The 57671-nt window shown below is 55.2% G+C and carries 45 protein-coding genes and 1 riboswitch (1 of these 46 cut by a window edge); of the genes, 28 read left to right on the forward strand and 17 right to left on the reverse strand.

Features of this window, described 5'->3' with window-relative positions:
* From ispH to folA, 6 genes are all read left to right on the forward strand, one after another.
* Positions 1-699: the 3' portion of a 4-hydroxy-3-methylbut-2-enyl diphosphate reductase gene (gene ispH, locus AC6I8W_RS03360; protein WP_497836976.1), read on the forward strand. It extends 255 nt beyond the left edge of the window; 699 of the gene's 954 nt are visible here — the last part of the coding sequence; its start codon lies off the left edge, out of view; the stop codon is at positions 697-699.
* 246 nt (positions 700-945) lie between these two features.
* A complete protein-coding gene (gene dapB, locus AC6I8W_RS03365) occupies positions 946-1761 on the forward strand; it encodes a 4-hydroxy-tetrahydrodipicolinate reductase (RefSeq protein ID WP_497836977.1) in 816 nt (271 codons plus the stop codon).
* A 470-nt stretch (positions 1762-2231) separates the two neighbouring features.
* Positions 2232-3380, forward strand: coding sequence for a glutamine-hydrolyzing carbamoyl-phosphate synthase small subunit (carA, locus tag AC6I8W_RS03370; protein WP_013507820.1), 1149 nt, complete (start codon positions 2232-2234; stop codon positions 3378-3380).
* A gap of 13 nt (positions 3381-3393) precedes the next feature.
* Positions 3394-6618 (forward strand): carbamoyl-phosphate synthase large subunit, encoded by a 3225-nt coding sequence (gene carB, locus AC6I8W_RS03375; protein WP_497836978.1) that lies wholly within the window; start codon positions 3394-3396, stop codon positions 6616-6618.
* 238 nt (positions 6619-6856) lie between these two features.
* The gene (locus AC6I8W_RS03380) at positions 6857-7999 is read left to right on the forward strand and encodes a porin (RefSeq protein WP_497836979.1); all 1143 of its coding nucleotides are present in this window, start codon (positions 6857-6859) and stop codon (positions 7997-7999) included.
* A 288-nt stretch (positions 8000-8287) separates the two neighbouring features.
* Entirely contained in the window at positions 8288-8770 is a 483-nt protein-coding gene (gene folA, locus AC6I8W_RS03385; RefSeq protein WP_497836980.1) for a type 3 dihydrofolate reductase, read from the forward strand.
* A 67-nt stretch (positions 8771-8837) separates the two neighbouring features.
* On the opposite strand, the gene apaH is transcribed toward folA, so the two are convergent.
* Genes apaH through lptD form a run of 6 tightly spaced genes read right to left on the reverse strand, consistent with a single transcriptional unit; the run spans position 8838 to position 15656 of the window.
* Positions 8838-9701, reverse strand: coding sequence for a bis(5'-nucleosyl)-tetraphosphatase (symmetrical) ApaH (apaH, locus tag AC6I8W_RS03390; RefSeq protein WP_497836981.1), 864 nt, complete (start codon positions 9699-9701; stop codon positions 8838-8840).
* Between the two features lie 51 nt (positions 9702-9752).
* The gene (gene apaG / locus AC6I8W_RS03395) at positions 9753-10130 is read right to left on the reverse strand and encodes a Co2+/Mg2+ efflux facilitator ApaG/CorD (protein WP_497836982.1); all 378 of its coding nucleotides are present in this window, start codon (positions 10128-10130) and stop codon (positions 9753-9755) included.
* Positions 10131-10134: 4 nt separating this feature from the next.
* Positions 10135-10959, reverse strand: a complete 825-nt coding sequence (rsmA, locus tag AC6I8W_RS03400; RefSeq protein WP_497836983.1) for a 16S rRNA (adenine(1518)-N(6)/adenine(1519)-N(6))-dimethyltransferase RsmA — start codon at positions 10957-10959, stop codon at positions 10135-10137.
* Positions 10952-11944, reverse strand: a complete 993-nt coding sequence (pdxA, locus tag AC6I8W_RS03405) for a 4-hydroxythreonine-4-phosphate dehydrogenase PdxA (RefSeq protein ID WP_497836984.1) — start codon at positions 11942-11944, stop codon at positions 10952-10954. Before pdxA ends, rsmA begins: the two co-directional genes overlap by 8 nt.
* The gene (gene surA / locus AC6I8W_RS03410) at positions 11934-13229 is read right to left on the reverse strand and encodes a peptidylprolyl isomerase SurA (RefSeq protein ID WP_497836985.1); all 1296 of its coding nucleotides are present in this window, start codon (positions 13227-13229) and stop codon (positions 11934-11936) included. Before surA ends, pdxA begins: the two co-directional genes overlap by 11 nt.
* Before the next feature lie 54 nt (positions 13230-13283).
* Complete coding sequence (lptD, locus tag AC6I8W_RS03415; RefSeq protein WP_497836986.1) at positions 13284-15656, reverse strand: LPS assembly protein LptD; 2373 nt, start codon at positions 15654-15656, stop codon at positions 13284-13286.
* Positions 15657-15838: 182 nt separating this feature from the next.
* Between lptD and djlA the strand changes: the two genes are divergently transcribed.
* On the forward strand, positions 15839-16654 hold the full coding sequence (gene djlA / locus AC6I8W_RS03420; RefSeq protein ID WP_480368219.1) for a co-chaperone DjlA: 816 nt from the start codon (positions 15839-15841) through the stop codon (positions 16652-16654).
* 47 nt (positions 16655-16701) lie between these two features.
* Here the strand turns inward: djlA and rluA are convergent, their stop codons facing one another.
* From rluA to polB, 3 genes are all read right to left on the reverse strand, one after another.
* Entirely contained in the window at positions 16702-17355 is a 654-nt protein-coding gene (gene rluA / locus AC6I8W_RS03425; RefSeq protein ID WP_497836987.1) for a bifunctional tRNA pseudouridine(32) synthase/23S rRNA pseudouridine(746) synthase RluA, read from the reverse strand.
* A gap of 36 nt (positions 17356-17391) precedes the next feature.
* Entirely contained in the window at positions 17392-20298 is a 2907-nt protein-coding gene (gene rapA, locus AC6I8W_RS03430) for an RNA polymerase-associated protein RapA (RefSeq protein WP_497836988.1), read from the reverse strand.
* 154 nt (positions 20299-20452) lie between these two features.
* Positions 20453-22813: a DNA polymerase II gene (gene polB, locus AC6I8W_RS03435; protein ID WP_497836989.1), complete on the reverse strand. Its 2361-nt coding sequence runs from the start codon at positions 22811-22813 to the stop codon at positions 20453-20455.
* Between the two features lie 167 nt (positions 22814-22980).
* Between polB and AC6I8W_RS03440 the strand changes: the two genes are divergently transcribed.
* On the forward strand, positions 22981-23745 hold the full coding sequence (locus tag AC6I8W_RS03440) for a DedA family protein (RefSeq protein WP_497836990.1): 765 nt from the start codon (positions 22981-22983) through the stop codon (positions 23743-23745).
* Here AC6I8W_RS03440 and thiQ read toward each other — a convergent pair.
* The 4 genes from thiQ to sgrR all read right to left on the reverse strand — a co-directional run bounded on the left by thiQ (position 23742) and on the right by sgrR (position 28840).
* Positions 23742-24443 carry a thiamine ABC transporter ATP-binding protein ThiQ gene (thiQ, locus tag AC6I8W_RS03445; protein WP_497836991.1) on the reverse strand — a complete coding sequence of 234 codons (702 nt, stop codon included), beginning with the start codon at positions 24441-24443 and terminating at the stop codon, positions 23742-23744. The two genes, AC6I8W_RS03440 and thiQ, sit on opposite strands and share 4 nt — an antisense overlap.
* The gene (gene thiP / locus AC6I8W_RS03450) at positions 24427-26037 is read right to left on the reverse strand and encodes a thiamine/thiamine pyrophosphate ABC transporter permease ThiP (protein WP_497836992.1); all 1611 of its coding nucleotides are present in this window, start codon (positions 26035-26037) and stop codon (positions 24427-24429) included. The genes thiQ and thiP overlap by 17 nt, the downstream gene beginning before the upstream one ends.
* Positions 26013-26999, reverse strand: coding sequence for a thiamine ABC transporter substrate binding subunit (gene thiB, locus AC6I8W_RS03455; protein WP_497836993.1), 987 nt, complete (start codon positions 26997-26999; stop codon positions 26013-26015). The genes thiP and thiB overlap by 25 nt, the downstream gene beginning before the upstream one ends.
* A 47-nt stretch (positions 27000-27046) precedes the next feature.
* A riboswitch (TPP riboswitch) is annotated at positions 27047-27143 on the reverse strand.
* Positions 27144-27178: 35 nt separating this feature from the next.
* The gene (sgrR, locus tag AC6I8W_RS03460) at positions 27179-28840 is read right to left on the reverse strand and encodes an HTH-type transcriptional regulator SgrR (RefSeq protein WP_497836994.1); all 1662 of its coding nucleotides are present in this window, start codon (positions 28838-28840) and stop codon (positions 27179-27181) included.
* Between the two features lie 254 nt (positions 28841-29094).
* On the opposite strand from sgrR, the gene AC6I8W_RS03465 reads away from it, so the two are divergent.
* On the forward strand, positions 29095-30273 hold the full coding sequence (locus AC6I8W_RS03465) for an MFS transporter (protein ID WP_497836995.1): 1179 nt from the start codon (positions 29095-29097) through the stop codon (positions 30271-30273).
* A gap of 68 nt (positions 30274-30341) precedes the next feature.
* Here the strand turns inward: AC6I8W_RS03465 and leuD are convergent, their stop codons facing one another.
* The 4 genes from leuD to leuA are packed head-to-tail and all read right to left on the reverse strand — an operon-like array spanning position 30342 to position 35018.
* Positions 30342-30947, reverse strand: a complete 606-nt coding sequence (leuD, locus tag AC6I8W_RS03470) for a 3-isopropylmalate dehydratase small subunit (RefSeq protein ID WP_497836996.1) — start codon at positions 30945-30947, stop codon at positions 30342-30344.
* A gap of 3 nt (positions 30948-30950) precedes the next feature.
* A complete protein-coding gene (gene leuC, locus AC6I8W_RS03475) occupies positions 30951-32357 on the reverse strand; it encodes a 3-isopropylmalate dehydratase large subunit (RefSeq protein ID WP_497836997.1) in 1407 nt (468 codons plus the stop codon).
* A gap of 4 nt (positions 32358-32361) precedes the next feature.
* The gene (leuB, locus tag AC6I8W_RS03480) at positions 32362-33453 is read right to left on the reverse strand and encodes a 3-isopropylmalate dehydrogenase (protein WP_497836998.1); all 1092 of its coding nucleotides are present in this window, start codon (positions 33451-33453) and stop codon (positions 32362-32364) included.
* A gap of 2 nt (positions 33454-33455) precedes the next feature.
* The gene (leuA, locus tag AC6I8W_RS03485; protein ID WP_497836999.1) at positions 33456-35018 is read right to left on the reverse strand and encodes a 2-isopropylmalate synthase; all 1563 of its coding nucleotides are present in this window, start codon (positions 35016-35018) and stop codon (positions 33456-33458) included.
* A gap of 915 nt (positions 35019-35933) precedes the next feature.
* Here leuA and ilvI point away from each other — a divergent pair.
* The 19 genes from ilvI (at position 35934) to lpxC (ending at position 57650) form a co-directional block, all read left to right on the forward strand.
* On the forward strand, positions 35934-37658 hold the full coding sequence (gene ilvI, locus AC6I8W_RS03490) for an acetolactate synthase 3 large subunit (RefSeq protein ID WP_497837000.1): 1725 nt from the start codon (positions 35934-35936) through the stop codon (positions 37656-37658).
* 2 nt (positions 37659-37660) lie between these two features.
* Positions 37661-38152 (forward strand): acetolactate synthase small subunit, encoded by a 492-nt coding sequence (ilvN, locus tag AC6I8W_RS03495; RefSeq protein WP_013507845.1) that lies wholly within the window; start codon positions 37661-37663, stop codon positions 38150-38152.
* 197 nt (positions 38153-38349) lie between these two features.
* Positions 38350-39360, forward strand: coding sequence for a catabolite repressor/activator (cra, locus tag AC6I8W_RS03500; protein ID WP_480368258.1), 1011 nt, complete (start codon positions 38350-38352; stop codon positions 39358-39360).
* A gap of 493 nt (positions 39361-39853) precedes the next feature.
* Complete coding sequence (gene mraZ, locus AC6I8W_RS03505) at positions 39854-40312, forward strand: division/cell wall cluster transcriptional repressor MraZ (RefSeq protein ID WP_497837001.1); 459 nt, start codon at positions 39854-39856, stop codon at positions 40310-40312.
* A 2-nt stretch (positions 40313-40314) separates the two neighbouring features.
* Complete coding sequence (rsmH, locus tag AC6I8W_RS03510) at positions 40315-41256, forward strand: 16S rRNA (cytosine(1402)-N(4))-methyltransferase RsmH (RefSeq protein ID WP_497837002.1); 942 nt, start codon at positions 40315-40317, stop codon at positions 41254-41256.
* A complete protein-coding gene (ftsL, locus tag AC6I8W_RS03515; protein ID WP_013507850.1) occupies positions 41253-41573 on the forward strand; it encodes a cell division protein FtsL in 321 nt (106 codons plus the stop codon). Before rsmH ends, ftsL begins: the two co-directional genes overlap by 4 nt.
* A 16-nt stretch (positions 41574-41589) precedes the next feature.
* Positions 41590-43356, forward strand: a complete 1767-nt coding sequence (locus AC6I8W_RS03520; RefSeq protein ID WP_497837003.1) for a peptidoglycan glycosyltransferase FtsI — start codon at positions 41590-41592, stop codon at positions 43354-43356.
* A complete protein-coding gene (gene murE, locus AC6I8W_RS03525; RefSeq protein WP_497837004.1) occupies positions 43343-44830 on the forward strand; it encodes a UDP-N-acetylmuramoyl-L-alanyl-D-glutamate--2,6-diaminopimelate ligase in 1488 nt (495 codons plus the stop codon). Before AC6I8W_RS03520 ends, murE begins: the two co-directional genes overlap by 14 nt.
* Complete coding sequence (gene murF / locus AC6I8W_RS03530; protein WP_497837005.1) at positions 44827-46188, forward strand: UDP-N-acetylmuramoyl-tripeptide--D-alanyl-D-alanine ligase; 1362 nt, start codon at positions 44827-44829, stop codon at positions 46186-46188. Before murE ends, murF begins: the two co-directional genes overlap by 4 nt.
* Positions 46182-47264: a phospho-N-acetylmuramoyl-pentapeptide-transferase gene (mraY, locus tag AC6I8W_RS03535; RefSeq protein WP_480368272.1), complete on the forward strand. Its 1083-nt coding sequence runs from the start codon at positions 46182-46184 to the stop codon at positions 47262-47264. The genes murF and mraY overlap by 7 nt, the downstream gene beginning before the upstream one ends.
* A 2-nt stretch (positions 47265-47266) precedes the next feature.
* On the forward strand, positions 47267-48583 hold the full coding sequence (murD, locus tag AC6I8W_RS03540) for a UDP-N-acetylmuramoyl-L-alanine--D-glutamate ligase (protein WP_497837006.1): 1317 nt from the start codon (positions 47267-47269) through the stop codon (positions 48581-48583).
* Entirely contained in the window at positions 48583-49797 is a 1215-nt protein-coding gene (gene ftsW, locus AC6I8W_RS03545) for a cell division protein FtsW (RefSeq protein WP_497837007.1), read from the forward strand. The genes murD and ftsW overlap by 1 nt, the downstream gene beginning before the upstream one ends.
* Complete coding sequence (gene murG, locus AC6I8W_RS03550; protein WP_497837008.1) at positions 49794-50852, forward strand: undecaprenyldiphospho-muramoylpentapeptide beta-N-acetylglucosaminyltransferase; 1059 nt, start codon at positions 49794-49796, stop codon at positions 50850-50852. The genes ftsW and murG overlap by 4 nt, the downstream gene beginning before the upstream one ends.
* 70 nt (positions 50853-50922) lie before the next feature.
* Positions 50923-52398 carry a UDP-N-acetylmuramate--L-alanine ligase gene (gene murC, locus AC6I8W_RS03555; protein ID WP_497837009.1) on the forward strand — a complete coding sequence of 492 codons (1476 nt, stop codon included), beginning with the start codon at positions 50923-50925 and terminating at the stop codon, positions 52396-52398.
* Complete coding sequence (locus tag AC6I8W_RS03560) at positions 52391-53311, forward strand: D-alanine--D-alanine ligase (RefSeq protein WP_497837010.1); 921 nt, start codon at positions 52391-52393, stop codon at positions 53309-53311. Before murC ends, AC6I8W_RS03560 begins: the two co-directional genes overlap by 8 nt.
* Position 53312: 1 nt before the next feature.
* Complete coding sequence (ftsQ, locus tag AC6I8W_RS03565; protein WP_480368286.1) at positions 53313-54152, forward strand: cell division protein FtsQ; 840 nt, start codon at positions 53313-53315, stop codon at positions 54150-54152.
* Positions 54149-55405, forward strand: a complete 1257-nt coding sequence (gene ftsA / locus AC6I8W_RS03570; RefSeq protein WP_013507861.1) for a cell division protein FtsA — start codon at positions 54149-54151, stop codon at positions 55403-55405. Before ftsQ ends, ftsA begins: the two co-directional genes overlap by 4 nt.
* Positions 55406-55476: 71 nt before the next feature.
* Positions 55477-56631, forward strand: a complete 1155-nt coding sequence (ftsZ, locus tag AC6I8W_RS03575) for a cell division protein FtsZ (protein ID WP_013507862.1) — start codon at positions 55477-55479, stop codon at positions 56629-56631.
* A gap of 101 nt (positions 56632-56732) precedes the next feature.
* A complete protein-coding gene (lpxC, locus tag AC6I8W_RS03580; protein ID WP_497837011.1) occupies positions 56733-57650 on the forward strand; it encodes a UDP-3-O-acyl-N-acetylglucosamine deacetylase in 918 nt (305 codons plus the stop codon).
* Positions 57651-57671 lie beyond the last annotated feature (21 nt).

Below are 57671 nucleotides of genomic sequence, written 5' to 3' on the forward strand. Positions count from 1 at the left end.
GCGCGTAATCTGACCATGCTGTTTGATGCCACCTGTCCGTTGGTGACGAAAGTCCATATGGAAGTGGCGCGCGCCAGCCGTAAAGGCGTCGAAGCCATTCTGATTGGGCATGCGGGGCACCCGGAAGTGGAAGGCACGATGGGGCAGTACAATAACCCCAACGGCGGCATGTATCTGGTGGAATCGCCGGAAGATGTGTTCAAACTCAATGTCAAAGATGAACGCAATCTGTGCTTTATGACCCAGACGACGCTGTCCGTCGATGATACGTCAGACGTGATTGACGCGCTGCGTCAGCGCTTCCCGGCGATCATCGGTCCACGCAAGGATGATATCTGTTACGCCACCACCAATCGTCAGGAAGCGGTGCGTGTGTTGGCGCGGGATGCCGAAGTGGTGCTGGTGGTGGGGTCGAAAAACTCCTCCAACTCTAACCGCCTGGCGGAACTGGCACAGCGTGCCGGTAAGCTGGCAAAGCTGATCGACTCTGCTGATGATATTCAGGAAGAGTGGGTGAAAGGCGTGACCACCATTGGCGTAACCGCAGGAGCCTCAGCGCCGGATGTGTTGGTGCAGCAGGTGATTCAGCGTCTGCGCGACCTGGGCGGCGAAGCGGCAATTGAGCTGATTGGCCGCGAAGAAAACATTGTGTTTGAAGTGCCGAAAGAGTTGCGCGTCGACGTTCGCAACGTTCAGTAAGAGAATCACCACACATTCTGTAACGGCGCGATTTATCGCGCCTTTTTTTCGGGTTTTCAAAAGATGCGCGATAAATCGCGCTGCTACGCAGATCCTATTTCCACCTGGTGAGATTGCTTTTACTGATAATCTGACGCGGCTGGCATAAAATTCTTATTATCCCTTTTTTATTGTGGCGTGACTGTTATCTGACCGTTAACCTGTTTGCGCTTTGCATGCATAGATTTGTATCAGGAATGAATAAATATGAGTGAAATCCGCATTGCTATTGTTGGTGCGCCGGGTCGCATGGGACGCAATTTGATTCAGGCCGCGCAACAGGCGGAAGGCGTCGTATTAGGCGCTGCGCTGGCTCGCACCGGTTCGTCACTGATCGGCAGCGACGCTGGTGAACTGGCGGGTATTGGCAAGACCGGGGTTATCATCACCGCTGATTTGCAACAGGTGGTCAATGATTTCGACGTGTTGATCGACTTCACCCGTCCGGAAGGTTCGCTGGAATATCTGGCTTTTTGCCGCCAGCACCAAAAAGCGATGGTGATTGGCACCACCGGTTTTGATGAAGCGGGCAAAGCGGCGATTCGTGCTGCGGCAGAAGAGATTGGCATCGTGTTCGCCGCCAACTTCAGCGTTGGTGTGAACCTGGTGCTGGAGCTGCTGAAACAAGCCGCAAAAGTGATGGGCGAGTATGCCGATATTGAAATCGTGGAAGCGCACCACCGTCACAAAGTTGATGCACCATCAGGTACGGCACTGGCGATGGGTGAAGCCATCGCTGAGGCGATGGACTGGAAACTGGATGAGCACGCGGTCTACACGCGTGAAGGTCATACCGGAGAGCGCAAAGCGCAAACCATCGGTTTTGCCACCGTGCGTGCGGGGGATATCGTCGGCGAACATACCGCGATGTTTGCTGATATTGGGGAACGCGTAGAGATTACCCATAAGGCTTCCAGCCGCATGACCTTTGCAAATGGTGCCGTGAAAGCCGCTTACTGGCTTAAAGACAAGAAATCTGGCCTTTATGATATGCGTGATGTGCTGGATTTATCGATGTTGTGAGTGTTGTGAACCATCGTGATGTGGTTATTTCAATCGGTAAGATATTGATTGAATAGGGCAATATTATTATTGCCCTTTATTTTATATGATAAATAGCCATTACGTTTATTTTTATCAATAAGTCTCGTGTTTTTATGTTTTGTGTGTGTTTTTTTATCCTTTAAATCATCAATTTTGACCATTTGGTCAAAAATATCGTCCCGGTAGCACGCATTTCAGATTATTTCCGCCTCGCAACCGTTTATTTTTCCGAGTTATCTCGCTCTTTTATCCCTTTCTGCTGCTTTTAACATTCAGTTGCCCGAAAAAAACAAAAAAATAACGTCTCAGGGTAGACAATGTGCGGGTCGATCATTAGAATGCGCGCAATTTGCCAAAAATCGACCAGTCAGGCGGTTTTTGCATTGATTCAGGACTGTATTTTGAATTAATATGCAAATATTGTGACTGTTTATTCCCTGGAGGATGTTTTGATTAAGTCAGCGCTCTTGGTTCTGGAAGACGGAACCCAATTCCACGGTCGGGCCATCGGGGCAACGGGATCGGCAGTGGGGGAGGTCGTTTTCAATACGTCAATGACCGGTTATCAAGAAATCCTCACTGATCCCTCCTATTCCCGCCAAATCGTCACCCTCACTTATCCCCATATCGGCAATGTTGGCGTTAATGCCGCCGACGCAGAGTCCAGTCAAATTCATGCTCAAGGCCTTGTTATTCGCGACCTGCCGCTGATTACCAGCAACTTCCGTAGTGAAGAGAGCCTGTCAGCTTATTTGCAGCGCAACAACATCGTCGCCATTGCCGATATCGATACGCGCAAGCTGACACGTCTGTTGCGTGAGAAAGGGGCACAGAACGGCTGTATCATCGCGGGTGATAACCCGGATGCTGCGCTGGCGTTGCAGAAGGCACAAGCCTTCCCTGGCCTGAAAGGTATGGACCTGGCAAAAGAAGTGACGACAGCAGAAACTTATCCATGGCAGCAGGGTAGCTGGACACTGGCAGGTGACCTGCCGGAGCAGAAGTCAGCAGAAGAATTGCCCTTCCACGTGGTGGCCTACGATTTTGGCGCCAAGCGCAATATCCTGCGTATGCTGGTGGATCGCGGCTGCCGTCTGACGGTAGTACCGGCGCAAACCTCAGCGGAAGACGTGCTGAAGCTGAACCCGGACGGGATCTTCCTCTCCAACGGCCCTGGTGACCCGGAGCCATGCGATTACGCCATCAGCGCGATTCAGTCTTTCCTCAATACCGATATCCCGGTATTCGGTATCTGCCTCGGCCATCAGCTGCTGGCGCTGGCAAGCGGTGCGAAGACCATCAAAATGAAGCTGGGCCATCATGGCGGCAACCACCCGGTGAAAGATCTCGACAATAACACCGTGATGATCACTGCGCAGAACCATGGCTTCGCGGTTGATGACAGCAACTTACCGGCCAATTTGCGTGTGACGCATGTGTCGCTGTTCGACCAGACCGTACAGGGTATTCACCGTACCGATAAACCGGCTTTCAGCTTCCAGGGACACCCGGAAGCCAGCCCAGGCCCGCACGATGCGGCGCCGCTGTTCGATCACTTTATCGAACTGATTGAAGCCCACCGTTCTAACGCGAAGTAATCAGGAGCTAACGATGCCAAAACGTACAGACATAAAATCCATCCTGATCCTTGGCGCAGGCCCGATCGTTATCGGCCAGGCATGTGAATTTGACTACTCCGGCGCACAGGCGTGTAAAGCGCTGCGTGAAGAGGGTTACCGCGTCATCCTGGTGAACTCCAACCCGGCAACCATCATGACCGACCCGGAAATGGCCGATGCGACCTATATCGAGCCTATCCACTGGGAAGTGGTGCGTAAAATCATCGAAAAAGAGCGCCCGGATGCGGTTCTGCCAACTATGGGTGGCCAGACAGCGCTGAACTGTGCGTTGGAACTGGAACGTCAGGGCGTGCTGGAAGAATTCGGCGTGACCATGATCGGTGCGACTGCTGATGCGATTGATAAAGCTGAAGACCGCCGTCGTTTCGACGTAGCGATGAAAAGCATTGGCCTGGATACCGCACGTTCCGGTATTGCGCACACCATGGAAGAAGCGCTGGCCGTCGCTGAAGACGTCGGCTTCCCGTGCATCATTCGCCCTTCTTTTACTATGGGTGGCACCGGTGGCGGTATCGCGTATAACCGCGAAGAGTTTGAAGAGATTTGCGAACGTGGTCTGGACCTGTCGCCGACCAATGAGCTGCTGATTGACGAGTCGCTGATTGGCTGGAAAGAGTACGAGATGGAAGTGGTGCGTGATAAAAACGACAACTGCATCATCGTCTGCTCCATCGAAAACTTCGATGCGATGGGTATCCACACCGGTGACTCCATCACCGTGGCTCCGGCGCAGACTCTGACCGACAAAGAATATCAAATCATGCGTAACGCCTCGTTGGCGGTACTGCGTGAAATCGGGGTTGAGACGGGCGGTTCTAACGTGCAGTTCTCGGTTAACCCGAAAGATGGTCGCCTGATCGTTATCGAAATGAACCCGCGTGTGTCCCGTTCTTCGGCGCTGGCCTCTAAAGCGACCGGCTTTCCGATTGCTAAGGTAGCGGCGAAACTGGCGGTGGGCTTCACCCTCGACGAACTGATGAACGATATCACCGGTGGTCGTACTCCGGCGTCATTCGAACCGTCCATCGACTACGTTGTGACTAAGATTCCACGCTTTAACTTCGAGAAGTTTGCCGGTGCCAACGATCGCCTGACTACCCAGATGAAATCTGTCGGTGAAGTGATGGCGATTGGCCGTACTTTCCAGGAATCCATGCAGAAAGCACTGCGCGGCCTGGAAGTGGGTGCCAACGGTTTTGACCCGAAAGTGAACCTTGATGATGCCGAAGCGCTGACCCGCATCCGCCGCGAGCTGAAAGATGCCGGTTCTGACCGTATCTGGTACATCGCCGATGCGTTCCGCGCGGGTATGTCGGTTGACGGCGTGTTCAACCTGACCAACATTGACCGCTGGTTCCTGGTACAGATTGAAGAACTGGTGCGTCTGGAAGAGCAGGTGGCACGTGAAGGCGTGAAGGTGCTGGACTTTGCCTTCCTGCGTGCGCTGAAGCGTAAAGGCTTTGCCGATGCACGTCTGGCAACCCTGGCTGGCGTGGCGGAAAGTGAAATTCGTAAACTGCGTCAGCAGTTCAACCTGCATCCGGTCTACAAACGTGTTGATACCTGTGCGGCAGAATTCGCGACCGACACGGCCTATATGTACTCAACCTATGAGGAAGAGTGCGAAGCCAATCCTAACCAGGACCGCGATAAAATCATGGTCCTGGGCGGCGGTCCAAACCGTATCGGCCAGGGTATCGAGTTTGACTACTGCTGTGTACACGCCGCGCTGGCACTGCGTGAAGATGGTTACGAGACCATCATGGTTAACTGCAACCCGGAAACCGTTTCCACCGACTACGACACCTCTGACCGCCTCTACTTCGAGCCGGTTACGCTGGAAGATGTGCTGGAAATCGTGCGCATCGAACAGCCGAAAGGCGTCATCGTGCAGTACGGCGGCCAGACCCCGCTGAAACTGGCGCGTGCGCTGGAAGCGGCAGGTGTGCCGGTTATCGGCACCAGCCCGGATGCGATTGACCGTGCTGAAGACCGTGAGCGTTTCCAGCAGGCGGTTGAGCGTCTGAACCTGAAACAACCGGCTAACGCCACTGTGTCTACTCTGGAGCAGGCGGTGGAAAAAGCGGTTGGTATCGGTTATCCGCTGGTGGTGCGTCCGTCCTATGTACTGGGTGGCCGTGCGATGGAAATCGTTTACGACGAAATCGACCTGAAGCGGTATTTCCAGACGGCGGTGTCGGTTTCTAACGATGCGCCTGTTCTGCTTGACCGTTTCCTGGATGACGCGGTTGAAGTCGACGTTGATGCGATTTGCGACGGCGAGCGCGTGTTGATTGGCGGCATCATGGAACATATCGAGCAGGCGGGCGTGCACTCCGGCGACTCCGCTTGTTCATTGCCAGCTTATACCCTGAATGCCGAAATTCAGGACGTGATGCGTCAGCAGGTAGAGAAACTGGCATTCGAACTGAATGTCCGTGGTCTGATGAACGTACAGTTTGCGGTGAAAGACAATGAAGTCTACCTGATTGAAGTCAACCCGCGTGCAGCACGTACCGTACCGTTTGTCTCCAAAGCGACCGGTGTGCCACTGGCGAAAGTGGCTGCGCGCGTGATGGCAGGCAAAACGCTCGCTGAACAGGGCGTCACCAAAGAGGTGATTCCGCCGTACTACTCCGTGAAAGAAGTGGTACTGCCGTTCAACAAGTTCCAGGGCGTTGACCCGATCCTCGGCCCGGAAATGCGTTCAACCGGTGAAGTGATGGGCGTAGGGCGTACCTTTGCGGAAGCCTTCGCTAAAGCGATGCTGGGTGCGCAGAGCAACATGAAAAAATCAGGTCGCGCGTTGCTGTCGGTGCGTGAAGGCGATAAGAAACGTATCGTTGATCTGGCGGCGAAATTGCAGAAGTTTGGCTTTGAGCTGGATGCCACCCACGGCACCGCTGTGGTGCTGGGTGAAGCCGGTATCAATCCGCGCCTGGTGAATAAGGTACATGAAGGTCGTCCGCACATTCAGGATCGCCTGAAGAACGGTGAATACACCTATATCGTTAATACCACGGCTGGGCGTCAGGCGATTGAGGATTCCAAACTGATTCGCCGCAGTGCACTGCAATATAAAGTGCATTATGACACCACGCTGAACGGCGGTTTTGCGACGGCGATGGCACTGAATGCAGACCCAACCGAAAAAGTGATTTCTGTGCAGGAAATGCATCAGCAAATTACAGGTTAAAACTTCTGGTTAAATAACAAACAACGGCTCCTCAGGGGGCCGTTTTTTATTTATTTATCTGTCTGGTTAATAAGTTAACTTATATGAAACATATTGATTTGGCTTAGTTTTTAGCTCTTAGTGCGGATTTAATTTTTCACATCATTATTAGCACAATTTTATAAATATAAAGCGATGCTGCTCCCTTTAGTATCTTAATCGCTCATTTTTTCGAGCATAACTGGGATATTTATAAAAAATGAAAATGCGTGCTTTCACTCTCACCGCCATTGCTGCGCTGGTCGCAGCGGCACCACTTGCCAGCCAGGCTGAAGTTACTCTTCTCAAAGCAGACCCGCAGGCTAACGATCCGCTGAGCCGTCTCGACTTTAAAGTCGGCGGAAGTATCCGTCCGCAGTTCCTGCATCAGAACGGCGTGAATGACAAATCTTACCAGCGTAATGGTTATGACGGTGGCTCACGTTTCCGTTTTACCGCCAATTACTACCTGTTCGATGATGTTAGCTGGGTGGGTTACTACGAGCTGGGTGTCAACTTCCCGGCCTGGTGGGGTTGGGATAACCACTATGCCGACGGTGCGAACAACACCACGCGTCGTCAGCTGTACACCGGCTTCAAAAGTGCGACCCTTGGTGAACTCTACTTCGGTCAGCAGAACAGCATTTACTATGATGTGGTCGGTGCAAAAACCGATATCTGGGATTACGATATGAAAGCCCAGGCACCGGGTAACGGTATCAATGGTGACTACGATGGTTCCTACCGTTCACGTAAACAGCTGAAATACAAAAACACCTTTGGCGATGCTGATGTTTATGCGTCTTATCTGTTCGAAGATAATGACTATCTGCCAGGTAAAGGACTGCGTTACAAACGTAAAGGCGGCGGTTCTCTGGGTGTGAACTACCACATCACCAAAGATCTGGCCTGGGGTACGGCGTGGAACTATACCCGTGCTGATATCCATCAACCGTCAAGCGGCGACAGCAAAACCTATAACCAAAACATCTACGGTACTGCACTGAGCTGGACGCCAGGTAACTGGACGCTTTCTGCCGGTGGTGGTTACTATCAGAACTTCCTGTCTACCAAAACATCGCAGGTACATAACTACTTCGCTGGCGATGCCTGGGGTGTGGAATACTTTGCGGGCTACAAATTCCCGATTGGTCAATATGCGGTTAAATCCATCCAGCCGTACTTTATGGGTGACCGTCTGCAATACATCAATGATCGCAACTATCAACGTATCGACAACGGCCTGGGTGTGAGCTTCCAGCTCGACTACGGCTTCCGTGTTGATTACGAATACGTGATTACCTCCAGCACCGACAAATCACTGGGTAACGTTAACCTGTTGCGTCTGCGCTACGATTTCTAATCGCTATCCACGGCTCCTTGCGGGAGCCGTTTTCTTTTGTTGGCGTCAGTGCGCATTTCTTTACACGCGCGTACAGGTCACATCCCCTTTTCACGCTGCCTTGTGCCATTTCCACGCTAAAATATGGCGCCTCTCTCGGATATTGCTGAGAAAAGCGGTGTAAAACTCTGTCCAATAACAAAAATGCGGTGGCAAAGGAGCTTTACGCAAATAGCGAGTCCCTCCTATCGACGAAAGTTTCGCCTTTACGTATGATGGCGCCAATTTTTTTCCTGTAGGTCATTAAACATGATTAGTCTGATCGCAGCTCTGGCAGCGGATCGCATCATCGGTATGGAAAATGCCATGCCGTGGAACCTGTCTGCCGACCTGGCATGGTTCAAGCGCAACACCCTGAATAAGCCCGTGATTATGGGGCGTCTGACCTTTGAATCCATTGGTCGTCCGTTACCGGGCCGTCTGAACATTGTGGTCAGCAGCCAGCCGGGCAACCATGAAGGCGTGACCTGGGTAACGTCGCTGGAAGATGCGGTGAATGCAGCGGGTGATGCGGAAGAGGTGATGGTGATTGGTGGTGGGCGTATTTACGAACAGATGCTGCCGCGTGCCGACCGTCTCTACCTGACCCACATTGATGCGGAAGTGGAGGGTGACACCCAATTCCCGGACTACGAGCCGGACGAGTGGCAGTCTACCTTCAGTGAATTCCACGATGCCGACGCGCAGAATTCACACAGCTACTGCTTCGAAATCCTCGAACGCCGCCGTTAATTTATAGCGGCGCGATTTATCGCGCGCTTTTAAAACCTGTGCGATAAATCGCGTCGCTACGAAACGGTTATTCGTGGTGACTGAGCGGCGGATGGGCTGCGCTCTGCGCCATCGCCTGCTCACGGTTAGAATGCTGGACATAGTATTGCTGTGTTTCCCAGTGCAGCAAGGTGAGCGTTCCCCCCCAGCAACAACCGGTATCCAGCCCAATGATGCCCTCCGGCGTGCCTTTACCTTCCAGAGATGCCCAATGCCCGAAAATCACCGTGTAATCACGTGCCACTGGACTCGGGATCATAAACCAGGGTTTTAATGGTGGTGGGGCGGATTCTGGGGCATCCTTGCAGATCATATCCAACTGACCATTCGGGAAGCAGAAACGCATCCGGGTCAACGCGTTAGTACTGAAGCGTAAGCGTGCCAGACCGCTGAGTTCTGGGGTCCAGTTATTCGGCATATCACCATACATCGCGTCGAGAAATAGCGGGTAGCTGTCACTGGATAGCACGGCTTCGACTTCACGCGCACAGATTTTTGCCGTATCGAGATCCCATTGGGGCGTGATACCTGCATGGGCCATGACCAGCTTTTTCTCTTCATCCACCTGCAATAACGGCTGACGACGCAGCCAGTTAATCAGCTCATCAGCATCGGCGGCTTCCAATAACGGTGTCAGGCGATCTTTGGGTTTGTTACGGCTGATACCGGCATACACCGCCAGTAAATGGAGATCGTGATTGCCTAACACTAACCGTACGCACTCTCCCAGCGACTTCACGTAACGCAGCACGTCGAGCGAGCCGGGGCCACGAGCCACCAGGTCGCCGGTCAGCCACAGGACATCCTGCTGCGGATCGAAGTTAACCTGTGCTAACAGGGCACGTAACTCATCATAACAGCCGTGAACATCGCCAATCAGATATGTACTCATTACATCAGTCCGGTTAAAACGCATCGCCCGGACTGGCCGGGCGAGGAAGGATTAGTGGATGTGGGTTTGCACCGCGAGTCGGAACACTGGAATGTCGACAAAGAACTCTTCGCCTTCTTCGTCGATCATCACGTAATGACCCTGCATGGTGCCCATCGGCGTTTCGAGGATCGCGCCGCTGGTATATTGAAATTCACTACCGGGCGCGATATGGGGTTGTTCACCCACCACCCCTTCGCCCTGAACTTCAGTTTCGCGACCGTTGCCGTTGGTGATCAACCAGTAACGACCGCGCAGTTGGACGCTGCTGCGCCCCAGATTGCGGATGGTGATGGTGTAGGCAAACACGTAGCGCTCCTCGTCAGGTGACGATTGCGACTCCACATACAGGCTTTGTACCTGGATACAGACGCGGGCCAGTTCACTCATGCACTTAGTTCTCCAGATTTTCTGCCTGATAATTGCCGAGCCAGTTGGCCAGTTGACAATACTGAGCAACCGAGACGTTTTCTGCACGCAGGGAGGCATCAATATTCAGTGCCTCCAACGCACCCGCAGCAAACAAATGACCCAGGCTGTTGCGCAACGTTTTACGGCGTTGACCGAAAGCCTCGGTCGTGATGCGGCTTAACAGACGCACATCGCTGACCGGATGTTGTGGCTGAGCATACGGCACCAGGCGTACCACCGCGGAGTCCACTTTAGGCGGTGGTGTGAACGATTGTGGCGGTACTTCCAGTACCGGAATCACCTGACAATAATACTGCGCCATCACGCTGAGTCGACCATAGGCTTTGCTGCCCGGTCCGGCCACCAGACGGTTGACCACCTCTTTTTGCAGCATGAAGTGCATGTCTTTAATCGAACCAGTATAGCTGAAAAGATGGAACATCAGCGGGGTGGAGATATTGTACGGCAGGTTGCCAAACACACGCAGTGGCTGGCCTTTCTCACGCGCCAGCGCGGAGAAATCAAAGGTCATCGCATCCTGTTGGAAGATGGTCAGTTTGGGGCCAAGAAACGGGTGGGTTTGTAAACGCGCGGCAAGGTCGCGGTCCAGTTCCACCACGGTCAGCTCATCCAGGCGCTCGCCCACCGGCTCTGTCAATGCGCCGAGGCCGGGACCAATCTCCACCACGGCTTCCCCCTTTTGCGGGTGAATAGCGGAGACGATGCTGTCGATAATATACTGATCGTTCAGGAAGTTTTGCCCGAAACGTTTACGGGCGTAATGCCCCTGATGGACGCGATTATTCATTACTGCTCTTGATCATAGTGATGGCGAGGTTAAGCGCCGTAATAAAGCTGCCCGGCTCCGCCTGACCCAGACCGGCCAGTTCCAGCGCGGTGCCATGGTCAACTGAAGTACGGATAAAGGGTAGTCCCAGCGTGATATTCACTGCTCGGCCAAACCCCTGAAATTTTAGTACAGGTAAGCCCTGGTCGTGATACATCGCCAGCACGGCGTCAGCATGTTGCAGATATTTCGGCTGGAACAGGGTATCAGCGGGCAACGGACCGGTCAGTTGGATGCCCTGCTGCCGTAATTCTTCCAGTGCCGGGATGATAGTATCAATTTCTTCGCGGCCCATATGGCCACTTTCGCCCGCGTGCGGATTCAGGCCGCAGACGAAAATATGCGGGTTCGGCAGGCCGAACTTTTGCTGCATATCACGGTGCAAAATGGTAATCACTTCATGCAGGCTGTCACGGGTGATCGCGGCCGACACATCTTTCAGCGGTAGATGGGTTGTCGCCAATGCCACCCGCAGCTCTTCGGTAGCCAGCATCATTACTACGCGGTCACCGCCCGCGCGATCGGCGAAAAACTCGGTATGTCCGGTAAAGGGGATACCGGCATCGTTGATCACGCCTTTGTGAACCGGGCCGGTAATCAACGCGGCAAATTCACCGTTAAGGCAGCCATCACAGGCTCGCGCCAGGGTTGCCAGCACGTAGTGGCTGTTAGCCACCGCCAACTCACCTGGTGTGACCGCTTGCGCGGTATCAATCTGGAGCAGCGTCAGTGAACCAGCCTGTTGCGGTTGTGCCGCCGCACCGGGCTGGTAATCACGCAGCGTCAACGGTAAGCCAAGCTGAGCTGCGCGATTACGCAGCAGCTCACCATCAGCGCATACCACCAGTTCAACCGGCCAGTCACGCTGAGCCAGTTGAACGGTTAAATCAGGACCAATCCCGGCGGGTTCGCCGGGAGTGATAACCACACGATAATTACTGACCATTGTTGTCCAGAATCTTCACGTAAGCACTGGCGCGCTGTTCCTGCATCCAGGTCTGCGCTTCTTCCGCGAATTTACGGTTAAACAGCAGGCGATAGGCGCGTTCTTTCTGTGCCGCATCGGTCTTATCAACCTGACGGGTATCCAGCAACTGAATCAGATGCCAGCCAAAAGAGGAGTGAACCGGCTGGCTGGTCTGGCCTTTCTGCAAGCGCAGCAGCGCATCACGGAATGCCGGATCGAATACCTCCGGTGAGGTCCAGCCCAGATCACCACCCTGGTTCGCTGAACCCGGATCGTCGGAATACTGTTTAGCTGCGGCGGCAAAGGTGATCTTACCGCTGCGAATATCGGCGGCAATCTCTTCCAGTTTGGCACGTGCCTGATCGTCAGTGAGGATGGGTGACGGTTTCAGCAGGATATGACGTGCGTGTACTTCGGTCACGGAGATGTTTTTGCTCTCGCCACGCAGATCGTTCACTTTCAGAATATGGAAGCCAACGCCTGAACGGATCGGACCTACCACATCGCCTTTCTGCGCGCTTGCCAGTGCCTGGGAGAACAGGGTAGGCAACTCTTCAATCTTGCTCCAGCCCATGTTGCCGCCTTTCAGCGCCTGCGGATCGGCAGAATAGGTCACGGCCAGTTTGCCAAAGTCGGCACCTTTTTTCAGTTCACCCACTAATTGACGAGCCAGCGCTTCCTGGTCATCAACTTGCTGCTGGGTTGGGTTTTCCGGCAATGGCAGCAGGATCTGGCTGACATTCAGCTCCGTACCTTGCGTGTTCTGCGAACCAATCTGTTTCGCCAGGGTATCCACTTCCTGCGGCAGAATAGTCACGCGACGGCGTACTTCGTTGTTACGTACTTCAGAGATCATCATCTCTTTACGGATTTGCGCACGGTACTCGTTGTAGTTAATACCGTCATAGGCGATGCGGCTACGCAGCTGGTCGAGGGTCATATGGTTTTGACCGGCGATGTTCGTAATAGCTTCATCCAACTGCTGATCGCTGATCTGCAGTCCCGCTTTTTCACCCATCTGTAAAACAATGCTATCCATGATCTGGCGCTCAAGGATCTGATGACGCAGGGTATTGTCATCAGGCAGTTGTTGATGGGCCTGCTGTGCCTGTGCTTTCACCGTGCGCAGCATGCTATCAACGTCACTCTCCAGCACCACGCCGTTATTCACGACGGCGGCAACTTTATCTACCATTTGCGGGGCTGCGAACGCAGTGTTAGCGGCAATCGCCACACCAAGAATCAGCATTCTCCAGTTCTTCATACTTTATCCATTGTTGTTTCCGCACTGCGGGATAGCCTGTCAAACATCACAACATCAGAAAGCCTGCTGGTAAGGGATGATGCCCTGACGCAGCATGTCATGGGTGCCTAAGCCATAGTTGGAGCTAAGGCCACGCAGCTCAATGTTGAATGAGATTTGGTTGTCATACTTACTATTGTTGTTTTCCCAACCGTTGATTTTGCGTTCGTAACCGACGCGGATCGCATAGCAGCAGGAGCTGTATTGTAGTCCCAGCACCTGATCAGCCGGTTTGCTGTTGCGGGTGTCGTAGTAATACGCACCGACCAGCGACCAGGCATCGGCAATCGGCCAACTGGCGGTAGCGCCGACCTGAGAGATGCCGTTTTTGTAGATCGGGTTATTCAGCAGACTGGAGTCATTCAGCGCTTGCGCGACGTATTCCGGGCTGCTGTAGCGGTAGCTCAGCTGCACCATACGATCGGCATCCTGTCGATATTCCAGCACCGCATTGCCCTGAGCTATGTTATCGAGACGGGTATCGTATTGCAGCCCGCCACGCACGCCCCAGCGATCGCTCACTTTCCAGTAAGTGTCACCGGCCCAGATCAGGCTGCCGGTGTCATCTTCATCATCGATCTGCTGAACGCCAGTTCGCGATGGGGTAAACGAGTAGATTTGACCAACAGAAACGTTAAAACGTTCAACCAAATCGTTATCATAAATTCGCGTGGTGACACCGGTTGCGACCTGATTGGCTGAGGCGATGCGATCGAGGCCGCTGTAGGTACGGTCGCGGAACAGGCCGGTATAGTCAGTTTGCAGCAACGTTGAGTCGTACGGATAGATAGAGCTCTGGTCGCGGTACGGAATGTAGAGATACTGGACGCGCGGCTCCAGCGTCTGAGTGTAGCCCTCAGCCCAGTCCATATCGCGGTCAAACACCAGTCGACCGTCCACTTTGAACTGCGGCAGGGTACGGTTAACGGAGTCTTTCAGCAGGCCGCTGGAAGTACGTGTGTAGCTTGAGCTGTTGTAATAATCGAGGCTGTCTTGCTGATAATGGGTAGCAAGGAACTTGGCTTCGGTGTCCAGACTGGCCCAGCCATTGGATAGCGGCAGATCCAGCGTCGGCTCAATATGCAGACGTGTCGCTTCAGGCATCCGGCTATTGACGTTAGTGAACTTGACCGCCTGCGCGAAAACACGACCATCAAACGGCCCGATATCGTTCTGATAGAAATTCAGATCGAGCTGCGGCATCGCACGATAAACGTTGCTGTTGCTGGTGGTGCCGAATACCTGGAAATCTTTAGTGGAAAGCGTGGCGTCCCAGTTGGTATCCGAATAGCCAACGCTGAATTTCTGGGTGGCGTATCCATCGGTCGAGCTGTAGTACTGCGACGTCAAATCGTTGAAGTAATAGGGATCACTGACTTTGGTGTAGTCCGCATTGAAACGCCAGTGTTGATCGTACACCCCAGCGTGACGCCAGTAGAACAACCAGCGATCGGAGCTTGCGTCCTGCGCAATGCTACGCACCCCTTTGTCTTTATTGTACTGATTATCGGATGGCAGATAATCCAGCTCCATCAACCCCGCACCAAACTGGGTCAGATAACGGAATTCATTCTGCAATTGCAGGCCGCGATTACTCATATAATGCGGCGTAATGGTGGCATCGGCCTGCGGCGCAATGTTCCAGTAGTACGGCAGCATGAACTCGAAACCATTCGTGCTGCTGTATTTCGCATTCGGGATCAGGAAGCCTGAGCGGCGACGATCACCAATCGGCAGTTGCAGATAAGGGCTATAAAAAACCGGTACATTGCCGAGTTTAAAGCGCGCATTCCAGATCTCTGCCACTTCTTCCTGACGGTCCTGAATCACCTCAGTTCCAACCACGCTCCAACTGTTACTGCCTGGCAAACAGGAGGTAAAGCTGCCGTTTTCGAGGATGGTATAACGGTTGTTGCCGCGCAGTTTCATCTGGTCGGCGTCACCACGTCCCTGACGGCCTACCATCAGGTAGTTACCGTTCCAGACGTTAGTGTCTTTGGTATTCAGATTCGACCAGGCTTTCGGACCTTTCAGGATGACCTGATTATCGTCGTAGTGCACATTACCCAGCGCATCAACGGTACGCACCGGTGTGGTTTGCCCTTCCTGCTGACGCTGATGCAACTGTACTTCGTCGGCAGTCATGCGGCTGTTACCCTGCTGCACATCGACATTGCCAGTGAATACCGCGTCGTTGGGATAGGTGCCTTTGGACGAGTCAGAATGAATCGTCACGGGCAGCGAATTCGTGTCGCCATTAACCAACGGGCGGTTAAAGCTCGGCACGCCCAGCATACACTGCGACATTAAGTCGTCGGCGAGGGAATGCTGACTGTATATCGCTGCACCAATCATGGTAGCCAGCAAGGTAGGTATACGTTTTTTCATACGCGGTTTCGATAATTCCATGAAAACTGGCATCATGCCGACAATCCGGTCAGAGACTAACTTACTGCCCGGCGATGCGCCAGTGTTAATCCTTTTCTGTCCGCGTTGCCGTTAGGCGCTGAGATAAATGACAGGTATGATAATGCAATTTTCAGCCGCAAGCATGGCGAATTGAGGAGTTTATGCGCTACTGGGGAAAAGTAATTGGTCTGGCTTTGGGCTTGCTTTCCGGGCTAGGCTTTTGGGGCATTGTACTGGGTCTGATCATTGGCCACATGTTTGATAAGGTGCGCAGCGTTCAGGGACAAGGCTACTTCGCTAACAACCAAACCCGCCAGACACTGTTTTTTAGTACCACTTTTCAGGTGATGGGCCATTTGACCAAGTCAAAAGGGCGCGTCACTGAAGCGGACATCCAGATTGCGTCTCTGTTGATGGATCGTATGCAATTACATGGCGATGCGCGTACTGCGGCGCAGCGTGCCTTCCGTGAAGGCAAGCAGGGCGACTATCCGCTACGCAATAAATTGCGTGAACTGCGCAGTGCCTGCTTTGGCCGTTTTGATCTGATTCGGATGTTTCTGGAAATTCAGATCCAGGCGGCATTCGCTGATGGTTCGCTGCATCCCAACGAACGCCAGGTGTTGTATGTGATCGCCGAGGAGCTGGGTATCTCAAAGATGCAGTTTGACCAGTTCCTGCGCATGATGGAGGGTGGCCAGCAATTTGGCGGCGGCGGTTCATCGTATGGCGGTGGCGCGTATCAGCAAGCTAAACGCGGCCCGACGCTGGAAGATGCCTGTAGTGTGCTGGGAGTGAAAAGCAGCGATGACAGCACCACCATCAAGCGCGCGTATCGCAAGCTGATGGCAGAGCATCATCCCGATAAACTGGTGGCGAAGGGGCTGCCGCCGGAGATGATGGAGATGGCGAAGCAGAAAGCGCAGGAAATTCAGGCAGCTTACGATTTGATTCGTAAGGAAAAGGGATTTAAATAAATCCGTTCTCCGTAACGGTGCGATAAATCGCGCCGTTACGACGACGGTCAGAAATCTGCGGGTTGACGAAATGTCATGCTGTTGCCAAACGCCGGATGGGTAATCGTCAGAGATTCCGCATGCAGGAGCAGGCGCGGAGCCATCGCCAGCGCTTCCGGTGATGCATAGAAGCGGTCACCGAGAATCGGATGCCCCAGCGCCAGCAGATGCACACGCAACTGATGTGAGCGTCCGGTAATCGGCTTCAGTAGCACCCTGGCGCTGTTATCGGCATCATACGCCAGCACCTGATACTCGGTCTGCGCCGGTTTGCCGGTTTCAAAACACACCTTCTGCTTGGGTCGATTCGGCCAGTCGCAAATCAACGGCAGATCGATTAACCCCTGCTCCTCAGCCGGATGTCCCCAGACGCGCGCCACGTATTGCTTGGCTGGCTCGCGTTCACGAAACTGCCGCTTCAGCTCACGCTCGGCCGCTTTAGTCAGCGCCACCACGATAACGCCACTGGTGGCCATATCCAGGCGATGCACCGACTCAGCCTGCGGGTAATCACGCTGGATCCGCGTCATCACGCTGTCTTTATGCTCGTCGAGGCGGCCCGGCACCGACAGCAAACCGCTTGGCTTGTTGACCACCATGATATGGTCGTCCTGATACAGGATATGCAGCCAGGGTTCGAGCGGCGGGTTATAAGGTTCCATCAGCCATTCCGTAAGGGGCCTTGCGGCCCCGGTCAATTATTGGTGCGTCACCACGATCAGGCGCAGCGCATCAAGACGCCAGCCGGCTTCACCGAGGCTGGCCAGCACCTGGCTACGGTTGCTTTCCAGTGCTTCAACCTCGTCATCACGGATATTGGGGTTGACGGCGCGCAGTGCCTCAAGACGTGATAATTCAGCACTCAGCTTCTCATCAGCTTCGGTCCTTGCCGCCGCGATAATCGCCTGCGCTTCCGGTATCACCGCGCTTTCGGCCAGGGTCAGAATCTGATGCACATCCTGTTGGACGGCATTCACCAGCTTGCTGCCGGTGTGACGATTCACCGCATTCAACTGACGGTTAAAGCTCTCAAACTCCACCTTCCCGGCGAGGTTGTTGCCGGTACGATCCATCAGCAGACGCACTGGCGTCGGCGGCAGGAAACGGGTCAATTGCAGATGCTTCGGTGCTTGAGCTTCCACCACATAGATCATTTCAACCAGCAGCGTGCCAACCGGTAACGCTTTGTTTTTCAGCAGCGACAGCGCACAAGTGCCGGTATCGCCGGAGAGGATCAGGTCCAGACCGTTGCGGATCAATGGGTGCTCCCAGGTGATGAACTGGGTATCTTCACGAGACAGCGCCTGGTTGCGGTTGAAGGTCACGGTGCAGCCATCTTCCGGCAGACCAGGGAAATCCGGTACCAGCATATGATCGGACGGGGTCAGTACGATCAGGTTATCGCTGCGATCTTCCTGGTTGATACCGACGATATCAAACAGGTTGAGGGCAAAATTCACCAGACCGGTATCGTTATCCTGTTCGGCAATCGCCTCGGCCAACGCCTGAGCTGCTTCACCGCCGTTAGAGTTCTGCTCCAGCAGACGGTCGCGTCCCTGTTCCAACTGGGTTTTCAACTGGTCATGCTGCTTGCGGCACTCGGCAATAAACTCGTCCAGTCCCTGGGGATTTTCCGGCGCGGCCAGGTATTCAATCAACTGGCTGTAGACGCTGTCGTAAATGGCGCGGCCGGTTGGGCAGGTGTGCTCAAACGCGTCCAGACCCTCGTGATACCAGCGCAACAGCACCGCCTGCGCGGTTTTTTCCAGCCACGGCACCAGAATCTGAATATCGTGCATCTGGCCGATACGATCGAGACGACCAATACGTTGTTCCAGCAGATCCGGGTTGAAGGGCAGGTCAAACATCACCAGGCGGCTGGCGAACTGGAAATTGCGGCCTTCAGAACCGATTTCCGAGCACAGCAGTACCTGCGCGCCATCTTCTTCTGAGGCGAACCAGGCGGCGGCACGGTCACGTTCGATGATCGACAGACCTTCATGGAACACCGCCGCACGAATACCTTCGCGCTCGCGCAGGACCTGTTCCAGTTGCAGGGCGGTGGCGGCTTTGGCGCAAATCACCAGCACTTTTTCTTTACGGTTGCTGGTGAGATAACCCATCAGCCACTCAACGCGTGGATCGAAGTTCCACCAGGTACCGCTATCCCCTTCAAATTCCTGATAAATCTGCTCCGGGTACAGCATGTCACGGGCGCGTTCTTCCGCGCTTTTACGCGCACCCATAATGCCGGAGACCTTAATCGCCGTCTGGTACTGGGCCGGCAACGGCAGGCGGATCTGATGGAGTTCGCGTTTCGGGAAACCTTTCACGCCGTTACGGGTGTTGCGGAACAGTACGCGGCTGGTGCCGTGGCGATCCATCAACATCGAAATCAGTTCTTTACGTGCATCATCTTTGCCGTCGCGATCGCTGTTTGCTACCTGCAACAGCGGTTCGATGTCCTGCTCGCCGACCAGGTCGTTGATCAGGTTCATTTCCTCTTTGGTGATCGCTTTATCGGCCAGCAGCGTGCTCACCGCATCGGCCACCGGACGATAGTGCTGCTGCTCGGCAACGAACTGGCTGAAATCGTGGAAGCGATTAGGATCGAGCAGGCGCAGACGGGCGAAATGGCTCTCCATACCAAGCTGTTCCGGCGTGGCGGTCAACAGCAGCACGCCAGGCGTCTGTTCCGCCAGCTGTTCAATCACCTGGTATTCACGACTCGGTGCGTCTTCACTCCACGCCAGGTGGTGCGCTTCGTCGACCACCAGCAAGTCCCAGGCAGCATCAGCCAGCTGTTCCAGACGCTGTTTATTACGACGTACAAAATCGAGCGAGCAAATGATCAACTGCTCGGTATCGAAGGCGTTATCGCTGTCGTGTTGTGCTTCGGTGTAGCGAGCGTCATCAAACAGGGCAAAGCGCAGGTTGAAGCGGCGCAGCATCTCCACCAGCCACTGATGCTGCAGGGTTTCTGGCACCACGATTAACACGCGCTCCGCACGCCCAGCCAGCAACTGCTGCTGGATGATCATCCCGGCTTCGATGGTTTTACCCAGGCCCACTTCGTCGGCCAGCAACACACGCGGTGCATGGCGACGACCAACATCGTGTGCAATGTGGAGCTGATGCGGAATCAGGTTGGTGCGCATACCGCGTAAACCGCTGGTGGGCAGGTTGTACTGCTCGCTCTGATACTTACGTGCGCGGAAACGCAGCGCAAAACGGTCCATACGATCCAGCTGTCCGGCGAACAGGCGATCCTGCGGTTTGCTGAAAACCAGTTTGCTGTCGAGCATCACTTCGCGCATCAGCACGTTAGATTCTTCGGTATCGAGACGCGTGCCGATGTAGGTAATTAAATCGTTTTCGTTGCGGATGTCGTCGACGCGCATCTGCCAGCCTTCATGGCTGGTGACGGTATCACCCGGATTGAAAATCACGCGGGTAACAGGAGAATCATTACGGGCATAGAGGCGGTTTTCGCCGGTTGCCGGGAACATCAGTGTGACCATGCGCGTATCCAGTGCAACTACCGTGCCCAGTCCCAGTTCACTTTCCGTATCACTAATCCAGCGTTGACCCAGTGTAAAAACCATATATTTCCTGCTCGATTCTCTGTCATGTCATGAAGATGTGCACCTGCTCTCAGGCAATACCAGACCACCAAACGAAAGGGTTTGGGCAGCGTGTCAATGCGGTGAGATTCAGGAAGGGCGCTATGGTACTGGATGGCAGGGCATTCGTCACCTGTCAAAAAAGCCCCAACTGCCCGGTAATCAGTGTAGCAAAATCATCGCCGACGAAGGGTAAAATGCCTTCCGCCACCGGCTGCAACTGCTTCGTTACATAGTGATCATAGTCGAGCGGCGTATGGCGTGCCTCCAGTGGCTCCGGGCCTGCGGTGGCGATGACATAGCGAATGGCACCGCCGTTCTGGTACTGCAACGGGCGTCCCAATTTGCGATTAACCTCATCCGCCAGGCGTGCGGCGCGCACGTGCGGTGGCACGTTACGTTCATAATCTTTTAATGGACGACGCAGGCGCTTTTTATAGACCAGCAGATCATCAAGTTCGCCTGCCAGCAGTTGCGCCACGGTGTCGCGGATATAATCCTGCCAGGGTTCACCGCGGAAGATGCGGCCATACAAGGTTTGCTGGAACTGCTGCGCCAGCGGCGTCCAGTCGGTGCGCACCGACTCCAGCCCCTTAAACACCAGCCGTTCGCTGCCATCGGCGCGAATCAGACCGGCATAGCGCTTTTTGCTACCTTGTTCCGCACCGCGAATGGTGGGCATTAAGAAACGGCTGAAATGGTTTTCGTACTCCAACTCCAGCGCACTGCTCAGGCCATAGGTCTGTTGTAGATGTTCCTGCCACCAACCATTGACGTGCTCCGCCAGCTGACGGCCAATCACCGCTGCCTGCGCTTCGCTGTGTGCGCCTTTCAACCAGACGAACGTCGAATCGGTGTCGCCGTAAATCACGTCATAGCCTTTGGCTTCAATCAATTCACGCGTTTGCTGCATGATGGCGTGGCCGCGCAGGGTGATGGATGAGGCGAGGCGAGGATCGAAAAAACGACAGGCACTGGTGCCCAGCACGCCATAAAAGGCATTCATGATTATTTTCAGTGCCTGCGACAGCGGTTTATTGTGGTCGAGTTTTGCCCGCTCACGTCCCTGCCAGATCTGCTCAACAATCGCGGGCAGGCAGTGGGTGTCACGGGAAAAACGTGCGCCGCGAAAACCGGGCACCGAATCGGCATCATCAGGATGTGCCAGCCCTTCCACCAGTCCAACCGGATCGATCAGGAAGGTGCGGATAATCGACGGATAGAGGCTTTTGTAATCCAGCACCAGCACCGAATCGTACAGGCCAGGGCGGGAATCCATGACGTAACCGCCAGGGCTGGCCTCCGGCGTCACTTCGCCGAGATTGGGGGCAACAAACCCGGCACGATGCATACGTGGAATGTAGAGATGACCAAATGCCGCCACCGAGCCACCGTGGCGATCGACCGCCAGTCCGTTGACCGTGGCGCGTTCCAGCAGAAATGGCATGATGGCGGTATGATGAAAGATACGCGTCACCAGCTCACAATCTTTCAGGTTATAGCGCGCCAGCGCCGGTTTATCGTTGGCGAAGCGCCAGTTGATCTCCTCCATACGCTGCCACGGGTTGTCGATGGCTTTGCCTTCGCCCAGCAACGTCTGCGAGACCGCCTCCAGACTGAAGGAGGGAAAATCCCAGAAAGCGGATTTCAACGCTTCGATACCGTCAATAATCAGGCGACCGGTGGCCTGTGCAAAGAACACGCCAGGTTTAAAACCGTGCTCACGCCACTCCAGCGGCTGCTGCTGACGACCGAGGCGCAGGGGAATGCCGTAACGATCGGCATGTTTTTGCAACACGCGCAGGTCGAACTGCACCAGGTTCCAGCCGATAATCACATCCGGTTCATGATGGGCAAACCAGGCATTCAGCTGCTCCAGCAGTTGCGGGCGGCTATCGACATAGATCAGTTCGAAATCAAGCTGACTGGCAGCGCCGTTGGGTGGGCCGAGCATAAACACCTGACGCTGACCGCAGCCTTCCAGCCCGATGCAATACAACTCGCCGTGTTCAGTGGTTTCGATGTCCAGCGAGACCCACTGGAGCTGTGGGCGGTAGTCGGGATGGGGTTTCAGGCGCGCATTTACCACGCTGTCGCCGCGTGTGTCACCACTGAACCACACCGGCGCGGTGATAAAGCGCTCCATCAGATAGCGCTCGGTCGGACGAATATCCGCTTCATACACCGGGATGCCATTTTCCCGCAGGCGTTTTTCCAGATTCTGTAGCTGGCGGTAGCTGCGGCAGTAGAGGCCGAAAACCGGGCGGCGACGGAAATCTTTTAACTTCAGGGATTGAATACGTGTGTGGCGTTCGTCGTGGATCAGCGTCTCAACCTGCGATTGAAACTCGCTCGGGATAAACGCCACTGACTCCTGCGCGGGTAAAACGACGCGTTGTACGCCGTGGTCGGTAGCCAGCCACAGTACCACTTCGCTGCCAGTGGGGGTGTCTCGCCAGTGTCGGGTAAGCAGAAAACCTGCGCGTGGATCGGTCACGTGAACTCCGGGTGTGATAACCCGTTTAGTATATCATGGATGTTTATACAGTGTCTTTTGTTTGCTTAAATTGTAAGCACTTTGTCAACATTGACGTACAAATCTTGCCTTGACGCTGCGGCGCAGGCTCTGGACAATCCAGCCTTCATATTCCGCAGAGGATATTTATGGAAGCCTGGGTACAACATCTTTTTACGCAATCTCTGGAATGGGCGCTGTTTGCTGTCGCGCTGGTGACGTTTCTGGAGTCGCTGGCCTTCGTGGGATTGCTGCTGCCGGGCACGGTATTGATGGCAAGCCTGGGCGCGCTGGTTGGCAGCGGTCAGATTGGTCTGTATCCCGCCTGGGCTGCCGGACTGGTGGGTTGCCTGATTGGCGACTGGGTATCCTATGGCATCGGCTGGAGATTCCAGGGGCCGCTACATCGCTGGAAATATCTGCAAAAATATCGCGGGCTGCTGGATAAAACCGAGCATGCGCTGCATCAGCACAGCATGTTTACCATTCTGGTGGGGCGCTTTGTCGGGCCGACGCGTCCACTGATTCCACTGGCTGCCGGGATGCTGGAGCTGCCGGTGCGTAAATTTCTGCCGCCAAATATTATCGGCTGCATCCTTTGGCCACCACTGTATCTGATGCCCGGCATTCTGGCTGGTGTGGCGATTGATGTACCGGAAGCGGAACAAGGTGGCCACTTTACCTGGCTGCTGGCGCTGGTGGCATTGCTGATCTGGCTCGGATTTTGGCTATGCTGGCGCTGGTGGCGCAGTGGCAAAAACATCGACTGGGCAACGGCGTATCTACCAGCGGCGCGTTTACGCTGGCTGGCACCGTTGGCCGCAGTGGTCGGTGTGGCGGCGTTTATCGCTATCCAGTTCCATCCGATGATGCCGCTGTTCCGCCATCTGCTGTGGAAGGTGTTCTTCGCTTAACGTTGCGCCACGCCGAGGATGGCGGCGGCGGGGGTTCTGCCATTGAGCAGGTCTTCCGTGCTGCCATCCCAATAAATTCTCCCATCAACCACCACCAGACTGCGTGCCGCGATTTGCCGCGCATCCTCCAGGCTGTGCGACACCATCAGCAGCGTGATGTTGCGCGCGGCACAGACGCTGTGCACCAGTTGCAGCATCTCCTGGCGCAACGCCGGATCGAGTGCGGAAAACGGCTCATCCAACAATAAAATCGGCTGATTACGCAACAGGCAGCGCGCCAGTGCCACGCGTTGGCGCTGTCCACCGGAGAGCTGGCCTGGCAGACGATGCAGCATCTCCTGCAGCCCGGTTTGTCCGGCGATCTCAATCACCTGTTGTGTCTGATCTCGGGTGAGTTTTAAGCCCGGATGCAACCCCAGTCCCAGATTCTGCTGCACCGTCAGGTGGGGAAACAGGTTGTTCTCCTGGAATAGCATCGAGACCGGACGCGCCGCAGGGACGCTGGCGGTATGATCTGTGCCGTTCAACCATAAATTGCCGCTGCTGACTGGCAGGAAGCCACCAATCAGACTGAGCAGGGTGCTTTTTCCGGCACCGCTCGGGCCAAGGATCGCCAGCCGTTCGCCCGCTTGCGCGCTAAACTGGAAGCGCATTGGCAGATGCTGGTACAGGTAAGTGAGGTTATTCAGTGTCAGCATGACGACCTGGCAATTTTTCCATCAGGGTAAACAGGAGTAGACACAGCAGCAGCAACAGCAACGCTGTGACCGCGCCGTCATCGCCACGATAGGCACCAATTTGCTGGAACAGATAAAAGGGCAGGGTGCGGAAATCCGCACTGCCAAACAACGCCACCACGCCAAAATCACCAATCGACAACACGCAGGCAAAGGCTAGCGCCTGGGCAATCGGGCGTTGCAGCGCGCGCAGTTCAATCAGACGCAGGCGATTCCATCCCTGCACACCCAGCGAGGCGCACAATTGATTGTAACGCGCGCTGAGATCGCGCATCGGGTTCTCCAGCACTTTCATCGCATAAGGGATAGCGATCAGCGCGTTAGTGAAGATCACCAGGCCATCAGCAGATTGCGGCAGGCCAACGGTGGCGTTGAACAGCAGGAAAAAGCCGCTCGCCAGCACAATCCCCGGCATTGCCAGAATCAACATGCCACTCAGTTCCATCGCCTGTGCCGGGATGATGTGATGACGCAGGCGTAGCTCGCGACTGCTCCACAGTAGCATCAGGGTAAAAATGACGCACAACACGCCTGCCCCAAGGGCAATACGTAATGAGGTAAAGGTGGCCTGCCACAGGGCAGGTTGCTGTATCGCCCCGGCCACGCCGCCACGCAGACCATCGGTCACCACTGCCAGTAAAGGCGGGATCAACAGCAACAAGGCGAAACCGATCAATAAGCCATCGCTGAGGCGCGCACGCCAGCTGTCCTGCGGATCGCGCCAGCCGCGTATCTGTTGGCTCCCGGTCGGAATGGCTTTACTGAAGCGCTGGCTCAGCAACACCAACAGCAGGCAGCAACCCAACTGGAGCAGTGCCAGCAGGGCCGCGCGGCCAGGATCGTAGTCAAAACTCAGCGCCTGATAAATTGCCAGCTCCAGCGTGGTGGCCTGTGGGCCACCGCCGAGTGCGAGCACGGTGGCAAAACTGGCAAAACACAGCATAAAAATTAGCGCGGCGGTAGGCAGGATTTGCCGCCGCAACCACGGCCATTCAAGCAAATGGAACAGGTTCCAGCCACGCAGTCCAAGCTGGGCCGCCAGCTGACGCTGCTCGCCCGGAATGCTTTCCTGCGCCTGCAACAACATGCGTGTCGCCAGCGGTAGATTGAAGAACACGTGTGCCAGCAGAATGCCCTGCAAGCCATAAGGTGAGAAGTGATAATCGATCCCCACCAGGCTGCACAGCTGGGCCAGCCAGCCGCTGCGGCCATAGACGCTTAGTAAGCCGAACACCGCCACCAGAACCGGTAACACCAACGTCATGGCGCACAGGCGTAACAGCAGATTACGGCCAGGAAAGCGTCGCCGGTACAAGGCGCGTGCCAGCGGGATGGCGGGAATGACCGAGAACAAGGCCGACAGCAACGCCTGCCCGAAGGAGAACGCCAGCACATGATGCAGATAATCATCGCTGAGCAGGCCGCGCCAGTCACCGATCGGGGCTGACATCAGCAGTGCGCCAAACGCCAGCAGCGCCACCGCGCATAACAACAGCGCGGTGAAACTGCCGGGTAGCAGCCAGCCGGGAATTAACGGCTGACGGCGCGTTGCCATGCACTTATCCAGGCGGCACGATGGTCGGCAACCTCAGTCGGACTATACTGCAGCGCCGTTTGCGGTACGTTTAGCGTCTGATAACCGGCAGGCAGCTCGCTTTTAATCACCGGATACATCCAGTTTCCGGTTGGAATCGTCTGCTGGAAGTCCGGGGACACCATAAACTGCATAAATTGCTGCGCCAGTTTTGGTTGTTTGCTGCTGGCGAGCTGCGCCGCCACTTCAACCTGTAAGTAATGACCTTCGCTAAACGGTGCCGCAGCGTAGTTTTCTTTTTTCTCTTCAATGATGTGATAAGCCGGGGAAGTGGTATAGCTCAGCACCAGGTCGCCTTCGCCTTTCAGGAACAAGCCATAAGCCTCGCTCCAGCCTTTGGTGACGGTGACGGTTTTTTGCGCCAATTTTTGCCAGGCTTCCGGTGCTTTGTCGCCATACACCTTTTGCATCCACAGCAGCAGGCCCAGTCCGGGGGTACTGGTACGTGGATCTTCATAGATCACGCGCCATTTTTCCGGACTTTCTACCAGTTCTTTCAGGCTTTTCGGCGGGTTCTTCAGTTTGTTTTTGTCATAGACAAAGGCGAAGTAGCCATAGTCGAATGGGATAAAGGTGTCGTTGTGCCAGCCATCCGGCAGCTGGAGTGCGCGGGTATCCACCTGGCTTTTGGCAAACAGGCCGGTTTTTTCTGCCGCTTGTACCAGGTTGTTATCGAGGCCCAGCACGATATCCGCTTTGCTGTTTTTGCCTTCCATCCGCACGCGGTTGAGCAGCGACACGCCATCTTCCAGCGCGACATATTTCAGTTCGCAGCCGCACTGGGCTTCAAAGGCTTTTTTGACGGCGGGGCCGGGTCCCCACTCAGCAGAGAACGAATCGTAGGTGTAGACGGTCAGTACCGGTTTGGCAGCCAGTGCCGGGGCAGCAACCAACAACAGCACGGGCAGAACTTTTTTAAACACTTTGCGCTCCTTGAGGAGAAGATAAGGTTGAGTCGCAAAGGATCTGAGCAGTGAGGCATCTCAAATCCCTACGCCGGTATTAACCGGATCAGGTTCGACGGGTCTCTCTCAGCCCGGTAACGCAGGGCACCCCGTTGAGAACGGCTCATTCTAGACATTTCCGGGTCAGGACGAAAGGTTCACAACTCCGGCGGGGCAAACCAGGCGGATTTAAAGTCAAACCAGCCGAGGGTATTCATGCGTACACCACGCATACTGCGCTGGCCTTCCAGCAGCAGCCAGTGATGGAACAGCGGGTGCAGATAGTTACTGTCTACCAGTTGTTTACTCCATTCTGCGAGCGGTAGCGTTTTTTCGCGCCAACGTTCAGCCGAGTTTTGCCAGTCAATCGGGATACATTGTTGCATCAGCGGCAGCTCGTACAGCTGAGCGAACAGCGAGTAGTCGAGCGGTAGGGTGAAGTTGACACTACCCAGCCAGATGTCGCTCTCGCCCTCGCCATTAAACCAGGCTTCATAGCTCAGTTCGTGGGTAATCAGCTCAATGCCCTGCTCAGCCAACAGCGGACGCAGCGCATTGGCGATGCCCTCGTGCTCGACATGGTGGCTGTACCAGCTGATGGTCAGTTGTTTCAGGTTATCGGGTTTACTGACGGAGGTCAGATCGCGGCGATGGTGCCAGCGTGGCAGCAGGCCGTAAGCCGGGAACCAATAGCGTTGATAACCCACTCCGGCGTTGTTCAGCAAGGCGATCGGGTTAAACAGATAGCTGACCCAGCGGCGGAAATGGGCATCGCGCCCCTGTTCTGAACGCTGGTCAAACAGCAGAAAATAGCAACCCTCTTCGAGATGACTTTCTTCCAATTTTTCATCGGCGGTTTCGCCCTGCAATTTCACCCCGGCATACACCAATTCATCGCTGATTTCCGGCAGCACCCAAATCGAGACATCATCAATCAGCGCGCGGTAGCCGAAGTAGTCATCAAAGGCAGCAATCTTGAGCTGACTTTGCTGGTTGCGCACCACGCTGTATGGCCCGGTCCCAATCGGCTGCCGGGCGAAGTCGCGCTGGGTTTGCCATTCGCGCGGCAGGATCATCGCGCTGACGCTGCCGAGCAGCCACGGTAGCCAGTTATCGGGCTGTGTCAGTTGGATATCCAGCGTCCATGGCGCAGGGGAGTGCAGTTTCGCGAGATGGGAAAACAGCGGCTGGCTGCGCAGGCGCTCCAGCGAGCTGATGACATCCTCCATCTCCAGCTCACGTCCATGATGAAAACGAATTGCCGGGCGCAGGAAGAAGCGCCAGTGTAGCGGCGACGTCTGTTGCCAATGGTGGGCGATATCAGGTTCGATTTCCCCCTTTTCCTCATTTACCCGCGTCAGACCGCTGAAGATTTGTCGCGCCAGGTGGGTTTCGGAGCGACGCAGCGGGGAGCCCGGTAGCAAGTTAGGCAGCGGACGATAGTACAACACGCGCAGAATATGTTTGCCCTGACGGAAGCTGCGACCGAGGTGGGAAGCAATCATTTGCCGTACCTGGTTTTTGTCACCGACCAACTGTACCAACTGTTCGATGCGATCCTGCTCCAGTAAATCTTCTGCGCGCTGCTGCTGCAATGCCAGCCCGGTGTAGCAAAAACTCAGCGTCGAGCGTTTGCCACGCCCGGCCTCAGCCTGCCAGATTAACCAGCCTGCATCCTGCATCGCATTCAGCAGGTTACGCATATGGCGCCGTGAGCAGTGCAGCAATTCCGCCAGCTCGCTCAGGGTGGTTTCCTGATCCTGGCCCTGGCAGCTTTGCCACAGGCGGATAAATTGCTGTTGTAGCCGTGAAGAGGACATAAAAGGGGAACTCCTTCTCTTAATCGCTCAGTTTTTCCTGCCTCATATTAGAGGCATAGTAGACCTTAATGGAAGAGCGGGAGGCATTCAGTCATGAATGGCGCTCTGCCAGCGGTTCCGCCGACGTGGGACCTTTTCTGAGTAGGGTGCAATTTCACCGCCAGCAGTGAGTTCTCTGCTGGCTTTTTTCGTCTTGCTGTGGAATCTTCTACCCTCATTTTTCCCCCGATTGATATCCGCAAAGGGATTTCTGCATGAAATCGCTGTTAACGCGTAAGCCGTTCCTCAACCCGGTTTATCTGGCTTTTATGGCCGTCTCCTTTATGGTTGGCGTGGCCGGTGCTTTACAGGCACCGACGTTGAGCCTGTTTTTGACGCGTGAGGTGCAGGTACGGCCGTTCTGGGTCGGACTGTTCTTTACCGTCAATGCGATTGCCGGCATCGTTATCAGTCTGCTGGTGGCAAAACGTTCCGACAGTCATGGTGACCGCCGCAAATTGATTATGTTTTGTTGCCTGATGGCGGTGAGCAATTCGCTGCTGTTTGCCTTCACCCGTCATTATCTGACATTGATTACGCTGGGCGTGCTGCTGTCGGCGTTGGCCAGCGTGGCGGTGCCGCAGATCTTTGCATTGGCGCGTGAATATGCTGACCGCTCGGCGCGGGAAGTGGTGATGTTCAGTTCGGTGATGCGTGCGCAGTTGTCACTGGCGTGGGTGATTGGCCCGCCATTATCGTTCGCGCTGGCGTTGAATTACGGTTTCGTGACGCTGTTTTGCGTGGCGGCGGTGATCTTTTTGTTCAGCCTGCTGCTGATCTGGCGCACCCTACCGTCGGTGCCGCGCGTGGTGGCCTCTCCGGAGCAGGTGCTGACGCAACTCAGTCCGTGGAAAGACGGCCAGGTGCGTCTGCTGTTTATCGCCTCGGTGATTATGTGGACCTGCAACGTGATGTATATCATTGATATGCCTCTGTATATCAGTTCAACCCTGGGGTTGCCTGAAAAACTGGCGGGCTTGTTGATGGGAACGGCGGCTGGGCTGGAAATTCCGATTATGTTGCTGGCCGGACATTTTGCGCGTCGCGTGGGTAAACGGCGTCTGGTGCAACTGGCGCTGGTGGCCGCGATTGTGTTCTATCTCGGGCTGGGGTTGTTTCAGTCACGCACTGCGCTGATGGTGTTGCAGCTGTTCAATGCAGCGTTTATCGGCATCGTTGCCGGGATTGGGATGTTGTGGTTCCAGGACCTGATGCCGGGACGCGCAGGTGCGGCCACCACCATGTTTACGACCTCGATTTCTACCGGGATGATTGTGGCGGGTTTGATTCAGGGGGCGCTGAGTGAACATTTCGGCCATGAATCGGTGTACTGGCTGGCGTTAGGGCTGGCGGTGCTGGCGTTGGGGCTGGCTTCGCGGGTGCGAGATGTATAACTGCGCGCAATAAATTGCGCCGCTACGGGCCAGTGCGTACCTGTAGCGGCGCGATTAATCGCGCAGTTTTAACGTAAAAACGCGGGCTGGTTAGTCTCGTAGTTGGCGATGGACGCTTCGTGTTGCAGCGTCAGGCCAATGCTATCGAGGCCATTGATCATGCAATGACGACGGAAGCTATCGATTTCAAAACTGTAGGTTTTGTCACCGGCGGTCACGGTCTGCGCTTCCAGGTCAACGGTAAAGCTGACGCCCGGATGGCTGGCGACCAGCTTAAACATCTCATCGACTTCTTCATCGCTCAACTTCACCGGCAGCAGCTGGTTATTAAAGCTATTGCCGTAGAAGATATCCGCAAAACTTGGCGCAATCACCACCTGGAAACCGAAATCGGTCAACGCCCAGGGCGCGTGCTCACGTGAGGAGCCGCAGCCAAAGTTTTCCCGCGCCAGCAGAATGCTGGTGCCTTTGTATTCCGGCTTGTTGAGTACGAAGCTGGCGGTCGGTACGGTGCCTGCGTCATCATCAAAACGCCAGTCATGGAACAGGTGCGCGCCAAAACCGGTACGGGTTACTTTTTGCAGGAACTGCTTCGGAATGATGGCATCGGTATCAACATTCGCGGCATCCAGCGGGGCAACAATCCCGCTGTGCTGAGTAAATTTCTTCGCCATGGCTTAAGCTCCCTGAGTCAGTTCACGAATATCGGCAAAACGGCCAGTGACCGCTGCGGCTGCGGCCATCGCTGGGCTAACCAGGTGAGTACGTCCACCACGGCCCTGACGACCTTCAAAGTTGCGGTTGCTGGTGGAGGCACAACGCTCGCCCGGATTCAGACGGTCATTGTTCATCGCCAGACACATCGAACAACCCGGCAGACGCCATTCAAAACCGGCTTCGAGGAAAATCTTGTCCAGACCTTCCGCTTCCGCCTGGGCTTTCACCGGACCAGAACCCGGCACCACCATCGCCACCACACCCGGAGCCACGTGACGGCCTTTGGCGATCGCGGCAGCGGCACGCAGATCTTCGATACGTGAGTTGGTGCAGGAACCGATAAACACTTTATCGATCGCCACGTCGGTCAGTTTGATTCCCGGCTGCAGATCCATATACGCCAGTGCTTTTTCAGCAGAAGCGCGCTCGACCGGATCAGCGAATGAGGCCGGATTCGGGATCGCCTGGTCAACCGCCATCACTTGACCAGGGTTGGTGCCCCAGGTCACTTGCGGAGCGATGTCAGCGGCGTTCAGCGTGACCACGCTATCGAATTTCGCATCGCTGTCAGATTTCAGGGTACGCCAGTAGGCTACCGCTTGCTCCCACTGCTCGCCCTTCGGCGCAAATTGCTTGCCTTTCAGGTAATTAAAGGTGGTGTCATCTGGTGCTACCAGGCCCGCTTTGGCACCCATTTCAATCGCCATGTTGCACAGGGTCATGCGGCCTTCCATGCTCAGCGCTTCAATCGCCGGGCCACAGAACTCCACTACATGTCCGGTACCGCCCGCGCTGCCGGTTTTACCGATAATCGCCAGCACGATGTCTTTCGCAGTAATGCCCGGAGCCGCTTCACCCAGCACCTCAATCTTCATGGTTTTGGCACGGCCCTGCTTCAGGGTCTGAGTGGCAAAAACATGCTCAACCTCAGACGTACCGATACCAAACGCCAGCGAACCAAAGGCGCCGTGGGTGGCGGTGTGGGAGTCGCCGCACACGATGGTCATGCCCGGCAGGGTCATGCCCTGCTCAGGGCCGATAACGTGGACGATGCCCTGGAACGGGTGGTTCAGGTCATACAGCTGGATACCGAACTCAGCACAGTTCTTGATCAGTTCCTGCATCTGAATACGTGCCATCTCGCCGGACGCATTGATGTCTTTGGTCTGGGTAGAGACGTTATGGTCCATGGTGGCGAAAGTCTTCGACGGCTGACGGACTTTGCGGCCGTGAGCGCGCAGGCCATCAAAGGCCTGCGGTGACGTCACTTCATGGATCAAATGGCGATCGATATACAGTAACGGAGTTTCATTTTGTGCTTCGTAGACGACATGTGCATCAAATAACTTCTGGTATAAGCTTTTCATTTTTTTATTTTTCCTCGGTGATGAAACGGGCAATGATGCTGCCCATTTCATCGGTACTCACGGACTGACCGTCACCGGCCAAATCACGGGTGCGATGACCCGCTTCCAGCGCCTTGTTAATAGCGCGCTCAATGCTGTCGGCAGCCTCAGTGGCATTCAGGCTGTAACGCAGCAGCAGGGACAATGAGAGGATCTGAGCGACCGGGTTGGCAATGTTCTGACCGGCGATATCCGGTGCGGAACCACCTGCGGGTTCGTACAGGCCAAAACCCTCTTCGTTCAGACTGGCTGACGGCAACATCCCCATGGAACCGGTAATCATTGCGCATTCATCAGACAGAATGTCACCGAACAGGTTAGAACACAGCAGCACGTCGAACTGTGATGGATCTTTAATCAGCTGCATGGTGGCGTTGTCGATGTACATATGGCTCAACTGCACATCCGGGTAATCTTTCGCTACTTCGTTCACGATCTCACGCCACATCACCGAGGTCTGCAACACGTTGGCTTTATCGATTGAGGTCACTTTGTTGCGACGCTTGCGCGCAGATTCAAACGCGATGCGGGCAATACGTTCGATCTCAAAACGGTGATACACCTCGGTGTCGAACGCACGTTCATGCGCGCCGCTGCCTTCGCGGCCTTTTGGCTGACCGAAGTAGATACCGCCAGTCAGTTCGCGTACGCACAGGATATCGAAGCCACGTGCAGCAATGTCGCTACGCAGCGGGCAGAAGGCTTCCAGGCCTTTGTACAGCGCTGCCGGACGCAGGTTGCTGAACAGTTTAAAGTGTTTACGCAGTGGCAGCAGCGCGCCGCGCTCTGGCTGCTGGGCCGGTGGCAGGTGTTCCCACTTCGGACCCCCCACGGAACCAAACAGGATGGCGTCGGCCTGCTCGGCACCCGCAACAGAAGCAGGTGGCAGTGGTTCGCCGTGACGATCGATGGCGATACCGCCAACATCATATTCGCTGGTGGTGATACGCATGTCGAAACGCGTACGAATCGCGTCCAGAACTTTCATGGCCTGCGCCATCACTTCCGGGCCGATTCCGTCGCCAGGCATCACCGCGATATGAAAAGACTTAGTCATAGTTACACCGTTTCCTTTTGTTCTTTAAATTTGCGCTGCAATTCTTTTTCCACCTGTTTGGCACGCCAGATGTTGTTCAGGGCGTTGACCATCGCTTTAGCGGAGGATTCGACGATATCGGTCGCCAGGCCCACGCCGTGGAATTTGCGACCGTTGTAGTTGACCACGATATCCACCTGACCCAGCGCGTTCTCGCCGTGGCCTTTGGCGGTCAGTTTGTAGTTCATCAGCTCGGCTTCAAAACCGGTGATGCGGTTGATTGCCTGGTAGACGGCATCAACCGGACCGTTCCCGGTGGCGGCGTCAGATTTGGTCTCTTCACCGCAGCCCAACTGGACAGATGCAGTAGCGGTCACGCTGGAGCCAGTCTGCACGTTGAATTCTTTCAGCTGGAAATGTTCCGGTTCTTCATTCTGTTTGTTGATGAAGGCCAGCGCTTCCAGATCGTAATCGAATACCTGGCCTTTTTTATCAGCCAGCTTCAGGAAGGCGTCGTACAGCGTATCCAGGTTGTAGTCGGTCTCTTTGTAGCCCATCTCTTCCATGCGGTGTTTAACCGCCGCACGGCCTGAACGTGAAGTCAGGTTGAGTTGGATTTTGTGCAGGCCGATTGATTCCGGCGTCAGGATTTCGTAGTTTTCGCGATTCTTCAACACGCCATCCTGGTGGATGCCGGAAGAGTGGGCAAAGGCGTTAGAACCGACCACCGCTTTGTTGGCTGGGATCGGCATGTTGCAGATCTGACTAACGGTCTGGCTGGTGCGATAGATTTCCTGATGTTTGATATTGGTGTGCACGTTCATAATCTGCTGGCGGGTTTTGATCGCCATGATCACTTCTTCCAGCGCACAGTTACCGGCGCGTTCGCCCAGACCGTTCAGCGTACCTTCCACCTGGCGCGCACCAGCCATCACTGCCGCGATGGCGTTGCCGGTTGCCATTCCCAGGTCATCGTGGGTATGAACAGACAAAATCGCTTTATCAATATTCGGGACGCGATTGACCAGCTGGCTGATGATGTTGGCGTATTCGTGCGGCAGGGTGTAACCCACGGTGTCCGGGATGTTGATGGTGGTGGCACCGGCGTTGATCGCGGCTTCCACCATACGGCACAGGTCATCAATGGGGGTACGGCCACCGTCTTCGCAGGAGAACTCCACGTCGTTGGTGTAGTTACGCGCACGTTTGATCATATGCACCGCACGCTCAATCACCTCAGGCAGCGTGCTGCGCAGTTTGGTGGCGATGTGCATCGGCGAGGTCGCGATGAAAGTGTGGATACGGAACGCTTCTGCAACGCGCAGCGATTCGTAAGCGGCGTCGATATCCTTCTCCACGCAACGTGCCAGGCCACAGACGCGGCTGTTTTTGATAGTACGCGCAATGGTCTGAACGGATTCGAAATCGCCCGGAGAAGAAACCGGGAAACCGACTTCCATCACGTCCACGCCCATACGTTCCAGCGCCAGGGCAATCTGCAGTTTTTCTTTAACACTCAGGCTGGCCTGTAACGCCTGCTCGCCATCACGCAGAGTGGTATCGAAAATAATAACTTGCTGGCTCATCGTAATCTTCCTTATGCATTAACTTCGCCGGTGCTACGAGCATAAAAAAACCCGCGCATTGGCGCGGGTTTTTTTAAACTTTCTGCAGGTTCGAATCAGTTGTTGATTCCGCCCACGAGTCTACCGCGCAATGGGGATGCGATTAGTAGTAGACCAAGTAGACGAAAAGAACGGGACATGGATCAAACCTCGTAAATTGAGTGCTGCCCATATTGATACTGAGAAAGGGCGTTGATGTCAACCATAAGTGAAAGGTTATTTCTCAAGGTGCTTAAGGTGGATCTGCTGTGATTATTCGCTTGTTCAGAGGAAAAACAAATATTAACGCGTATCAGACGACACGCGACACATGCAAAAATGTTTTAAAAATGAATATTTATTTTAAGTTATTGATTTAATTATATTAAATCAGGTTTTTTTACCTGGTGGTAAAACATTATCACCGTGGTTGTTTAGACGAATCTCACGTCAGATAAGGATTTTAAAGATAATCACGCCAGGAATTAATTGTCGGGTAAGATTGTGGGCTGGAATGTTGCAAAATATGCATCGTGTATTTCTTATAACTCGCTGTAAATAATTGCGTAACCAGCATTATCATCTGCGGTTCTGTGCTGGCATTAGTTTAATCCTCGCGGGCAATTATCACGCCTCAGTGCCTTTGGGGTGGAAAGAAGCGAGGCGAAGGGGCTTGGGCGTTTGCCTGCCGGGTTTTCTGCGGTTATGGTAATCGACCTACTCTCAAAAGAATGAACTCAAGTAGATTCCCTGTACCTGGAAGGCGGAAATGAATTCCGTCTTCTGAGCATAAACATAAGGTTTTGATCTTAATTGGCGAATCGGGGGCAGGATGTCACTGGCGTGACTGGAAAGCGAGCGCCTGTGGATTCCGTCCCCCAAGCCTGGAGGCAGAAAATGGAGATGTTGTCAGGAGCCGAAATGGTCGTCCGTTCGTTAATCGATCAGGGCGTTAAACAGGTATTCGGTTATCCAGGCGGAGCGGTACTCGATATTTATGACGCTCTGCAAACGGTCGGTGGTATCGACCACGTATTAGTTCGCCATGAACAGGGCGCGGTGCACATGGCTGACGGCCTGGCGCGTGCTACCGGCGAAGTGGGTGTCGTGCTGGTGACTTCCGGTCCTGGCGCCACCAATGCCATTACCGGCATCGCGACGGCCTATATGGACTCGATCCCGATGGTGGTTCTGTCGGGTCAGGTGCCGTCATCACTGATCGGCTATGACGCCTTCCAGGAATGCGACATGGTCGGGATATCCCGTCCGGTGGTGAAACACAGTTTCCTGGTGAAAAGCACTGAAGAGATCCCAACCGTCATCAAAAAGGCGTTCTGGTTGGCGGCCAGCGGCCGTCCGGGACCGGTGGTCATTGACCTGCCGAAAGATATTCTGAACCCGGCGAATAAACTGCCTTATGTCTGGCCGGAGTCGGTCAGCATGCGTTCGTACAATCCGACCATTCAGGGTCATAAAGGGCAGATTAAGCGCGCGCTGCAAACCTTACTGGCGGCGCATAAACCGGTGATGTATGTCGGTGGTGGTGCCATTACCTCGGGTTGTGAAGCTGAACTGCTGCAACTGGCGGAAACGCTGAATATCCCGGTCACTACCTCGCTGATGGGACTGGGAGCCTTCCCCGGTACGCACCGCCAGTGTGTGGGCATGCTGGGTATGCACGGTACTTATGAAGCCAACATGACCATGCATAACGCTGACCTGATTTTCGGTATTGGCGTGCGTTTTGATGACCGCACCACCAACAATCTGGCGAAATATTGCCCGAATGCCACGGTGATGCATATCGACGTTGACCCAACCTCAATTTCCAAAACGGTCGCAGCAGACATTCCTATCGTCGGTGATGCGAAGCAAACTCTGACGCAAATGTTGGAACTGCTGGCGCAGACCGATGTGAAGCAGGAACTCGATAGCCTGCGTGACTGGTGGCAGACCATTGATGGCTGGCGTAGCCGTAAGTGCCTCGAATTTGATCGCACCAGCGATAAAATTAAACCGCAGGCGGTAATCGAAACCATTTGCCGTCTGACCAAAGGCGATGCTTACGTCACCTCTGATGTGGGTCAGCATCAGATGTTTGCTGCGCTGTATTATCAGTTCGACAAACCGCGCCGCTGGATCAACTCGGGCGGTCTGGGCACCATGGGCTTTGGCCTGCCTGCTGCGCTCGGTGTGAAGATGGCGCTGCCAGAGGAAACGGTGATCTGTGTAACCGGTGACGGCAGTATCCAGATGAATATTCAGGAGCTGTCGACCGCGCTGCAATATGATTTGCCGGTGCTGGTACTGAACCTCAACAACCGCTTCCTTGGCATGGTGAAGCAGTGGCAGGACATGATCTACTCTGGCCGCCACTCGCAATCCTATATGGAATCCCTGCCGGACTTCGTGCGCCTGGCAGAAGCCTATGGTCACGTGGGTATCGCGATTCAGCATCCGGCAGAGCTGGAAGAAAAGCTGACTCAGGCACTGGAAACCCTGGCGAAAGGGCGTCTGGTGTTTGTTGATGTGACGGTTGATGGCAGCGAGCACGTTTACCCGATGCAGATTCGCGGTGGCGGTATGGACGAGATGTGGTTGAGCAAAACGGAGAGGACATAATTATGCGTCGTGTTTTATCGGTATTGCTGGAGAATGAATCCGGCGCATTGTCCCGCGTGGTTGGTCTGTTTTCGCAGCGCGGCTACAACATTGAAAGCCTGACGGTCGCACCGACAGACGATCCCACCCTGTCACGCATGACAATTCAAACCGTCGGCGATGAAAAGGTGCTGGAGCAGATCGAGAAACAGCTGCACAAGCTGGTTGACGTGTTACGTGTCAGCGAACTGGGGCAGGGTGCTTACGTTGAGCGTGAAATCATGCTGGTGAAAATTCAGGCTACTGGTTATGGCCGCGAAGAAGTGAAGCGTAGCGCGGAAATTTTCCGTGGGCAGATCATCGACGTGACGCCAACGCTGTACACGGTTCAGCTGGCGGGCACCAGCGATAAGCTGGATGCGTTCCTGAACACCGTCCGTGATGTCGCGGAAATTGTTGAAGTGGCGCGTTCTGGGATCGTTGGCGTTTCGCGCGGCGATCGCATCATGCGTTAATCCCTGTCAGTAACAGACAGTCACGATGCTAACCCGGCGTAATGCCGGGTTTTTTTATTTTATGCGCTTGCACACCCTGACAGATAAAAGCGGTTGCTCAGCGTAGTTTTCTGCGGTTAGATGTTACAAATGTTTTACCCTTAGCTACTCTGCGGGAATTTTCACCCGCAGGGCTTATCAGGAATTAAGGTGTCATCGTGAAACTGGATGAAATCGCGCGCCTGGCTGGCGTGTCGCGCACTACGGCCAGCTATGTGATCAATGGCAAAGCGCGGCAATATCGTGTCAGCGACAAAACCGTCGAGAAAGTGATGGCGGTGGTGCGTGAACACAATTATCACCCGAATGCGGTGGCGGCGGGTCTGCGCGCCGGGCGTACCCGTTCCATTGGGCTGGTGATCCCCGATCTGGAAAACACCAGCTACACGCGCATTGCCAATTACCTGGAGCGCCAGGCGCGACAGCGTGGTTATCAACTGCTGATCGCCTGTTCAGAAGATCAACCTGATAATGAGATGCGCTGCATTGAACATCTTTTGCAGCGTCAGGTGGATGCGATCATTGTTTCCACCTCGCTGCCACCAGAGCATCCGTTTTATCAGCGCTGGATCAACGATCCTCTGCCGATTATTGCGCTGGACCGCGCATTGGATCGCGAACATTTCACCAGCGTAGTGGGTGCCGACCAGGATGATGCCCAACAGCTTGCTGCTGAATTGCGTCAGCTGCCGGTGAAAAACGTCCTGTTCCTCGGCGCGTTACCGGAGCTGTCGGTCAGTTTCCTGCGTGAAATGGGGTTCCGTGAGGCATGGAAAGGCGACGATCGTCCAATTGATTACATCTACTGCAACAGCTTTGAACGCACGGCGGCGGCGGCATTGTTCGAAAAATATCTGGAAGATCATCCCATGCCGGAAGCGCTGTTCACCACCTCATTCGGCCTGTTGCAAGGGGTGATGGATGTGACGCTGAAACGTGACGGGCGTCTGCCAACCGATCTGGCGATCGCCACTTTTGGCGACCACGAATTGCTGGATTTTCTTGAGTGCCCGGTGCTGGCGGTGGGGCAGCGTCATCGCGATGTTGCCGAGCGCGTGCTCGAACTTGTTTTAGCGTCACTGGATGAACCACGAAAACCGAAGCCGGGTTTAACCCGTATTCGGCGTAATTTATTTCGTCGTGGTCAATTAAGCCGTCGGACAAAATGAATCAGTGGGGCAGCCTGCTGCCCCACTTTATTAACCTATCCGTTAATTTCCCCCGCAATCATTCAGGTAAAAAAGCGTAAATTTTCACCTGATTTGCTAACAAATTAAACTGCCTGGCTTTTCTTATTTGTTTACATCTTCGGCAGCAGCTGGTAGCAGAGCTGTCGCGATGGTGCTGGGCTTCTTTTCGGAAATCCCCTAAAATGCAGCCGCTGTCGCATAACGCGGGATATTTATCTTCACGGGGCAACGCGCATTATTTTTCGCCGTTTTTCATTACGCGAAAATTTTTATTCCATTATTCATCAGGTTAATTTTTATTTTGCCATTCATCGCCTTCTTCCTCCCTTCTTTGAATAATTTCACCCGCTGTAAAGAGTGATATTCACTCGCCGTTGCGGCTTGACAAGGATTTCATCGGCTCCGTAAACTCTTTTCGTGGTAAAATGTGGGATAAAGTGGTGAAAAAGGGTATCTGAGGGGTGAGGCTGGCATGTTCCGTGGGGCAACGTTAGTCAATCTCGACAGTAAAGGGCGACTGGCCGTACCAACACGCTATCGTGAATTGCTGATCGGGGAGTCTCAGGGTCAAATGGTTTGTACCATCGACCTCCATCAGCCCTGCCTGCTGCTTTATACCTTGCCCGAATGGGAAATCATTGAGAAAAAGCTGTCTCGCTTGTCCAGTATGAACCCCGCCGAGCGTCGCGTGCAGCGTTTGCTGTTGGGTCATGCCAGTGAGTGTCAGATGGATAATGCAGGCCGCTTGTTGCTGGCGAATACCCTTCGTCAACATGCGAGCCTGACAAAAGAAGTGATGCTGGTCGGCCAGTTCAACAAGTTTGAACTGTGGGATGAACAGACCTGGTATCAACAAGTTAAGGATGATATTGACGCAGAACAGTCGGCTCAGGAGCCTTTATCTGAGCGGTTGCAGGACTTGTCGCTATAGCTATGCAGGAAAATTTCAAACACACCACAGTGCTGCTGGATGAGGCGGTCAACGCACTCAATATCAGGGAAGACGGCATATACATTGACGGCACTTTTGGTCGCGGTGGTCACTCCAGATTGATCCTTGCGCAACTTGGCGCGAACGGTCAGCTTCTGGCGATAGATCGCGATCCGCAAGCCATAGCCGCAGCCGCTGAGATAAAAGATCCGCGCTTCTCGATCGTGCATGGACCGTTTTCGGCACTGGCGGAATACGTTACCGAGCGCGGGTTGAACGGCAAGATCGACGGAGTTTTACTCGATTTAGGCGTGTCATCCCCGCAGTTGGATGACGCAGAACGGGGTTTCTCTTTCATGCGTGATGGGCCGTTGGACATGCGCATGGACCCGACGCGCGGACAGTCGGCGTCGGAATGGTTACTCAGTGCCGAAGAAGCGGATATCGCCTTTGTGCTGAAGACCTACGGTGAAGAACGTTTTGCCAAGCGTATTGCCCGCGCGATTGTCGAGCGCAATCGTGAACAGCCGATGACGCGTACCAAAGAGTTGGCTGAAGTGATCGCCGCAGCGACACCGGTAAAGGACAAATTCAAGCATCCGGCGACCCGCAGCTTTCAGGCGATTCGTATCTGGATCAACAGTGAACTGGAAGAGATCGACATCGCGTTAAAAGGTGCGTTGTCGGTACTGGCCCCTGGCGGCAGATTGTCAGTGATCAGCTTCCACTCACTGGAGGATCGCCTGGTGAAACGCTTTATGCGCGATCAGAGTCGTGGTCCGCAAGTACCGGCCGGTATTCCGATGACCGAAACGCAGTTGAAAGCGTTGGGCGGTCGGGATCTGAAAACGCTTGGCAAACTGGTTCCGGGCGATGCCGAAATCGCTGATAACCCACGCGCACGCAGTTCGGTGCTGCGTATTGCGGAAAGGACAGCGCCATGATCGGCAACGAGCGTCACAGTCTGCCTGGTGTCATTGGTGGCGATCTGCTGCGATTTGGCAAGATCCCGGTGCTGTTGCTGGTGGCGGTGCTGGTTTCCGCAATGCTGGTGGTGACGACGACGCACAAAACGCGTCGTCTGACCGCGGAGCGCGAGCAGTTGGTGCTGGAGCGGGATGCATTAGATATCGAATGGCGCAATCTGATTCTGGAAGAAAACGCGCTCGGCGATCACAGCCGGGTAGAACGAATCGCAACCGAGAAATTGCAAATGCAGCATGTCGATCCTTCACAGGAAAACATTGTGGTGCAGCAATAAGGAATCTCAGAACCTGATGAGCGGCGCAAGCAAAACGCTGAAGTTAAAAAAACCGGAAGATAAGGCCAGCTTTGTAAGCTGGCGTTTTGCGTTGCTGTGCGGCTGTATTTTACTGGCGCTGGGTGGCCTGTTATCGCGTGTGGCCTGGTTGCAGGTGATCAATCCCGACAAGCTGGTGAAAGAAGGGGATCTGCGTTCGCTGCGTGTGCAGGCGGTGCCTACCGCGCGTGGCATGATCAGCGATCGCGCCGGTCGCCCGCTGGCGGTCAGCGTACCGGTGAACGCCATCTGGGCCGATCCGAAAGAACTGAATGAACACGGTGGTATTTCGGTTGATAGCCGCTGGAAAGCGCTCTCCGATGCACTGTCGATCCCACTTGATCAACTCGCCACCCGCATCAATGCCAACCCGAAAGGGCGTTTTGTTTATCTGGCGCGTCAGGTTAACCCGGCGATTGGTGAATACGTTAAGAAGCTCAAGCTGCCCGGCATCTATCTGCGTGAAGAATCACGCCGTTACTATCCGGCCGGCCAGGTCACTGCGCACCTGATTGGCTTCACCAATATTGACGGTCAGGGCATTGAAGGCACCGAGAAAAGCTTCGACAAATGGCTGACCGGCGAACCCGGCGAACGTACGGTGCGTAAAGATCGCTACGGTCGGGTGATTGAAGATATCTCCTCAGTAGATAGCCGCGCCGCCCATAACCTGACGTTGAGCATCGATGAACGCTTGCAGGCGCTGGTGTATCGCGAGCTGAACAACGCCGTGGCGTTTAACAAAGCCGAATCGGGGTCGGCGGTGCTGGTGGACGTGAATACTGGCGAAGTGCTGGCGATGGCGAACAGTCCGGCCTATAACCCGAACAACCTGGCTAACACGCCGAAAGATGTGATGCGTAACCGCGCCATCACCGATATCTTCGAACCGGGTTCAACCGTTAAGCCGATGGTGGTGATGACCGCCCTGCAACGCGGTGTGGTGAAAGAAAACAGCGTACTGAATACCGTGCCTTATCGTATTAATGGTCATGAGATCAAAGATGTGGCGCGTTACAACGAATTGACCCTGACCGGGGTCCTGCAGAAGTCGAGTAACGTCGGGGTTTCCCGTCTGGCGTTAGCGATGCCGTCCTCAGCACTCGTAGACACTTACGCGCGCTTTGGGCTGGGTAAGGCGACCAATTTGGGGTTGGTCGGAGAAAGCAGTGGCTTATATCCTCAAAAACAACGGTGGTCTGACATAGAGAGGGCCACCTTCTCTTTCGGCTACGGGCTAATGGTAACGCCGTTACAGTTAGCGCGAGTCTACGCAACCATTGGCAGCTATGGCGTCTATCGTCCGCTGTCGATTACCAAGGTTGATCCGCCGGTTGCCGGCGAGCGTGTTTTCCCGGAAGACCTGGTGAAAACCGTGGTGCATATGATGGAAAGCGTTGCCCTGCCGGGTGGCGGTGGCGTGAAAGCGGCCATCAAGGGCTATCGCATTGCGATCAAAACCGGTACCGCGAAGAAAGTCGGTCCTGATGGGCGCTACGTCAATAAATACATTGCTTATACCGCAGGTGTTGCACCTGCCAGTCATCCTCGGTTTGCTTTGGTGGTGGTGATCAACGATCCCCAGGCCGGTAAATATTATGGTGGTGCGGTCTCCGCGCCGGTGTTTGGTGCCATCATGGGCGGCGTGCTGCGTACCATGAATATCGAACCCGATGCGCTACCGGTAAATGATAAGAACGAGTTGGTGAAGAACCCGAGTGAGGAATCAAGTGACAGATCGTAACCTGCGCGACTTACTGGCCCCGTGGGTGCCGGGCGCGCCGGCGCGTCCACTCCGTGACATGACACTGGATAGCCGCTCTGCGGCTTCTGGCGATCTGTTTATCGCCGTGGCGGGCCATCATGCTGATGGACGTCGATTTATTCCACAGGCTGTTGCTCAGGGCGTGGCGGCCGTGATTGCTGAAGCCGAAGGCGAGGCCAGTGATGGTGATATCCGCGAGATACATGGTGTCCCGGTTATCTATCTGGCGCAGTTACCGCAGCGTCTCTCGGCACTGGCCGGACGCTTTTATCAGCAACCTGCTGAAAAACTGAAGTTAATTGGTGTCACCGGCACCAACGGCAAAACCACTATCACGCAGTTAATTGCGCAGTGGGCCAATCTGCTGGGTGAGACCGGTGCCGTGATGGGGACGGTGGGCAACGGCCTGTATGGCCAACTGGCACCGACCGAAAATACCACCGGTTCCGCGGTGGATGTTCAGCACGTCCTGCACGACCTGGTGCGTCAGGGCGCAACCCTGACGGCGATGGAGGTGTCATCGCATGGTCTGGTTCAGCATCGTGTTGCTGCTCTGCCGTTTGCCGCGGCGGTGTTCACTAATCTGAGCCGTGATCACCTCGATTATCACGGCGATATGCAAAGCTACGAAGCGGCCAAATGGCTGCTGTTCTCCGAACATCAGGTAGGTGCCGCAATTATCAATGCGGATGACGAAGTCGGACGTCGCTGGCTGGCACAATTGCCCGATGCCGTGGCCGTCACGATGGCGGATAACCTGCAACCCGGCTGCCATGGTCGCTGGCTGAAAGCCACCAGCGTGAATTATCACGATGACGGCGCGCATATCCGCTTCAGCTCCAGTTGGGGTGAGGGTGAGTTCGACAGCCGTTTGATGGGAGCCTTTAACGTCAGCAATCTGTTGCTGGCACTGGCAACGCTGCTGTCGCTGGATTACCCGCTGGATGCCCTGGTCAGTAGCGCAGCGCAGTTGCTGCCAGTCACTGGCCGTATGGAGGTGTTTAGCGCCCCAGACAAACCCACGGTGGTGGTTGATTACGCCCATACGCCGGATGCGCTGGAGAAAGCGCTGGAAGCGGCGCGTCTGCATTGTAAAGGCCAGCTGTGGTGCTTGTTCGGTTGTGGCGGCGATCGCGACAAAGGCAAACGCCCGCTGATGGGTGCCATTGCTGAGCAGTTCGCTGATGTGGTGGTGATCACCGATGACAATCCGCGCAGTGAAGATCCGCAGGCGATTGTGAATGACATATTGACCGGGCTGCTCGATCCTGGTCGCGCTCGCGTGGTGGCGGGTCGTGCGCAAGCGGTTACCAACGCCATTATGCAGGCCAAAGCCGAGGATATCGTGCTGGTGGCAGGCAAAGGGCATGAAGATTATCAAATCGTTGGCAACCGTCGTCTGGACTACTCGGACCGCGACACGGTCGCGCGTTTACTGGGGGTGATGGCATGATCCCGATTTCTCTCAAGACGCTGGCTAAGGTCAGTGGCGGCAAACTGTACGGCAGCGATATTACCGTCAGCGATGTGGTCACCGACACGCGAAAAGTGACGGCAGGCTGCCTGTTTGTGGCGCTGGTGGGTGAGCGTTTTGATGCGCATGATTTTGTCGGTGATGCGATTGCCAGTGGCGCACAGGCGTTGTTGGTGAGTAAGCACTTGCCAGTGGCGGTGCCACAAGTTGTGGTGGCTGATACCCGCATCGCTTTGGGCCAGTTGGGCGCCTGGGTGCGCCAGCAGGCGAAAGCGCGCGTGGTGGCACTGACCGGTTCATCCGGTAAAACCTCGGTCAAAGAGATGACCGCGGCGATCCTGCGTGAATGCGGTGAAACCCTGTATACCGCTGGCAACCTGAATAATGACTTCGGCGTCCCCATGACGCTGCTGCGTCTGACCAAAGACCATGATTACGCGGTCATCGAGCTGGGGGCTAACCACCAGGGCGAGATTGCGTATACCACCGATTTGACACGCCCGGAGACGGCGCTGGTAAATAACCTCGCGGCCGCGCATCTGGAAGGTTTCGGTTCACTGGCCGGTGTCGCCAAAGCGAAAGGCGAGATTTTTGCCGGTCTGCCGCCGCACGGCACGGCCATCATTAACGCAGACAGCCATGATCTGGCGAACTGGCAACCGCTGCTGACGGGCAAAACCCTGTGGCGTTTTTCACCCCAACCGCAGGCTGAGGTGGAGTTTGGTGCCAGCGATATCCAACTGCGTGCCGATACCACCTCCTTCACCCTGCATACCCCACGTGGCGAGATCGCTATCACCCTGCCGCTGCCGGGACGTCACAATATCGCCAACGCCCTGGCCGCCGCTGCGTTAGCGCTGTCGGTTGATGCGCCGCTCAGTGCAATTCAGGCGGGTCTGACGAAATTACAGCCGGTTCCAGGCCGTCTCTTCCCGGTTCGTCTGGCTGAGCATCAACTGCTGATTGATGATAGCTACAACGCCAATGTGGGATCAATGACTGCTGCCGCGCAGGTGCTGGGCGATATGCCGGGCTATCGCGTGATGGTAGTTGGTGATATGGCGGAACTCGGTGATGAGGCGGAGGTCTGTCACCGCCAGGTCGGCGAGGCGGCGAAAGCCGCTGGAATTGATTGTGTGCTGAGCACGGGATCGCTTAGCCAATTAATCAGTGAAAACAGTGGCAACGGCGAACATTTCGCCAGCAAAGCCGCGCTGATTGAACGTTTACGGACGCTATTGTCCGAACATCAGGAGTTAACGATTTTGATTAAAGGTTCGCGTAGTGCTGCCATGGAACAGGTAGTACAGAGCTTACAGGAGAAAGGAACATGTTAGTTTGGCTGGCCGAGCATCTGGTCGCACTTTATTCCGGCTTTAACGTCTTTTCCTATTTGACGTTTCGCGCCATTGTCAGCCTGCTGACCGCTTTGTTTCTCTCTCTGTGGATGGGCCCACGCCTGATTGCCTGGCTGCAAAAGCTGCAAATCGGCCAGGTGGTACGTAACGATGGTCCGGAGTCGCATTTCAGTAAGCGCGGCACCCCGACGATGGGCGGTCTGATGATCCTCTCCTCCATCACCATTTCGGTGTTGATGTGGGCGTATCCTTCGAACCCGTATGTCTGGTGTGTACTGGTGGTACTGGTTGGGTTTGGTGTGATTGGCTTTGTCGATGATTACCGTAAAGTCGTGCGTAAAGACACTAAAGGCTTGATCGCACGCTGGAAATATTTCTGGATGTCGGTGATTTCGCTCGGTGTGGCGTTTGCGCTTTACCTTGCGGGTAAAGACACCCCGGCGACGGAGTTGGTGGTGCCGTTCTTTAAAGACATCATGCCGCAGCTGGGACTGTTCTACATCCTGTTGGCCTACTTCGTCATTGTGGGGACGGGTAACGCCGTCAACCTGACTGATGGTCTGGATGGTCTGGCGATCATGCCAACCGTGTTCGTTGCTGCCGGTTTTGCACTGGTGGCCTGGGCGACGGGTAACGTGAAGTTTGCTGAGTATCTGCACATCCCTTATCTGCGCCATGCGGGTGAGCTGGTGATTGTCTGTACCGCCATTGTCGGTGCGGGTCTCGGCTTTCTGTGGTTCAACACCTATCCGGCACAAGTGTTTATGGGTGATGTCGGTTCACTGGCGCTGGGTGGCGCGCTGGGCACCATCGCGGTGCTGCTGCGTCAGGAGTTCTTGCTGGTGATTATGGGGGGCGTGTTCGTGGTGGAGACGCTGTCGGTGATCTTACAGGTGGGGTCGTTCAAGCTGCGCGGGCAACGTATTTTCCGCATGGCACCGATTCACCATCACTATGAATTGAAAGGCTGGCCGGAGCCGCGCGTTATCGTGCGCTTCTGGATTATTTCGCTGATGCTGGTGCTGATTGGCCTGGCAACGCTGAAGGTACGTTAATCATGGCTGACTATCGGGGCAGAAAAGTCGTCATCATCGGGTTGGGGCTGACCGGCCTTTCCTGTGTTGATTTCTTTTTAGCGCAGGGCGTAACGCCCCGCGTGATGGACACCCGTGTGTCACCGCCGGGTCTGGATAAGTTACCAGAGCAGGTGGAACGCTATGTCGGTGGACTGAACAACGACTGGCTGCTGGCGGCAGATTTGATCATCGCCAGCCCGGGCATTGCCCTTGCGCATCCGGCGTTGAGCGAGGCGGCAGATGCCGGTATCGAGATCGTCGGTGATATCGAACTGTTCTGCCGTGAAGCGCAGGCACCAATTGTAGCGATTACCGGTTCCAACGGCAAAAGCACCGTGACCACACTGGTGGGCGAAATGGCGCGTGCCGCAGGCTGGCAGGTGGGCGTGGGTGGCAATATCGGTTTACCGGCGCTGTCACTGCTGAAGTCACCGGCACAGTTGTACGTGTTAGAACTTTCCAGCTTCCAGCTGGAAACCACTTACAGCCTGAAAGCCGCTGCGGCCACCATCCTCAACGTGACGGAAGATCATATGGATCGTTATCCGTTGGGGATGCAGCAGTATCGTGCCGCCAAACTACGCATTTACGAGAACGCGCGCGTTTGCGTGGTCAACGCCGATGACGGCATGACTATGCCGGTTCGCGGTGCGGATACCCGCTGTGTCAGCTTTGGTATCGATATTGGTGATTATCACCTTAACCGTCATCAGGGTAGCACCTGGCTGCGTGTGAAAGGCGAGAAGGTGTTAAACACCGACGAAATGAAGCTGGTGGGTCAGCATAACTACACCAATGCGCTGGCGGCGCTGGCGTTGGCTGATGCGGTGAACATCCCGCGAGCCTCCAGCCTGAAAGCATTGACCACCTTTACCGGTCTGGCGCACCGTTTCCAACTGGTGCATGAAGCGCACGGTATCCGCTGGATTAATGACTCTAAAGCCACCAACGTCGGCAGCACCGAAGCCGCGCTGAATGGTTTGCAGGTGAAAGGCACGCTGTGGTTGTTGTTGGGGGGCGATGGTAAATCCGCCGATTTCAGCCCGCTGGCGCATTATCTGCAAGGTGACCACGTACGGCTGTTCTGCTTTGGCCGTGATGGCGATGCACTGGCGGCATTACGTCCGGAAATCGCCACGCGTACTGAGACCATGCAGCAGGCGATGGTGCAGATCGCCACCCAGGCGACCGCTGGCGATATGGTGCTGTTGTCACCGGCCTGCGCCAGCCTCGATCAGTTCCGTAATTTTGAACAGCGTGGCGATCAGTTCGCGCAACTGGCGAAGGAGCTAGGCTGATGCGAATTCCCGGTGCCGGTGTAGCCAGTTTCCTCTCCCTTCGCCTGAAAGATTGGGTGATGGGGGCGCGCGAAAACGAAGACGCGCCAGTGGTGCTGTATGACCGTACGCTGCTTTGGCTGACATTTGGACTGGCCCTGGTGGGCTTCATCATGGTGACCTCGGCCTCCATGCCGGTGGGCCAGCGTCTGAATGAAGACCCGTTCTACTTTGCCAAGCGTGATGCTTTTTATATCGCGCTGGCGTTCGGTATGGCGCTGGTGACATTGCGCGTACCGATGGATTTCTGGCAGCGCTACAGCAACGCGATGCTGGTGGTGTCGGTTGCCATGCTCTTGATCGTGTTAGTGGTGGGCAGTTCGGTCAACGGCGCATCGCGCTGGATTGCGCTGGGACCGCTGCGTATACAGCCTGCGGAGTTGTCGAAGTTGTCGCTGTTCTGCTATCTCGCCAGCTACCTGGTGCGCAAAGTGGAAGAGGTGCGTAACAACTTCTGGGGATTCTGTAAGCCGATGGGTGTGATGGTGGTGCTGGCGGTGTTACTGCTGGCACAGCCGGACCTGGGAACGGTGGTGGTGCTGTTTGTCACTACGCTGGCGATGTTGTTTCTCGCGGGGGCCAAATTGTGGCAGTTCCTGGCGATTATCGGTTCCGGTATTTTCGCGGTGGTGCTGCTGATTATCGCGGAACCCTATCGTATGCGGCGTGTAACATCGTTCTGGAACCCGTGGGAAGATCCGTTCGGCAGTGGCTACCAGTTAACCCAATCGTTGATGGCGTTTGGTCGTGGTGAATTCTGGGGCCAGGGGCTGGGGAACTCGGTGCAGAAGCTGGAGTATCTGCCGGAAGCGCATACCGACTTCATCTTCTCCATCATCGGTGAAGAATTGGGGTATGCCGGTGTGGTTTTGGCGCTGTTGATGGTATTCTTCGTCGCTTTTCGCGCGATGTCGATTGGCCGTCGCGCCCTGGAGCTTGACCAGCGTTTTTCAGGTTTTTTGGCCTGCTCAATTGGTGTGTGGTTCAGTTTTCAGGCGTTGGTTAACGTCGGTGCGGCAGCCGGTATGCTGCCGACGAAAGGTCTGACGTTGCCGCTGATCAGTTACGGTGGTTCCAGTTTGATCATCATGTCGACAGCCATCGTGTTTTTGTTACGTATAGATTATGAAACGCGTCTGGCAAAAGCTCAGGCGTTTACCCGAGGTGGTCGATGAGTGGGAAGCGACTGATGGTGATGGCAGGTGGCACCGGTGGACATGTGTTCCCTGGTCTGGCTGTCGCCCATCATCTGATGGAACAGGGCTGGCAGGTACGCTGGCTGGGGACCGCCGATCGTATGGAAGCCGATCTGGTGCCGAAGCATGGTATCGAGATTGATTTTATCCGCATTAGCGGATTGCGTGGCAAAGGGGTGAAAGCCCAACTGCTGGCCCCGCTGCGCATCTTTAATGCCTGGCGTCAGGCGCGCCGCATCATGAAGAACTGGCAGCCGGATGTCGTGCTGGGCATGGGCGGTTATGTTTCTGGCCCTGGTGGTCTTGCGGCCTGGAGCTGTGGCATCCCGGTGGTGCTGCATGAACAGAATGGTATCGCCGGTCTGACTAACAAATGGCTGGCGAAGATTGCCACCAAAGTGATGCAGGCGTTTCCCGGAGCCTTTCCCAAAGCGGATGTGGTCGGGAACCCGGTACGCACCGATGTACTGGCGCTGCCGTTACCTGCTGAACGCCTGGCTGGCCGTACCGGCCCGGTACGTGTGCTGGTGGTGGGGGGCAGCCAGGGGGCGCGCATCCTGAACCAGACGCTGCCGCAGGTCGCCGCTGAACTGGGCGATGCCATCACCTTATGGCATCAGACCGGCAAAGGGGCACTGGAGACGGTGCAGCAGGCGTATCGCGATGCGGGTCAGCCGCAGCATAAAGTCACCGAATTTATCGATGACATGGCTGCCGCTTATGCCTGGGCTGATGTGGTGGTGTGTCGTTCCGGTGCATTGACCGTCAGCGAAGTGGCTGCCGCAGGTTTACCGGCGATTTTCGTGCCTTTTATGCACAAAGATCGCCAGCAGTACTGGAATGCGTTGCCGCTGGAGCAGGCGGGCGCAGCCAAAATTTTTGAGCAGCCGCAATTCACCGCAGCTGTGGTCGCGGACACGCTACGTCACTGGGATCGCGCCACCTTGTTGGCGATGGCAGAAAAAGCCCGTCAGGTGGCGATTCCCGATGCAACTGAACGGGTTGCTCAGGAAGTGGCGCGCGCCGCGAAGTAAGTTAATCGGTCAGTCAGCTTGACCCGTACCTGGTTCAGGTACAAACGGAAAACACAGGTAACAGAGGCAGATGAATACACAACAATTGGCAAAACTGCGTTCCATTGTGCCCGAGATGCGTCGCGTCCGGCACATCCACTTTGTCGGCATTGGCGGTGCTGGCATGGGCGGTATTGCCGAGGTGTTGGCGAACGAAGGTTATCACATTAGCGGTTCTGATTTGGCACCCAACCCGGTGACGCAGCATCTGGCATCGTTGGGCGCAACGATCTATTTCAACCATCGCCCGGAAAACGTAACCGATGCGAGCGTGGTGGTGGTCTCCACTGCGGTGGCGCAGGACAACCCGGAACTGGTGGCGGCGCGTGAACAGCGTATCCCGGTGATTCGCCGCGCAGAGATGCTGGCTGAGCTGATGCGTTTCCGCCACGGCATCGCGATTGCCGGTACGCACGGCAAAACCACCACTACCGCGATGGTGGCGAGTATTTATGCCGAAGGTGGACTGGATCCGACCTTCGTCAACGGTGGCCTGGTGAAAGCCGCAGGCACCCATGCACGTCTGGGCAGCAGTCGTTATCTGATTGCTGAAGCGGATGAAAGCGATGCGTCTTTCCTACATCTGCAACCGATGGTGGCCATTGTCACCAATATCGAAGCAGATCATATGGATACCTATCAGGGTGATTTCGAGAACCTGAAGCAGACGTTTATTAATTTTTTGCACAACCTGCCGTTCTATGGCCGTGCGGTGATGTGTGTCGATGATGTGGTGATCCGTGACCTGATCCCGCGCGTAGGCCGGCAGCTCACCACCTATGGTTTTAGCGAAGATGCGGATGTGCGCATCGAAAATTACGAACAGCGTGGCGCGCAAGGGCACTTCACCCTGATTCGCCACGACAAGCCGATGCTGCATGTGACGTTGAATGCGCCGGGCCGTCATAACGCGCTCAACGCGGCGGCTGCGGTGGCGGTGGCGACAGAAGAAGGTATCGACGACAACGCGATTCTGGCCGCGCTGGAGAGCTTCCAGGGGACGGGCCGACGTTTTGACCTGCTGGGTGAGTTTGATACCGCGCCGGTTAATGGCACGTCTGGCAGCGCGATGCTGGTTGACGATTACGGTCATCACCCTACTGAAGTGGATGTGACGATCAAAGCCGCGCGAGCTGGCTGGCCAGAGAAAAAACTGGTGATGGTATTTCAGCCGCATCGTTACACGCGTACCCGTGATCTGTTTGACGACTTCGCCAACGTGTTGTCGCAGGTGGATGTGCTGCTGATGCTGGATGTATATCCGGCTGGCGAAACAGCGATTCCAGGAGCGGATAGCCGCTCGCTGTGCCGTGCGATTCGTGGTCGCGGCAAAGTGGACCCGATTTTGGTGTCGGAACACGACGCGCTGCCAGAGGCACTGGCACCCCTGCTGAGCGGTAACGACCTGGTGATTGTTCAGGGAGCCGGTAACATTGGCAAAATCGCGCGCAAGCTGGCGGAAATCCGTTTGCAGCCCGCAGTGAAGGCGGAGGTGCGCAATGGCTGAGAAAGTAGCGGTATTGTTGGGTGGCACCTCGGCGGAGCGTGAAGTTTCGCTGATGTCCGGTAGCGCGGTGCTGGCCGGGTTGCGTGAAATGGGTATTGACGCGCATCCGGTAGATACCCGCGATGTTTCAGTGCTTAACCTGAAACAACAGGGCTTTGATAAAGCGTTTATTGCGCTGCATGGTCGTGGCGGTGAAGACGGTACTTTGCAGGCGGTGCTGGAATTCCAGCAGATCCCTTATACCGGTAGCGGCGTAATGGCCTCGGCGATCACTATGGATAAACTGCGTAGCAAATTGCTGTGGCAGGGCAGGGGATTGCCGGCCGGGAAATTCGTCTGGTTGACGCGTCAGCAGCAGGAGAGCGGACTGGACGCACAGACGCTGGCAGACATTGATGCGCTGGGCTTACCGGTGTTCGTTAAGCCAAGCTGTGAAGGGTCAAGCGTCGGTATCAGCCGGGTAAACACCCGCGATGCGTTACCGGCGGCGCTGGAAGAGGCGTTTCGTCACGACGATGACGTGCTGGTTGAGGCGTTTTTGAGCGGTGCGGAATACACGGTCGGCATTCTAGGCGACCAGATTCTGCCCTCCATCAAAATTCAGAGCGCCAGCGAGTTCTATGACTATGAAGCAAAATACATTTCTGACGATACTCAATACTTCTGCCCGAGCGGTTTGAGTGCGGAGCGTGAAGCAGAATTGCAGGCGCTGGTGTTGGCAGCCTGGCGTACGTTAGGTTGCAGCGGCTGGGGACGTGTCGATGTGATGGTTGATGGTGAGGATAATTTCCAACTGCTGGAAGTGAATACCTCTCCGGGTATGACCAGCCACAGCCTGGTGCCGATGGCAGCGAAGCAGGCGGGGCTGAGCTTCCCGCAACTGGTTGCGCGTATTCTGGAGCTGGCCGACTGATATGTCACAGGCGGCGCTGAACGTACGCAACCGCGAACCTCAGGAGCGAGCGCGCTCCGGGCGTAGCAATGGTGCCCGACTTTTCGGCATCGTGTTCCTGCTGATTGTGCTGGGCATTATGGTGGCTGGCGGGCTGGTGGTGTTGAAGTGGATGAACGATGCATCCCGCCTGCCGTTATCGAAACTGGTGGTGACCGGTGAAACGCATTACACCACGCACGATGACATTCGCCAGGCGATTTTGTCACTCGGCGCACCGGGCACGTTTATGTCGCAGGATGTCGACATTATCCAGCAGCAAATTGAACGTTTGCCGTGGATTAAACAGGTCAGCGTGCGTAAGCAGTGGCCTGACGAGCTGAAGATTAACCTGGTTGAGTTTGTTCCGGTGGCACGCTGGAATGACCTGCACATGGTGGACGCTGATGGTGTCTCCTTCAGTATCCCGGCCAGCCACGTTGGCAAAGAAACCATGCCAATGCTGTATGGGCCGGAAGGCAGTGAGAAAGAAGTGCTGGCCGGATATCACACCATGAGTGATGTCCTGAAGGCGAGTAAGTTTACCCTGAAGGTCGCGTCGATGACGGCGCGGCGCTCGTGGCAGCTGGTCACCAGCGACGATGTGCGCATCGAGCTGGGGCGCAGCGATACCATGAAGCGTCTGAACCGTTTTATTGAGCTCTACCCGGAACTGCAACAGCAGGCCCAGAGCGGGAATAAGCGCATCAGCTATGTCGATTTGCGTTATGACTCGGGTGCTGCCGTAGGATGGACACCGGCACCGTTAGAGCCACAGGAAGTCAATCAGCAACAGAACCAGGCACAGGCTAAACAACAATGATCAAGGCAACGGACAGAAAACTGGTAGTAGGACTCGAAATCGGCACCGCGAAGGTCGCCGCCCTGGTTGGGGAAATTCTGCCCGATGGTATGGTCAACATTATTGGGGTGGGTAGCTGCCCGTCCCGTGGTATGGATAAAGGTGGCGTGAATGACCTTGAATCGGTGGTGAAATGCGTGCAGCGCGCCATCGATCAGGCTGAACTGATGGCAGATTGCCAGATTTCATCTGTCTACCTTGCTTTATCGGGCAAACATATCAGTTGTCAGAACGAAATCGGGATGGTTCCGATTTCCGAAGAGGAAGTCACTCAGGATGATGTAGAGAACGTGGTGCACACCGCTAAATCGGTCCGCGTTCGTGATGAACATCGTATCCTGCATGTGATTCCGCAGGAATATGCCATCGACTATCAGGAAGGCATTAAGAATCCGGTTGGGCTGTCAGGTGTGCGCATGCAGGCGAAAGTGCATCTGATCACCTGCCACAACGATATGGCGAAAAATATCGTGAAGGCGGTGGAACGATGCGGCCTGAAAGTGGACCAACTGATTTTTGCCGGGTTGGCCTCCAGTTTCTCAGTGCTGACGGAAGATGAGCGTGAGCTGGGTGTCTGCGTGGTCGACATCGGTGGCGGTACGATGGATATCGCGGTGTATACCGGTGGTGCGCTGCGTCACACCAAGGTGATCCCTTATGCCGGGAACGTGGTGACCAGCGATATCGCCTATGCCTTTGGTACGCCGCCAACTGACGCGGAAGCGATTAAAGTGCGTCATGGCTGCGCCCTGGGTTCTATCGTCGGTAAAGACGAAAACGTTGAAGTGCCGAGTGTCGGTGGGCGTCCACCGCGCAGCTTACAACGTCAGACGCTGGCGGAAGTGATTGAGCCGCGTTACACCGAACTGCTGAATCTGGTGAATGACGAGATTCTGCAATTACAGGAACAACTGCGCCAGCAAGGCGTGAAGCACCATCTGGCGGCCGGTATTGTGCTGACCGGTGGCGCGGCGCAGATTGAAGGCCTGGCGGCCTGCGCCCAGCGTGTTTTCCACACGCAGGTGCGTATTGGTCAGCCACTGAACATCACCGGCCTGACGGATTATGCGCAGGAGCCGTATTATTCAACCGCAGTTGGTCTGCTGCATTACGGCAAAGAGTCACATATGAATGGTGATGCGGAAACGGAAAAACGTGCTTCGGTGGGCAACTGGTTCAAACGAATCAACAGCTGGCTGAAGAAAGAGTTTTAATTTTTGTAAAAGGGGATCATGCTGGCAGTTTTTATGATCTCCAGGCGACAGGCACATAACGGAGAGAAATCATGTTTGAACCTATGGAATTGACCAATGACGCGGTGATTAAAGTCATCGGCGTCGGCGGTGGCGGTGGCAACGCCGTAGAACACATGGTACGCGAGCGTATCGAAGGTGTGGAATTCTTCGCTGTAAACACCGACGCGCAGGCGTTGCGTAAAACGGCGGTCGGCCAGACGATCCAAATCGGCACCAATATCACCAAAGGTCTGGGTGCGGGCGCAAACCCGGAAGTCGGTCGTACCTCAGCGGAGGAAGATCGCGAAGCACTGCGTTCTGCGCTGGATGGGGCAGACATGGTGTTTATCGCGGCGGGCATGGGTGGCGGCACCGGTACTGGTGCGGCGCCGGTGGTGGCGGAAGTCGCGAAAGATTTGGGTATCCTGACGGTTGCGGTGGTGACTAAGCCCTTCAACTTCGAAGGTAAAAAGCGCATGGCTTTTGCCGAGCAGGGTATCGCTGAACTGTCGAAGCATGTCGATTCACTGATCACCATTCCGAACGACAAACTGCTGAAAGTGCTGGGTCGTGGCATCTCTCTGCTGGATGCATTCGGTGCAGCTAACGACGTGCTGAAGGGCGCAGTGCAGGGTATCGCTGAACTGATTACGCGTCCGGGTCTGATGAACGTTGACTTCGCTGACGTGCGTACGGTGATGTCTGAGATGGGTTACGCCATGATGGGTTCCGGCGTGGCATGTGGTGAAGACCGCGCAGAAGAAGCGGCTGAAATGGCGATCTCCAGCCCGCTGCTGGAAGATATCGACCTGTCTGGTGCGCGTGGTGTGCTGGTTAACATCACCGCAGGCTTTGATCTGCGTCTCGATGAGTTCGAAACCGTGGGTAACACCATCCGTGCCTTCGCTTCTGACAACGCCACTGTGGTAATCGGTACTTCTCTGGATCCAGAGATGAACGATGAACTGCGTGTGACCGTGGTAGCGACTGGTATCGGTATGGACAAGCGTCCGGAAATCACTCTGGTGACTAACAAACCGACCAGCCAGCCAGTGATGGACCATCGTTACCAGCAGCACGGTATGGCGCCGCTGCCGCAGGAGCAAAAACCTGCTGCGAAAGTGGTGAATGACCCCGCTGCTTCGTCAAGCAAAGAGCCTGACTATCTGGATATTCCGGCGTTTCTGCGTAAGCAGGCCGACTAAGAATATCCCGAGAATTGGGATTCTCCGCTCTTTGTGCTAAAGTATTCGCCCGCTGGTAATTTATACTGGCGGTCGGATGGGTAATATTGCGAGATAATGCGATGATCAAACAAAGGACATTAAAACGTATTGTTCAGGCGACTGGCGTCGGTTTGCATACCGGCAAAAAAGTCACGCTGACTTTACGACCTGCGTCGGCTAATACCGGGGTCATCTATCGTCGCACAGACTTGAATCCACCGGTTGATTTCCCGGCTGATGCAAAATACGTGCGCGACACCATGCTGAGTACTTGTTTGGTGAATGATGAAGGCGTGCGTATTTCGACCGTAGAACACCTGAACGCCGCTTTGGCGGGTCTGGGTATCGACAACATTATTGTTGAAGTCGATGCGCCGGAAATCCCGATCATGGACGGCAGTGCGGCACCTTTTATCTATCTGTTGATGGATGCGGGCATTGAAGAGTTGAACAGCGCGAAGAAATTTGTGCGTGTTAAACAAACGGTGCGCGTTGAAGATGGTGACAAATGGGCTGAGATCAAACCTTATAATGGTTTCTCGCTCGACTTCACTATCGATTTCAAACATCCGGCAATTGATTCCAGTTCGCAGCGCTATCAGATGAACTTCTCGGCCGAGGCGTTTGTTCGCCAGATCAGTCGTGCGCGTACTTTCGGCTTTATGCGTGAAATCGAATATCTGCAGTCTAAAGGCCTGTGCCTGGGCGGTAGTTTAGATTGTGCGATTGGCCTCGATGATTTCCGCGTACTGAACGAAGAAGGTCTGCGCTTTGAGGATGAATTCGTTCGTCACAAAATGCTGGATGCGATCGGCGACCTGTTTATGTGCGGCCACAACGTTATTGGCGCGTTTTCTGCCTTTAAATCAGGCCATGCACTGAACAACAAACTGCTGCAAGCGGTACTGGCGAAGCAGGAAGCCTGGGAATGGGCGACCTTCGAAGACGAAGCGGAACTGCCGCTGGCATTCAAAGCACCCAATTTGGTTCTGGCGTAAGTCAGGCATAAAACGGCAGGC

The sequence above is a fragment of the Pantoea sp. X-Soil-TKNS-1211 genome, assembly GCF_059730495.1.

Coding starts and splice junctions, on each gene's coding strand:
- dapB (WP_497836977.1), top strand. CDS start 946: ATGAGTGAAATCCGCATTGCTATTGTTGGTGCGCCGGGTCGCATGGGA.
- carB (WP_497836978.1), top strand. CDS start 3,394: ATGCCAAAACGTACAGACATAAAATCCATCCTGATCCTTGGCGCAGGC.
- AC6I8W_RS03380 (WP_497836979.1), top strand. CDS start 6,857: ATGAAAATGCGTGCTTTCACTCTCACCGCCATTGCTGCGCTGGTCGCA.
- folA (WP_497836980.1), top strand. CDS start 8,288: ATGATTAGTCTGATCGCAGCTCTGGCAGCGGATCGCATCATCGGTATG.
- apaH (WP_497836981.1), bottom strand. CDS start 9,701: ATGAGTACATATCTGATTGGCGATGTTCACGGCTGTTATGATGAGTTA.
- apaG (WP_497836982.1), bottom strand. CDS start 10,130: ATGAGTGAACTGGCCCGCGTCTGTATCCAGGTACAAAGCCTGTATGTG.
- rsmA (WP_497836983.1), bottom strand. CDS start 10,959: ATGAATAATCGCGTCCATCAGGGGCATTACGCCCGTAAACGTTTCGGG.
- pdxA (WP_497836984.1), bottom strand. CDS start 11,944: ATGGTCAGTAATTATCGTGTGGTTATCACTCCCGGCGAACCCGCCGGG.
- surA (WP_497836985.1), bottom strand. CDS start 13,229: ATGAAGAACTGGAGAATGCTGATTCTTGGTGTGGCGATTGCCGCTAAC.
- lptD (WP_497836986.1), bottom strand. CDS start 15,656: ATGAAAAAACGTATACCTACCTTGCTGGCTACCATGATTGGTGCAGCG.
- djlA (WP_480368219.1), top strand. CDS start 15,839: ATGCGCTACTGGGGAAAAGTAATTGGTCTGGCTTTGGGCTTGCTTTCC.
- rluA (WP_497836987.1), bottom strand. CDS start 17,355: ATGGAACCTTATAACCCGCCGCTCGAACCCTGGCTGCATATCCTGTAT.
- rapA (WP_497836988.1), bottom strand. CDS start 20,298: ATGGTTTTTACACTGGGTCAACGCTGGATTAGTGATACGGAAAGTGAA.
- AC6I8W_RS03440 (WP_497836990.1), top strand. CDS start 22,981: ATGGAAGCCTGGGTACAACATCTTTTTACGCAATCTCTGGAATGGGCG.
- thiQ (WP_497836991.1), bottom strand. CDS start 24,443: ATGCTGACACTGAATAACCTCACTTACCTGTACCAGCATCTGCCAATG.
- thiP (WP_497836992.1), bottom strand. CDS start 26,037: ATGGCAACGCGCCGTCAGCCGTTAATTCCCGGCTGGCTGCTACCCGGC.
- sgrR (WP_497836994.1), bottom strand. CDS start 28,840: ATGTCCTCTTCACGGCTACAACAGCAATTTATCCGCCTGTGGCAAAGC.
- AC6I8W_RS03465 (WP_497836995.1), top strand. CDS start 29,095: ATGAAATCGCTGTTAACGCGTAAGCCGTTCCTCAACCCGGTTTATCTG.
- leuD (WP_497836996.1), bottom strand. CDS start 30,947: ATGGCGAAGAAATTTACTCAGCACAGCGGGATTGTTGCCCCGCTGGAT.
- leuC (WP_497836997.1), bottom strand. CDS start 32,357: ATGAAAAGCTTATACCAGAAGTTATTTGATGCACATGTCGTCTACGAA.
- leuB (WP_497836998.1), bottom strand. CDS start 33,453: ATGACTAAGTCTTTTCATATCGCGGTGATGCCTGGCGACGGAATCGGC.
- leuA (WP_497836999.1), bottom strand. CDS start 35,018: ATGAGCCAGCAAGTTATTATTTTCGATACCACTCTGCGTGATGGCGAG.
- ilvI (WP_497837000.1), top strand. CDS start 35,934: ATGGAGATGTTGTCAGGAGCCGAAATGGTCGTCCGTTCGTTAATCGAT.
- ilvN (WP_013507845.1), top strand. CDS start 37,661: ATGCGTCGTGTTTTATCGGTATTGCTGGAGAATGAATCCGGCGCATTG.
- mraZ (WP_497837001.1), top strand. CDS start 39,854: ATGTTCCGTGGGGCAACGTTAGTCAATCTCGACAGTAAAGGGCGACTG.
- rsmH (WP_497837002.1), top strand. CDS start 40,315: ATGCAGGAAAATTTCAAACACACCACAGTGCTGCTGGATGAGGCGGTC.
- ftsL (WP_013507850.1), top strand. CDS start 41,253: ATGATCGGCAACGAGCGTCACAGTCTGCCTGGTGTCATTGGTGGCGAT.
- AC6I8W_RS03520 (WP_497837003.1), top strand. CDS start 41,590: ATGAGCGGCGCAAGCAAAACGCTGAAGTTAAAAAAACCGGAAGATAAG.
- murF (WP_497837005.1), top strand. CDS start 44,827: ATGATCCCGATTTCTCTCAAGACGCTGGCTAAGGTCAGTGGCGGCAAA.
- mraY (WP_480368272.1), top strand. CDS start 46,182: ATGTTAGTTTGGCTGGCCGAGCATCTGGTCGCACTTTATTCCGGCTTT.
- murD (WP_497837006.1), top strand. CDS start 47,267: ATGGCTGACTATCGGGGCAGAAAAGTCGTCATCATCGGGTTGGGGCTG.
- ftsW (WP_497837007.1), top strand. CDS start 48,583: ATGCGAATTCCCGGTGCCGGTGTAGCCAGTTTCCTCTCCCTTCGCCTG.
- murG (WP_497837008.1), top strand. CDS start 49,794: ATGAGTGGGAAGCGACTGATGGTGATGGCAGGTGGCACCGGTGGACAT.
- murC (WP_497837009.1), top strand. CDS start 50,923: ATGAATACACAACAATTGGCAAAACTGCGTTCCATTGTGCCCGAGATG.
- AC6I8W_RS03560 (WP_497837010.1), top strand. CDS start 52,391: ATGGCTGAGAAAGTAGCGGTATTGTTGGGTGGCACCTCGGCGGAGCGT.
- ftsQ (WP_480368286.1), top strand. CDS start 53,313: ATGTCACAGGCGGCGCTGAACGTACGCAACCGCGAACCTCAGGAGCGA.
- ftsA (WP_013507861.1), top strand. CDS start 54,149: ATGATCAAGGCAACGGACAGAAAACTGGTAGTAGGACTCGAAATCGGC.
- ftsZ (WP_013507862.1), top strand. CDS start 55,477: ATGTTTGAACCTATGGAATTGACCAATGACGCGGTGATTAAAGTCATC.
- lpxC (WP_497837011.1), top strand. CDS start 56,733: ATGATCAAACAAAGGACATTAAAACGTATTGTTCAGGCGACTGGCGTC.